At 62.3% G+C, this 57454-nt stretch carries 52 protein-coding genes (2 of these 52 cut by a window edge); 35 read left to right on the forward strand and 17 right to left on the reverse strand.

Annotated features, from left to right (window positions below; translation table 11 throughout):
- The 3 genes in view from parC to CSE6_RS18610 are tightly spaced (at most 53 nt apart) and all read right to left on the reverse strand, a layout consistent with a single transcriptional unit that may run on beyond the window.
- Positions 1-630: the 5' end (the start) of a DNA topoisomerase IV subunit A gene (gene parC / locus CSE6_RS18600; protein WP_034359990.1), read on the reverse strand. It extends 1761 nt beyond the left edge of the window; 630 of the gene's 2391 nt are visible here — the first part of the coding sequence; it begins with the start codon at positions 628-630; its stop codon lies beyond the left edge, outside the window.
- 40 nt (positions 631-670) lie between these two features.
- Positions 671-1537 (reverse strand): lytic transglycosylase domain-containing protein, encoded by an 867-nt coding sequence (locus tag CSE6_RS18605; RefSeq protein ID WP_059441240.1) that lies wholly within the window; start codon positions 1535-1537, stop codon positions 671-673.
- Between the two features lie 53 nt (positions 1538-1590).
- A complete protein-coding gene (locus tag CSE6_RS18610) occupies positions 1591-3561 on the reverse strand; it encodes a DNA topoisomerase IV subunit B (protein WP_003064589.1) in 1971 nt (656 codons plus the stop codon).
- Positions 3562-3979: 418 nt separating this feature from the next.
- Here CSE6_RS18610 and CSE6_RS18615 point away from each other — a divergent pair, with 418 nt between their 5' ends.
- The 7 genes from CSE6_RS18615 (at position 3980) to bamC (ending at position 11405) form a co-directional block, all read left to right on the forward strand.
- The gene (locus CSE6_RS18615) at positions 3980-5176 is read left to right on the forward strand and encodes an MFS transporter (RefSeq protein ID WP_034392076.1); all 1197 of its coding nucleotides are present in this window, start codon (positions 3980-3982) and stop codon (positions 5174-5176) included.
- 16 nt (positions 5177-5192) lie between these two features.
- Positions 5193-5324, forward strand: coding sequence for a hypothetical protein (locus CSE6_RS26740; RefSeq protein WP_003057673.1), 132 nt, complete (start codon positions 5193-5195; stop codon positions 5322-5324).
- 42 nt (positions 5325-5366) lie between these two features.
- Positions 5367-6179 carry an SDR family oxidoreductase gene (locus CSE6_RS18620; protein ID WP_059441210.1) on the forward strand — a complete coding sequence of 271 codons (813 nt, stop codon included), beginning with the start codon at positions 5367-5369 and terminating at the stop codon, positions 6177-6179.
- 33 nt (positions 6180-6212) lie between these two features.
- On the forward strand, positions 6213-6848 hold the full coding sequence (locus CSE6_RS18625; protein WP_045838286.1) for a bifunctional 2-polyprenyl-6-hydroxyphenol methylase/3-demethylubiquinol 3-O-methyltransferase UbiG: 636 nt from the start codon (positions 6213-6215) through the stop codon (positions 6846-6848).
- Between the two features lie 35 nt (positions 6849-6883).
- Positions 6884-9034, forward strand: a complete 2151-nt coding sequence (locus CSE6_RS18630; RefSeq protein WP_059441211.1) for a hypothetical protein — start codon at positions 6884-6886, stop codon at positions 9032-9034.
- Between the two features lie 298 nt (positions 9035-9332).
- Positions 9333-10229 (forward strand): 4-hydroxy-tetrahydrodipicolinate synthase, encoded by an 897-nt coding sequence (gene dapA / locus CSE6_RS18635; RefSeq protein WP_003064577.1) that lies wholly within the window; start codon positions 9333-9335, stop codon positions 10227-10229.
- Positions 10230-10292: 63 nt separating this feature from the next.
- Positions 10293-11405: an outer membrane protein assembly factor BamC gene (bamC, locus tag CSE6_RS18640; protein ID WP_034359980.1), complete on the forward strand. Its 1113-nt coding sequence runs from the start codon at positions 10293-10295 to the stop codon at positions 11403-11405.
- A gap of 271 nt (positions 11406-11676) precedes the next feature.
- On the opposite strand, the gene CSE6_RS18645 is transcribed toward bamC, so the two are convergent.
- The 3 genes from CSE6_RS18645 to CSE6_RS18655 all read right to left on the reverse strand — a co-directional run bounded on the left by CSE6_RS18645 (position 11677) and on the right by CSE6_RS18655 (position 14467).
- On the reverse strand, positions 11677-11943 hold the full coding sequence (locus CSE6_RS18645) for a hypothetical protein (protein ID WP_034359978.1): 267 nt from the start codon (positions 11941-11943) through the stop codon (positions 11677-11679).
- 377 nt (positions 11944-12320) lie between these two features.
- On the reverse strand, positions 12321-13445 hold the full coding sequence (locus CSE6_RS18650; RefSeq protein WP_034378842.1) for a JmjC domain-containing protein: 1125 nt from the start codon (positions 13443-13445) through the stop codon (positions 12321-12323).
- A gap of 71 nt (positions 13446-13516) precedes the next feature.
- Positions 13517-14467 carry a helix-turn-helix domain-containing protein gene (locus CSE6_RS18655; protein ID WP_034378841.1) on the reverse strand — a complete coding sequence of 317 codons (951 nt, stop codon included), beginning with the start codon at positions 14465-14467 and terminating at the stop codon, positions 13517-13519.
- A gap of 354 nt (positions 14468-14821) precedes the next feature.
- Between CSE6_RS18655 and CSE6_RS18660 the strand changes: the two genes are divergently transcribed.
- The 4 genes from CSE6_RS18660 to CSE6_RS18675 all read left to right on the forward strand — a co-directional run bounded on the left by CSE6_RS18660 (position 14822) and on the right by CSE6_RS18675 (position 18869).
- Positions 14822-16273, forward strand: coding sequence for an aldehyde dehydrogenase (locus tag CSE6_RS18660; RefSeq protein WP_059441212.1), 1452 nt, complete (start codon positions 14822-14824; stop codon positions 16271-16273).
- Between the two features lie 176 nt (positions 16274-16449).
- Complete coding sequence (locus CSE6_RS18665) at positions 16450-16770, forward strand: cytochrome c (protein ID WP_012837377.1); 321 nt, start codon at positions 16450-16452, stop codon at positions 16768-16770.
- Positions 16771-16783: 13 nt separating this feature from the next.
- Positions 16784-17299, forward strand: a complete 516-nt coding sequence (locus CSE6_RS18670; protein WP_054073616.1) for a hypothetical protein — start codon at positions 16784-16786, stop codon at positions 17297-17299.
- Positions 17300-17318: 19 nt separating this feature from the next.
- Positions 17319-18869 (forward strand): FAD-binding oxidoreductase, encoded by a 1551-nt coding sequence (locus CSE6_RS18675; protein ID WP_059441213.1) that lies wholly within the window; start codon positions 17319-17321, stop codon positions 18867-18869.
- Between the two features lie 301 nt (positions 18870-19170).
- On the opposite strand, the gene CSE6_RS18680 is transcribed toward CSE6_RS18675, so the two are convergent.
- Complete coding sequence (locus CSE6_RS18680; protein WP_083994767.1) at positions 19171-20151, reverse strand: AraC family transcriptional regulator; 981 nt, start codon at positions 20149-20151, stop codon at positions 19171-19173.
- Positions 20152-20365: 214 nt separating this feature from the next.
- Between CSE6_RS18680 and CSE6_RS18685 the strand changes: the two genes are divergently transcribed.
- The 10 genes from CSE6_RS18685 (at position 20366) to CSE6_RS18730 (ending at position 31296) form a co-directional block, all read left to right on the forward strand.
- Complete coding sequence (locus CSE6_RS18685; protein ID WP_059441214.1) at positions 20366-21589, forward strand: amino acid ABC transporter substrate-binding protein; 1224 nt, start codon at positions 20366-20368, stop codon at positions 21587-21589.
- A 249-nt stretch (positions 21590-21838) separates the two neighbouring features.
- Positions 21839-22714 (forward strand): branched-chain amino acid ABC transporter permease, encoded by an 876-nt coding sequence (locus CSE6_RS18690; protein ID WP_034392053.1) that lies wholly within the window; start codon positions 21839-21841, stop codon positions 22712-22714.
- Complete coding sequence (locus CSE6_RS18695) at positions 22711-23661, forward strand: branched-chain amino acid ABC transporter permease (protein ID WP_059441215.1); 951 nt, start codon at positions 22711-22713, stop codon at positions 23659-23661. Before CSE6_RS18690 ends, CSE6_RS18695 begins: the two co-directional genes overlap by 4 nt.
- Positions 23658-24428: an ABC transporter ATP-binding protein gene (locus tag CSE6_RS18700; protein WP_059441216.1), complete on the forward strand. Its 771-nt coding sequence runs from the start codon at positions 23658-23660 to the stop codon at positions 24426-24428. Before CSE6_RS18695 ends, CSE6_RS18700 begins: the two co-directional genes overlap by 4 nt.
- Complete coding sequence (locus CSE6_RS18705; protein ID WP_059441217.1) at positions 24421-25134, forward strand: ABC transporter ATP-binding protein; 714 nt, start codon at positions 24421-24423, stop codon at positions 25132-25134. The genes CSE6_RS18700 and CSE6_RS18705 overlap by 8 nt, the downstream gene beginning before the upstream one ends.
- A 207-nt stretch (positions 25135-25341) precedes the next feature.
- Positions 25342-26793, forward strand: coding sequence for an aldehyde dehydrogenase (locus CSE6_RS18710; RefSeq protein ID WP_034359957.1), 1452 nt, complete (start codon positions 25342-25344; stop codon positions 26791-26793).
- A gap of 53 nt (positions 26794-26846) precedes the next feature.
- Positions 26847-27824 carry a LysR family transcriptional regulator gene (locus CSE6_RS18715; protein WP_059441218.1) on the forward strand — a complete coding sequence of 326 codons (978 nt, stop codon included), beginning with the start codon at positions 26847-26849 and terminating at the stop codon, positions 27822-27824.
- A gap of 42 nt (positions 27825-27866) precedes the next feature.
- Entirely contained in the window at positions 27867-29021 is a 1155-nt protein-coding gene (locus CSE6_RS18720) for a mandelate racemase/muconate lactonizing enzyme family protein (protein WP_059441219.1), read from the forward strand.
- 94 nt (positions 29022-29115) lie between these two features.
- Positions 29116-30114, forward strand: coding sequence for a tripartite tricarboxylate transporter substrate binding protein (locus tag CSE6_RS18725; RefSeq protein ID WP_083994768.1), 999 nt, complete (start codon positions 29116-29118; stop codon positions 30112-30114).
- 9 nt (positions 30115-30123) lie between these two features.
- On the forward strand, positions 30124-31296 hold the full coding sequence (locus CSE6_RS18730) for an alpha-hydroxy acid oxidase (protein WP_059441221.1): 1173 nt from the start codon (positions 30124-30126) through the stop codon (positions 31294-31296).
- 89 nt (positions 31297-31385) lie between these two features.
- Here the strand turns inward: CSE6_RS18730 and CSE6_RS18735 are convergent, their stop codons facing one another.
- Entirely contained in the window at positions 31386-32150 is a 765-nt protein-coding gene (locus tag CSE6_RS18735) for a DUF2076 domain-containing protein (RefSeq protein WP_059441222.1), read from the reverse strand.
- A gap of 235 nt (positions 32151-32385) precedes the next feature.
- On the opposite strand from CSE6_RS18735, the gene CSE6_RS18740 reads away from it, so the two are divergent.
- The gene (locus CSE6_RS18740) at positions 32386-32907 is read left to right on the forward strand and encodes a peptidylprolyl isomerase (protein WP_003064531.1); all 522 of its coding nucleotides are present in this window, start codon (positions 32386-32388) and stop codon (positions 32905-32907) included.
- A gap of 186 nt (positions 32908-33093) precedes the next feature.
- On the opposite strand, the gene CSE6_RS18745 is transcribed toward CSE6_RS18740, so the two are convergent.
- Together CSE6_RS18745 and CSE6_RS18750 are read right to left on the reverse strand one after the other, a co-directional pair.
- Positions 33094-33699, reverse strand: a complete 606-nt coding sequence (locus CSE6_RS18745; RefSeq protein WP_034360058.1) for a glycine zipper 2TM domain-containing protein — start codon at positions 33697-33699, stop codon at positions 33094-33096.
- Positions 33700-33975: 276 nt separating this feature from the next.
- Positions 33976-34356 carry a PepSY domain-containing protein gene (locus tag CSE6_RS18750; RefSeq protein WP_059441223.1) on the reverse strand — a complete coding sequence of 127 codons (381 nt, stop codon included), beginning with the start codon at positions 34354-34356 and terminating at the stop codon, positions 33976-33978.
- A 278-nt stretch (positions 34357-34634) separates the two neighbouring features.
- Here CSE6_RS18750 and CSE6_RS18755 point away from each other — a divergent pair, with 278 nt between their 5' ends.
- From CSE6_RS18755 to CSE6_RS18765, 3 genes are read left to right on the forward strand one after another with little or no spacing between them, the layout of a single operon-like run.
- Complete coding sequence (locus CSE6_RS18755) at positions 34635-34943, forward strand: PepSY domain-containing protein (protein ID WP_080745993.1); 309 nt, start codon at positions 34635-34637, stop codon at positions 34941-34943.
- Positions 34944-34971: 28 nt separating this feature from the next.
- Positions 34972-35643: a response regulator transcription factor gene (locus CSE6_RS18760; RefSeq protein ID WP_059441224.1), complete on the forward strand. Its 672-nt coding sequence runs from the start codon at positions 34972-34974 to the stop codon at positions 35641-35643.
- Between the two features lie 5 nt (positions 35644-35648).
- A complete protein-coding gene (locus CSE6_RS18765; RefSeq protein ID WP_083994769.1) occupies positions 35649-37136 on the forward strand; it encodes a sensor histidine kinase in 1488 nt (495 codons plus the stop codon).
- Between the two features lie 6 nt (positions 37137-37142).
- Here the strand turns inward: CSE6_RS18765 and CSE6_RS18770 are convergent, their stop codons facing one another.
- From CSE6_RS18770 to coaBC, 4 genes are all read right to left on the reverse strand, one after another.
- A complete protein-coding gene (locus CSE6_RS18770) occupies positions 37143-37952 on the reverse strand; it encodes a hypothetical protein (protein ID WP_059441225.1) in 810 nt (269 codons plus the stop codon).
- Between the two features lie 30 nt (positions 37953-37982).
- The gene (dut, locus tag CSE6_RS18775) at positions 37983-38432 is read right to left on the reverse strand and encodes a dUTP diphosphatase (protein ID WP_003064513.1); all 450 of its coding nucleotides are present in this window, start codon (positions 38430-38432) and stop codon (positions 37983-37985) included.
- A gap of 148 nt (positions 38433-38580) precedes the next feature.
- Positions 38581-39099, reverse strand: coding sequence for a hypothetical protein (locus CSE6_RS18780; RefSeq protein ID WP_059441226.1), 519 nt, complete (start codon positions 39097-39099; stop codon positions 38581-38583).
- Between the two features lie 23 nt (positions 39100-39122).
- Positions 39123-40349, reverse strand: coding sequence for a bifunctional phosphopantothenoylcysteine decarboxylase/phosphopantothenate--cysteine ligase CoaBC (coaBC, locus tag CSE6_RS18785; RefSeq protein WP_034389560.1), 1227 nt, complete (start codon positions 40347-40349; stop codon positions 39123-39125).
- A 1084-nt stretch (positions 40350-41433) separates the two neighbouring features.
- Here coaBC and ltrA (CSE6_RS18790) point away from each other — a divergent pair.
- The 7 genes from ltrA (CSE6_RS18790) (at position 41434) to CSE6_RS18820 (ending at position 51422) form a co-directional block, all read left to right on the forward strand.
- On the forward strand, positions 41434-43128 hold the full coding sequence (ltrA, locus tag CSE6_RS18790; RefSeq protein ID WP_059441227.1) for a group II intron reverse transcriptase/maturase: 1695 nt from the start codon (positions 41434-41436) through the stop codon (positions 43126-43128).
- A gap of 1174 nt (positions 43129-44302) precedes the next feature.
- Positions 44303-45997 (forward strand): group II intron reverse transcriptase/maturase, encoded by a 1695-nt coding sequence (gene ltrA, locus CSE6_RS18795; protein WP_050872240.1) that lies wholly within the window; start codon positions 44303-44305, stop codon positions 45995-45997.
- A 167-nt stretch (positions 45998-46164) separates the two neighbouring features.
- Positions 46165-47826, forward strand: coding sequence for a CTP synthase (locus CSE6_RS18800; RefSeq protein WP_034359936.1), 1662 nt, complete (start codon positions 46165-46167; stop codon positions 47824-47826).
- Positions 47827-47975: 149 nt separating this feature from the next.
- Positions 47976-48833: a 3-deoxy-8-phosphooctulonate synthase gene (gene kdsA, locus CSE6_RS18805; RefSeq protein ID WP_034378812.1), complete on the forward strand. Its 858-nt coding sequence runs from the start codon at positions 47976-47978 to the stop codon at positions 48831-48833.
- 435 nt (positions 48834-49268) lie between these two features.
- Entirely contained in the window at positions 49269-50555 is a 1287-nt protein-coding gene (eno, locus tag CSE6_RS18810) for a phosphopyruvate hydratase (protein WP_003057720.1), read from the forward strand.
- A 77-nt stretch (positions 50556-50632) separates the two neighbouring features.
- The gene (locus CSE6_RS18815) at positions 50633-50911 is read left to right on the forward strand and encodes a septum formation initiator family protein (RefSeq protein WP_034389417.1); all 279 of its coding nucleotides are present in this window, start codon (positions 50633-50635) and stop codon (positions 50909-50911) included.
- Positions 50880-51422, forward strand: coding sequence for a hypothetical protein (locus tag CSE6_RS18820; protein WP_193751146.1), 543 nt, complete (start codon positions 50880-50882; stop codon positions 51420-51422). Before CSE6_RS18815 ends, CSE6_RS18820 begins: the two co-directional genes overlap by 32 nt.
- Before the next feature lie 123 nt (positions 51423-51545).
- Here CSE6_RS18820 and CSE6_RS18825 read toward each other — a convergent pair whose 3' ends face one another.
- Positions 51546-52553 carry an Hsp33 family molecular chaperone HslO gene (locus tag CSE6_RS18825; protein WP_059441229.1) on the reverse strand — a complete coding sequence of 336 codons (1008 nt, stop codon included), beginning with the start codon at positions 52551-52553 and terminating at the stop codon, positions 51546-51548.
- 30 nt (positions 52554-52583) lie between these two features.
- On the reverse strand, positions 52584-53108 hold the full coding sequence (locus CSE6_RS18830) for a gamma carbonic anhydrase family protein (protein WP_003064497.1): 525 nt from the start codon (positions 53106-53108) through the stop codon (positions 52584-52586).
- A 50-nt stretch (positions 53109-53158) separates the two neighbouring features.
- On the opposite strand from CSE6_RS18830, the gene CSE6_RS18835 reads away from it, so the two are divergent.
- The 3 genes from CSE6_RS18835 to CSE6_RS18845 all read left to right on the forward strand — a co-directional run bounded on the left by CSE6_RS18835 (position 53159) and on the right by CSE6_RS18845 (position 56708).
- The gene (locus CSE6_RS18835; RefSeq protein WP_059441230.1) at positions 53159-53965 is read left to right on the forward strand and encodes a ferritin-like domain-containing protein; all 807 of its coding nucleotides are present in this window, start codon (positions 53159-53161) and stop codon (positions 53963-53965) included.
- Positions 53966-54126: 161 nt separating this feature from the next.
- On the forward strand, positions 54127-55386 hold the full coding sequence (locus CSE6_RS18840) for an EAL and HDOD domain-containing protein (protein ID WP_003064492.1): 1260 nt from the start codon (positions 54127-54129) through the stop codon (positions 55384-55386).
- A gap of 35 nt (positions 55387-55421) precedes the next feature.
- On the forward strand, positions 55422-56708 hold the full coding sequence (locus CSE6_RS18845; protein ID WP_034359932.1) for an EAL and HDOD domain-containing protein: 1287 nt from the start codon (positions 55422-55424) through the stop codon (positions 56706-56708).
- Between the two features lie 102 nt (positions 56709-56810).
- Here CSE6_RS18845 and CSE6_RS18850 read toward each other — a convergent pair whose 3' ends face one another.
- Positions 56811-57454: the 3' portion of a tripartite tricarboxylate transporter substrate binding protein gene (locus CSE6_RS18850; RefSeq protein ID WP_059441231.1), read on the reverse strand. It continues 361 nt past the right edge of the window; only the last 644 of its 1005 coding nucleotides appear in the window; its start codon lies beyond the right edge, outside the window; the stop codon is at positions 56811-56813.

Genomic DNA, 57454 nt, shown 5'->3' on the forward strand with positions numbered 1-57454 from the left:
GGCCACGCAGGCCGCCGCCACCTCGGGCAGATTGTGGCTCGGGATTTCCGTTGCCAGACCCACGGCAATGCCGCTGGCGCCATTGAGCAGCGAGAACGGCAGGCGCGCCGGAAGCTGCTTGGGCTCCTGGGTGCTGCCGTCGTAGTTGGGCACAAAGTCCACCGTGCCCATATCGATTTCGTCGAGCAGCAGGCCGGTGATCTTGGACAGGCGCGCCTCGGTGTAACGCATGGCCGCTGCGCCGTCGCCGTCGCGGCTGCCGAAGTTGCCCTGGCCGTCGACCAGCGGGTAGCGCTGGTTGAAGTCCTGGGCCATGCGCACCAGTGCGTCGTAGGCCGACTGGTCGCCATGCGGGTGAAAGCGGCCCAGCACGTCGCCGACGACACGGGCGCTCTTGACCGGCTTGGCCGCCGTATTGCCATTCGGGCCGCTATAGCCCAGACCCATGCGGTCCATGGCATAGAGGATGCGGCGCTGCACGGGCTTGAGGCCATCGCTGACATCGGGCAGGGCACGGCCCTTGACCACCGACAAAGCGTATTCGAGATAGGCGCGCTGTGCGTATTGACCCAGGTCCAGTGCATCGCCAGCGGCTTGTTGAGACAAATCCAGTGTGGTTTGATCGCTCATGAATTCTTTGTGATTTTCCAAATTGCGCCGATCCGGCGACTCAAGGTATTTGCGCGTCCGCGGCCGCAGAGGCCGCGCCCGGCAGAGTCATGCGTATGCGGGAGCCGCCGCGGCCAGCCGAGCCTGCCGCACCCAGCCGGCCGCTCAGGGGCCGGGCTGCCTGCAGCTGCTCGTAGATGCCGGTGACGGCCTTGACGTAATTCATTGTTTCTTTGTAGGGCGGAATCGCCTTGCCGAATTTCTGCACCGCACCTTCGCCCGCGTTATAGGCGGCCAGCACCAGATCGAGCCGGCCCGGGAACAAGTCCATCAGATAGCTCAGATAGCGCGCGCCGGCAGGAACGTTCACGGCCGGGTCGGCCAGTTGCTGCTGCATGCTGCGCTTTTTGCTGGCCGCCACGCCAAAGCGCTCTGCCGTGGCCGGCATCAGCTGCATCAGGCCGACAGCGCCCTTGGGCGAGATGGCCTGGGCATCAAAGCCGGACTCTACGGCGATCACGGCCTTGATCAGGTCGTAGTCCACGCCGGTTCTCTCGGCCGCTTTCTGCAGATGCGGCCTCACGCTCTTGTAGCGCGGCGAGACCTCGAAAAAGCTCTGCATGCGCGTGCGGGCGTTGAGCCCCTCGGCCGCCGAATCCTGCTTGAGCTGCAGACCCGGCTGGCTGCTGTCGTAGAGCTCGCCCTTGAAGAACAGCTTGTAGCGTTCGTCCAGCGCCTCGGCCGCAAAGTGCGTGACGCCGAATTCGTCGACATAGGCCCAGAGATCGGCATGCGCCGCCGGCGCCAGGGCCAGCCAGCCCGAGCCCGCCAGCAGGGCAGCTGCCACCGCACGTCGCAAGCGCACAGACGCGAACCCGCCGCGCGCGGGCGGCTGGCTGGGTGAGGCATCGAACATGGGCTTGTGCATGGCTGGCTCCATCGACCGCTGGTGAGCACTAGTGCAGACGTTGGCAACGCCGCCTAGATATCGACCTCCACGGCATCGCCATGCAGCTCCATCAGCTCGCGGCGGGCGGCGGCTTCGCCCTTGCCCATGAGCTTGGTGACCACGGCCTCCGACTGTGCAAAGTCCAGATTCATGAACTGCACCGGCAGCAGACGACGCGTATCGGGGTTCAGCGTGGTTTCCCACAACTGTTCGGCATTCATCTCGCCCAGGCCCTTGAAGCGGCTGACCTGGCATTTCTCGCGCGGCACGCCGTCCTTGGCGCATTTCTCGATGATGGCATCGAGCTCGCCCGCATCGAGCGCATAGACCTTGATGGCCGGCTTCTTGCCGCGCGCCGGCACGTCCACCCGGAACAGCGGCGGCAGCGCCACATGGATGTGGCCGGCTTCGATGAGCTTGGGGAAATGCTTGAAGAACAGCGTCAGCAGCAGCACCTGGATGTGCGAGCCGTCCACGTCCGCATCCGAGAGAATGCAGATCTTGCCGTAGCGCAGGCCGGACAGATCGGGCTCGTCGTTGGGGCCATGCGGGTCCACGCCGATCGCCACCGAGATATCGTGGATTTCGTTGTTGGCGAACAGCCGGTCGCGGTCCACCTCCCAGGTGTTGAGCACCTTGCCGCGCAGCGGCAGGATGGCCTGGGTTTCCTTGTCGCGGCCCATCTTGGCGCTGCCGCCCGCAGAGTCGCCCTCGACCAGAAACACCTCGTTGACGGCTATGTCCTTGCTCTCGCAATCGGTCAGCTTGCCGGGCAACACGGCCACGCCGCTGCCCTTGCGCTTTTCCACCTTCTGGCCGGCCTTCTGGCGGGTCTGGGCAGCCTTGATGGCGATCTCGGCCAGCTTCTTGCCCCAGTCCACATGCTCGTTGAGCCACAGCTCCAGCGCCGGGCGCACAAAGCCCGAGACCAGACGCACGGCATCGCGCGAGTTCAGGCGCTCCTTGATCTGGCCCTGGAACTGCGGGTCCAGCACCTTGGCATTGAGCACATAGCTGGCGCGCGCAAACACGTCGTCGGGCATGAGCTTGACGCCCTTGGGCAGCAGCGAGTGCATGTCGATGAAGGCCTTGACGGCCTGGAACAGGCCGTCGCGCAGGCCGCTGTCATGCGTGCCACCCGCCGTGGTCGGAATCAGGTTGACATAGCTTTCGCGCAGCGGCGCGCCGTCTTCGGTGAAGGCCACGCACCAGGCCGCGCCCTCGCCTTCGGCAAAGCTGTCGTTGTTCTTGTCGGCAAAGCCCTCGCCTTCGAAAAGGGGGATGACGGGCTCGCCATGCAGGCTCTGCGCCAGATAGTCGCGCAGACCGCCCTTGAACTGCCAGCTCTGGGTGTCACGCGACTTTTCGTTGATCAGCGAAACGGCCACGCCGGGCATGAGCACGGCCTTGCTGCGCAGCAGATGCACCAGCTCGCCCATGGGCAGGGCCGAGGATTCGAAGTATTTGGCATCGGGCCAGGCACGCACCGTCGTGCCCTGCTTGCGCTCGCCGGCCTGCAGAGGGCGCACCTTGAGCGGCTCGATCACATCGCCGCCCGAGAACACCAGCGTGGCCACCTGGCCGTCGCGGTGCACCTGCACCTCCAGGCGCGTGGCCAGCGCATTCGTCACCGAGACGCCCACGCCGTGCAGACCGCCCGAGAAGCTGTAGGCGCCGCCATTGCCCTTGTCGAACTTGCCGCCCGCGTGCAAGCGCGTGAAGACCAGCTCCACCACGGGCGCCTTCTCCTCGGGGTGCAGGCCGAAGGGAATGCCGCGGCCGTCGTCCTCCACGCTGTAGGAGCCGTCGGCATGCATGGTGAACTTGATTTTCTTGCCGTAGCCGGCAAGCGCCTCGTCGGCCGCGTTGTCGATCACCTCCTGCAGGATGTGCAGGGGGTTGTCGGTGCGCGTATACATGCCGGGACGCTGTTTGACAGGCTCCAGACCCTTGAGAACGCGGATCGAGCCTTCGGAATATTCGTTGGACGGTTTGACTGCCATGGGGGCGGATTGTAGTGGCCTCTCCGGATGAGAGCTGGATAAATTCACAGTTGTTTACTCCCAATACTCTTGCACAAAGCCCGAACATCTGTCTTGGCAACGTGTTTTTACCGGGTCTTCATCGCTGCGGATACTCTTAAAACAATAGCATCTACCGCATGCCATTCATACGTTATGGATAGTTTTAAATCCATATCCATTACATGGATTGCGCAAGGCGCTCACTTTTTCTTTCTTCCGCCCTGCTCCGGCTCCCGCGCCGCAGCTTGCCGGTCACGCATTCTGGCAGGCCAGCCTGCCACGCATGTGACGGCCTGCGCAGGCGCAAAACAGCTTGTTTCGTTAAAGTGACAAGTTGACCGCACCCCAAGCCTTTTTTCGCACACACGGCATGACTACAAAGACAACTCAAGCCCCCATGTCCATGGCGCAGATTCTTCTGTGCGGTGGCGCCATCGTCACGCTCTCCATGGGCATTCGCCACGGCTTCGGCCTGTGGCTGCAACCCATCACCCAGGAGATGGGCTGGACGCGCGAGAACTTTTCCCTGGCCATTGCCGTGCAGAACCTGTCCTGGGGCATCCTGGGCATCTTCGTCGGCATGCTGGCCGATCGCATCGGCGCCTTCAAGGTGCTGATCGGCGGCTCCATCCTCTATGCCCTGGGCCTGGCCGGCATGGCGCTGTCTCCCGATGCCACCGTGTTTTTGCTGACCGCCGGCGTGCTGATCGGCGCGGCCCAGGCCGGCACCACCTATGCCGTGATCTACGGCGTGCTGGGCCGGCAGATTCCCGTGGCGCGGCGCAGTTGGGCCATGGGCGTGGCCGCGGCAGCAGGATCGTTCGGCCAGTTCTTCATGGTGCCCGTGGAAGGCAAGCTGATCGCGCAGTTCGGCTGGTCCAATGCCTTGCTGATACTGGCGCTGTTCGCGCTGCTGATCGCCGCCCTGGCCTTCGGCCTGCGCGAGCCGGGCTTTGGCGGCAGCACGCCCATCAAGCGCGAGCAGACCGTGGGCCAGGCGCTCAGGGAAGCCTGGACCTACCCCAGCTTTCTGCTGCTGATGGCGGGCTACTTTGTCTGCGGCTTCCAGGTCATGTTCATCGGCGTGCACATGCCCAGCTATCTGAAGGACTTCGGCATGGCGCCCCATGTGGCCAGCTATTCGCTGGCCCTGGTCGGCCTGTTCAATATCTTCGGCACCTATCTGGCCGGCAATCTGGGCCAGAAGCTGCCCAAGCGTTACCTGCTGTCGGGCATCTACGGTCTGCGCTCGGTGGCCACCGTGGCCTTTTTGCTGGCACCGCTGTCGCCCTGGTCGGTCTATGCCTTCTGCGCCGCCATGGGCTTTCTGTGGCTGTCCACCGTTCCGCTGACCAATGCCACCATCGCCCAGATCTTCGGCGTGCAGCATCTGTCAATGCTGGGCGGCTTTGTCTTTTTCAGCCACCAGATCGGCAGCTTCCTGGGCGTATGGCTGGGCGGCTATCTCTACGATATCAACGGCAACTACGATATGGTCTGGTACATCTCGATTGCCCTGGGCATTTTTGCCGCCATCGTCAACCTGCCCGTGCGCGAGGCAGCCATTGTGCGCCGCGCGCCCAGCGCCGCCTGATACCGGAGACACCACCATGCAGCTCAAACTCTGGCAACGCATCTCCATCTGGTGTGCCGTGCTCGTGCTGCTGCTGGCGGTGTTTGCCCTGTATCTGCAACCGGAATTCATGCTCACACTGGCAGACCAGGTCTGGGCCTGCTTCTGAGCTCTTGGGCAAGCTGCCCGGGCGGCATGGCCGGGAGAGAGCATGACCCGCATCATCATCACCGGAGCCTCGGACGGCATAGGCGCCGAAATGGCCCGACAGCTGGCACAAACCCATCAGAGCAGGCTGCAGCTGACGCTGGCCGCGCGCAATGCCGGCAATCTGCAAGCCGTGGCAGAGCAATGCCGGGCCCTGGGGGCGCAGGTGCTGACAGTTCCCACCGATGTGAGCGAAGAGGCCCAGTGCCGTGCGCTGATCGACGCAGCCGTGCAGCAGTTTGGCGGGCTGGACGCCCTGATCAACAATGCCGGGATCTCGGCCCATGCGCTCTTTGAACAGGTCAGCGCACAAGACCTGGGCTGGTATGAGAGATTGATGCGCATCAACCTCTGGGGCAGCGTCTGGTGCACCCATGCAGCGCTGCCGCACCTCAAGACCAGCCAGGGCTCCATCGTCGCCGTGTCTTCGCTGGCAGGACTGATAGGCGTGCCGGGCCGCACGGCCTACAGCGCCAGCAAATTCGCCATGGCCGGCTTCTTCGAAGCCCTGCGCATCGAGCTCAAACCCGCCGGCGTGAGCGTGACCACGGCCTACCCCGGCGTGGTGGATACGCGCATCCGCTACCACGGCTATAACGCCAGAGGCGAGGCCGCAGGCGTCAGCGGCCTCAAGGAAGACGGCGCGATGACGGTGGCCGAATGCGCGCACCTCATACTCGACGGCATGAGGCGCCGCCAGCGCGAGGTGGTAATGACGGGCAAGGGCAAGCTGGGTCGCTTCATCAAGCTGATCGCCCCGGGCATGGTGGAAGACATGGCCCTGGCCGCGCTCAAGGACGATGTGAAGCCACACTGAGCTGGCGGCCTACATCTGACGCTGCGGCAGGCCATGCAGGAACAGGGCTGCGGGCACTGCTATAGTTTTCGCAAGATGACCAGCAACACCCAGCCTCCCACCCCCGCCGCCATTCCTGCGATTGCCGCCAGCCACTGCGCGCCGGCGCCCTCCGCCTGGATTGCCCGCTTTGCCCATCTGGTACGCCCGCAGGGCTCTGTGCTGGATCTGGCCTGCGGCATGGGCCGCCACACCCGTTTCCTCTCGGCCTTGAATCACGTGTTGACCAGCGTGGACAAGGCGCCGGAAGCGACCCGGTCCGTGGCGGATATCGCCGAGACGATTACCGCCGACATCGAGAACAGTGCCTGGCCGCTGACGGGGCGCAGCTTTGATGGCGTGGTCGTCACCAACTATCTGTGGCGACCGCTGTGGCCGCTGATTCTGGCCAGCGTCAAGCCCGGAGGCGTGCTGCTCTACGAAACCTTCGCCCAGGGCAACGAGGCCTATGGCAAGCCCTCGCGCCCGGACTTTCTGCTGGCGCCAGCCGAGTTGCTGCAGGTCTGCGCAGGCTGGAACATCGTCGCCTACGAGCACGGCCTCCTGCACCAGCCCGAGCGCGTGGTTCAGCGCATTGCCGCCATCAGGCCCGGTGGCCCGGCCGCGCCTGCCGCATTGCTTCAAGCCTGACGCCCTTCTTCTGCATCCACATCTGCCCGACTGCCATGCCCGCCTACGCCCTGCTGCTTGCCCACGACGAACACCCCAGTCCCTCGACAGAGTGGCCCGCAGAACCCGGCGGCAGCTGCGACGGCTGGGCCGAATGGTTCAGCAGCACACCGCTGCTGTTCAGCGTGCTGCTGGGCGATGCGCGGCATCTGCCCGAACTGGTTCCCTGCAGCGCCTACCAGGACAAGCAAAGCCTCTCGGCCCTGGCCGCCCCCATGGAGCAGGTCCGGGCCCGCTGGCAATGGCTGAGGAGCGTGATTGAGCCATTGCCCGCAAAAAGCCCAGCGCATTGGCCCGACTCCGTCAAGAAGCAATGGCAGCACATCGATCACACCATCAGCACCAGCACGCGCCAGTGGCTGCTGCTGGACTGCGCCACGCTATGTCCGCATGACTTTGACGAAGCGCAGTTCACGACCTTTTTGCAGGCCCAGCGCGAGCTATGCCGGCAATGGAGCTGCAGCGGCGGCGAGCTGCCCGAATCCCTGCAGGCCTTGAAGCGGGCACCGCAATCCCATCTGGGATGGTGGAGCGATTCGGTCATTGCACGCACCGAGGTCATCGAGCAGGAAAGCGAAGAAGACTGGCCCGCCTGGCTGGCCGATCACTACGAGCCGCGCCACCATGGCGCCTGGGACGAAGCGACCGAAAGCTATTACGTCATGCCCAAGCTGCACCCGCGCACGGGCCTGAAGCCACAGAACGAAGCCGAGCGCGACCACTGGCCCGTGGGCATGGTCACGCCCTATGGCCGCTGGCTTCAGCGCCCCTTGGAAGGCGCGAGCATGACTTTTGTCTCAGGCAAGCATCTGAGCGTGCACTATCCCGAGACCATGCCGGGCGAAGGCGCGAGGTCCGGCATCAAGGATTTGAACGGCATCTGGCTGGTATCGCCCTCCGAGGGCTATCGCGACGCCTATGCCGTCACTCCCCAGGTGATGGCCTGCAGATCACCGAGGCAGGAAAACATGCAGGACCTGCGCAATCTGCCCGGCCTCGCGTTGCTGCACGAAGGGCTCAGCAGCATCGACTACAACGAGGAACAGGACGAATTCATCCGTGCCGAACAAGGCCCTTCTGGCGACTCGCGCCAGCTGCTGCTCAAGCCCGACGGCCACCCTGTGTTTGATGCGGGCCGCTATGAGCACATCAACGACTTCAGCGCCAAGACAGAGCTGGCCGTCGCCTGCGTCCGGGAACCCTTTGTCAACGAGCAGGGCGAACAGGAGCACCGCATCCTCGAAGGCGTGATTGACATCCGCGGCCAGGAAATCATCCCCTGTCAGTTCAAGACCATAGAGCGCGGCTTCAGCAGCTCGCCCCCCAAGGTATTTCCCGGCCGCAAGCTGCTGGCCATCACCGAAAAAGGCGAGCCCCGCATCTTCAACACCAAAGGCAAGCTGCTGGCCGCCCCTGATATCTGGTGCCCGCCGCTGAACTGCAGTCCCAAGAAAAATGAACTGCTCACCTTTGTGGGCGAAGGGCCGGAGGCCGAACTGGTCATGTTCTCCATCCAGGATTTCAGCATCACCCGCACCGGAGAAACCTGGGAGGACTACCGCAATGCGCTGCGCGGCATGTTCAAGGGCCTGGGTGGCGACACCCCCGAAACCACGGCCATGACCCGCGCGGAACTGATAAAGGCAGAGGATGAGGCCTGGATGCAGGATATATCGCGCATCCTCTGCCTGAATGACAAAAGCCGGGCCGCAGAACTGCTTCAGCAATGGCGCGACTGCGTGGCGGCACCTGATCCTGACGACATGGGCTGGGACGAAGATGACGAGATCGACCCCGATGTCATGCATCTGCCCGCTGGTGAAAACGCGCTAACCCTGTACTGGGTGCATCTGCTTGCCGTTGCCGGTCAGTTCGCCCGCTTTGACTGGAAGGACGCCGACGGCATTGCCGCCACGCACTGGTTGCCAGGCACCGATGACTGGCAATGGGACACGCCCGCTGACGGTGTTGAATCGGGCCTGGAGAACATGGCCGAACATCTGGCCGGCCGCCAGCTGGCCCTGATCAAGCTGGCCACCGATGACGACAGCCTGCGCGTGACCGTGGTGCGCTCGGCAGATGCCGAGGACTTCATGGAACGGCTGGCGCAGGCCCATATCAGCGCCTGGAACTACAGCGCGAGCTGAAGCGATGCCGGCGTGGCAGGAACCACGGTCGCCGGGCCTGCCTGCAGGCTTTGAGGAAAACGGCCGGACCGCATGGTGCAAGACTTGCAAAGCCGCCAGATTGCAGCCATGCCGTCCAAAACAAAGCCACGATCAACGAACAATATGACGCACAGAAATTAAATATTTCGTCATTTCGTCATTTATCAACAACACTTCGACAAAAACAGAGTTTTGCTAGACACTGTTGATCGCAAACCACTGCCTGCACCCTGTCCCTGTTTGTAGAATTCATTTTTACCGTTTTCTGATTGCGGATATGACATCACCCTCCGTTGCTCTCACTGGCAGCATTGTTGCCCTCATTACGCCCATGCTCGAAGACGGTAGCGTCGACTACCCGTCGCTGCGCAAACTCATCGACTGGCATGTGGCCGAAGGTACCAACTGCATCGGTGTAGTCGGCACCACCGGTGAATCGCCCACCGTGAATGTCGAAGAGCATTGCGAAATCATTCGTGTCGCCGTGGAACAGGCCGCCGGCCGCGTCTCCATCATGGCCGGCTGCGGTGCCAACAGCACGCACGAAGCCATCGAGCTGGCCAAGTACGCCAAGAAGGTGGGCGCCGACAGCCAGCTGCAGGTCGTTCCCTACTACAACAAGCCCACACAGGAAGGCCAGTACCAGCACTTTAAGGCCATCGCCGAAGCCACTGGCGACCTGCCCGTGGTCCTGTACAACGTGCCCGGCCGCTCGGTTGCGGACATGCAGCATGACACCGTGCTGCGCCTGGCCCAGATCCCCGGCATCATCGGCATCAAGGAAGCCACCGGCAACATCGAGCGTGCTCAATGGCTGATCCGTGACGTGCCTGCCGGCTTCGGCGTCTACTCCGGCGACGACCCCACCGCCGTGGCACTGATGCTGTGCGGCGGCCACGGCAACATCAGCGTGACGGCCAACGTCGCTCCCCGCCTGATGAGCGAGCTGTGCAAGGCCGCCATGGCCGGCGATACCAAGCGCGCCATGGAAATCCAGTTCAAGCTCATGCCCCTTCACAAGAGCCTGTTTGTCGAAGCCAATCCCATTCCCGTGAAATGGGCAGCAGCCCGCATGGGTTTGTGCGGCCCCGCCATGCGCCTGCCCATGACGCCGCTAAGCGAGCAATGCGAAGCAGTTGTTGAGGATGCTCTGCGTAAAGTTGGCGTACTCTGATCGAGTTGCGCTAAGCTAGCGGTTTTTCGCACATAGCTTGAACGCTACCCAAGGACAATCCGCGTGAAACAACAAACAGCACGTTTGAGCCTGCTCAGCATCGCGCTGGGCCTGTCTGCCTGCACGACCACGTTCCAAGAGACCAAGATCGACTACAAGAGCGCGGGCAAGAATCAAGCTCCCTCTCTTGAAGTCCCTCCGGATCTGACGCAGCTGTCGCAAGACTCGCGCTATACCGTCCCTGGTGGCGTGGTATCCGCTGCTGCCATGCAGGCCAATGCCAAGGCCGCCAAGCCTGCCGACAACAACACCGCAGCCAACAAGATTGGCGACGTCCGCATCGAGCGCGACGGTGCCGAGCACTGGCTCGTGGTTGATCGTGCAGCCGACAAGCTCTGGGAGCCCACTCGCGACTTCTGGCTGGAAAACGGCTTCATCTATGCGATGGAAGACCGCCAGCTGGGCATTCTCGAGACCGACTGGGCCGAAAACCGCGCCAAGCTGCCTCAGGACATCATCCGAAAAAGCCTGGGCAAGGTGTTCGATTCGCTCTACTCCACCAGCGAGCGCGACAAGTTCCGCACCCGCCTGGAGCGCGAGCCCGATGGCAAGACCCGCATCTATGTCACCCACCGTGGCATGCAGGAGGTCTACACCAGCGAGCGCAAGGACAACACCATCTGGCAACCGCGTCCTCGCGATCCCGAACTGGAAACCGAATTCCTGCGCCGCATCATGGTCAAGCTGGGTGTGAGCGAAGAGCAGGCCTCTGCCGTTGCCAAGGCGGACAAGTCTGCAGCCACCACCTCGACCAGCGCACGCATGGACACCATCAACGGTGTGCCCACGCTGCAGCTGGAAGAAGGCTTTGAGCGCGCATGGCGCCGCGTTGGCGTGGCACTGGACCGCACCGGCTTCACCGTGGAAGACCGCGACCGCAGCCGCGGCCTCTACTACGTGCGCTACGTGGACCCGAACGCCAAGCCTGAGTCCAAGGGCTTCTTCAGCAAGATCTTCAGCCAGGGCAAGGAAGCTGCCGCGCCTCAGAAGTATCAGATCCAGGTCAAGGGTGACGGCAACAAGTCCCAGGTCAGCGTGCTCAATGAGCAAGGCCAGCCGGACAACTCCGCCAACGGCCAGCGCATCGTGCGCATCATCACCGATGATCTGAAGTAAAGAGCGCTGCCCCCATGCAAAAGCCACCGGACTGCGCTCTGGTGGCTTTTTTCATGTCCGAACGAATCGAACTTCGGCTTGGGGGCTGCAATGCTCATGGCGCGCTTGCACGCGAGAATCCGCCCAAGTGCAGATATCGGTACAGACCTCATATGCCGACAAGCATCCGCGGCTCGAAAATCCGCTGTGAAATCCAGACGTAAAAAAACCGCACCTGAGTGCGGTTTTTTCATGCTTGAGGCCTGGGCCTCAAGCTGGCTGATGCAGCGAATTACTTGGCAGCAGGAGCTTCAGCGGCGGGAGCAGCAGGAGCGTCAGCGGCAGGAGCAGCAGGAGCGTCAGCGGCAGGGGCAGCAGGAGCGTCAGCAGCAGGAGCAGCAGCGTCAGCGGCGGGAGCAGCAGGAGCTTCAGCAGCAGGAGCGGGAGCAGCAGGAGCTTCCACAGCAGGAGCGGGAGCAGCAGGAGCTTCTTCCTTCTTGCCGCAAGCAGCCAGAGCAGCAGCAGCGATCACGGTAGCCAGAATCAGAGAGTTCTTCATGACAGTTTCCTAAATGGTAGGTTCAGCAGACGGTATGCAGATTGCCATTACGGTCAGCCTTTTGCAGCTATTGATCGCTCTGGCAGATCAGGTCAAACGATAAATTCGACTCAGCCCGCATTATAGGTAGTTTTGCCCATTGCTGACTAACACTGACAGCAACCAAACAATTCTGCACAAATCGGCGCGTTCTCATTTATCGGGCAAGCCCACGCTTGCCTTGAGCCACACTGTGGAGCATAAATTTATTCCTGTCAAATCCCTGACAAAGCTTTGATAAAGATTTACATAACCTACACAAAGCCTGCGAAATCAGCAGGAGCCACAGAGGACAAACCCGTAAGTTAGCACGATCGCTGTTACAAGTCCACCCTGTTTCAGTCGCCGGAGCGAACCCAGCCAGCATCAAACCACGACGACAGCAACTCCAGCGCGTCATCGCTGGCAGTTGCCAGATCCTTGCGCGACAGGGCTCGGCTGTCTGCCAGCTTGCGCATCAACGTGGCATCGCGGCCGCCAGCCAGATAGCTTTCGCCATTGATGAAGATGTGCTTGGCGTCATACATCATGCGCGTGCGACGATCCAGCACAACGCTCTCGAACATGCCGTTTTCATCGCCATGCTCGAACCAGACATTGGGCTTGGGGTCGGTCAGGTACTCGCCCAGCGCGCGCTCCAGCGCCAGCGGCTCGGCCATGGCCTTCTTCAGTGCCTCGCGGGCAAAGTCATACATGCCTTCAGGAATCAGCGCCGGGTTGCTCACGGCCTCCTGCTTGGGGTCGCGATAAATGACCGGAGTTTCGGGCTCGTCGGGCTCGTCCGACATGCGCAGCAGCAACTCGCGGCCCAGCTCGCTGCGATCGGGCGAGCGAAAGCCTATCGAATACGTCATGCATTCGCCTTCCGCCACACCGTCATGCGCCCATTTGGGCGGCAGATACAGCATGTCGCCGGGCTCCAGAACGAACTCTTCCTCGGGCTCGAAATTGGAGAGGATTTTCAGTGGCTTGCCCTGCTGCAGAGACAGGTCTTTTTGACGACCGATGCGCCAGCGGCGCTTGCCCTGGGCCTGCAGCAGAAACACGTCATAGCTGTCGAAATGCGGGCCTACGCCCCCCTGATCGGTGGCAAAGCTGATCATCAGATCATCGAGGCGCGCCTCGGGCACAAAGCGGAATTGCTGCAGCAACTCATGCGCCTTGGCGTCATGCATGTCCACGCCCTGCACCAGCACGGTCCAGCCCGGCTTGGTCAATGCAGGCAGGCTGCGACGGGACAGCGGGCCGTGGCTGAGCTTCCAGTTGTCGCCTTCGAGCTGCTGGATCAGGCGCGACTCCACACCATCCTCGCCCGCCATGGCCAGCAGTCGGGCGCGCGGAATCGGGGCCTTGAAGCCAGGGATGGCCTGACGCACCAGCAAGGGCTTTTTGTGCCAGTGGCGGCGCATGAATTGAGAGGCGGTGAGCCCACCCAGCAGGGTGAGCGGCGTATTGATGTCCATGAATACAGTCCTGCTTTCTAAGCAACGGACTGCATTGTCCTATAGGCCTCGAAAACGCTGGTCAGCACAGATCAATGACCGAGCGCTCTGAACTCGGACGGCGACATGCCGGCATAGGCCTTGAAGGCACGGCTGAAGTGCGCGCTGTTGCCAAAACCACAGCCCATGGCAATCTCTGTAATGGTGCGGTGCGCGAGCGCCGGGGAATGCAGCTCCCGCATGCAAAGCTCCAGCCGGCTTTGCTGGATGAAGCCGCCCAGCGACTGGTCTCGCCCCGCAAAGGCATTGTGCAGATGCCGACGGCTGCAATTGAGGGCTTCGGCCACCTGATCGACCGACAGCCCGGGGTCGCGCACATGGCAGGCCACATGCTCGCAGATGCGGTCGTACAGAGCCTGCTTTTGCGTCACCGCCGTGGCCTGCCCGCCAAGTGCCTGCAGGGACAGATGCACCATGTCCACCAGCAACTCCCCGGCGCGGCGCGCCAGCGGTGCCGTCATATTGTCCAGTTCCTGGTAAGTGCTGCGCATGGTCTGCAGAGCAATGCGCGCAATGCCGGCGCTGCCCCCCACCGATCGACCCATGAGGTTTTCCAGACGCAGGCCTCGCTCGGCAATGCTCTGTTTGGGCACCATCATGATCAGGTGCTCCGTGTGCCGGGGGTTGGCCACCACATAGGGCTGCGAGGTGTCATAGATGGCCCAGCTGCCATTGCTCACGCAGGCCTTGCTGCCGTATTGCTCCACCTCGGCATGGCCACTCCAGGGCGCCACGATCTTGAGGTAGGCCGCTTCGCTGTCGCGCAGACGGTGGCTGTCGCGTATGACGCGATGGCGCCCGGCATCCAGCTTGGTGAGCATCACATCGCCTGCGTATGCCACGCTCAGATGCCCGTCAAAACAGGTGTCGCCATACAGATCCGTATCCAGACCCGAGAACAGCTGCGCCATCCAGCCCTGCCAGGCTGGTGCAGTTTCCTTCTCGGGAAGACCATCGGTACTCAGTACCACGGGCGCGGTCATGGGCCTTGACTCCTCGTTGTATCTATCTCTGCCTGTACCGACAAAGTACAACAATTATCGGTAAGTGAGCACTTTCGCGCTCAGGCCATGAAGAATCTCCCACAGTGCATTCAAACTAGTGCAAACCCTAGGTCGCGTGCACGATTCGTCAAACGGTTTGTGCACATTGCGCACAGCATCTTGCCAGGGCTTTTCCTACGATCACTCACACGCCAGTGTCAGGCGAAACACCACAAAAGGTGGAGACAAGCCCGGTGACACAAGCCTTGTGCAACGACACCAGCCCCCACTTTTCAACTTGCATCAACAAGCAGTGACTGCGGTCACGCGCCTTTGGTAGTGAAGGAAGCGAAGATGATTGAACAAAGCATGCTCATCGGCGGTCAGACCGCACAGGCCAGCAATGGCGCCACTTTCGAGCGCAAAAACCCTCTGGACGGCTCGGTCGCCACGCGTGCCCCGGCCGCCACAACAGCCGATGCAGTGCGTGCCGTGGAAGCCGCTCAGGCGGCCTTCCCTGCCTGGGCGGCCCTGGGCCCCACAGAACGCAGGCTGATGCTGATGAAGGCCTCCCAGGCCCTGGAGGCCAAGGCCGAGGCCTTTGCCGCAGCCATGGCGGCCGAAACCGGCGCCTCCGGCATCTGGGCCGGCTTCAATGTGCATCTGGCCGCCAATATGTTTCTCGAAGCCGCATCGCTGACCACCCGGATCAACGGCCAGCTGATTCCTTCGGACATTCCCGGCAGCATGGCCATGGCCGTGCGCCAGCCCGCCGGCGTGGTGCTGGGCATCGCCCCCTGGAATGCCCCCATCATCTTGGCCGTACGCGCCATTGCCACGCCCCTGGCCTGCGGCAACACCGTGATCCTCAAGGGCTCGGAGCTGTGCCCTGCCACGCACGGCCTGATCATCGAAGCGCTGCAGGAAGGCGGCTTGCCGCCCGGCGTGGTGAACTTTGTGACCAATGCACCCGAAGACGCCGGCGCCGTGGTCGAGGCCATGGTGGCCCACCCCGCCGTGCGCCGCGTGAACTTCACGGGCTCCACGCGCGTGGGCCGCATCATCGGCCAGACCTGCGCCAAATACCTCAAGCCCGTCATCCTGGAGCTGGGCGGCAAGGCCCCATTCCTGGTCCTGGACGATGCCGACATCGACTCCGCGGTGGCCGGCTGCACCTTTGGCGCCTTCGCCAACTCGGGCCAGATCTGCATGTCCACCGAGCGCATCATCGTGGACGAGGCCGTGGCCGAGGAATTCATCGCCAAGCTGGTGGCCCGCGCCACAACCCTGCCTCTGGGCGACCCCCGCAAAGGCCCCGTGGTGCTGGGCTCAGTCGTGGATATGAACACCGTGAACCGCGTCAACGAGCTCATCGACGACGCCGTAACCAAGGGTGCCAGGATTCTTTGCGGCGGCAAGGCCAACGACACCTTGATGGCAGCCACGCTGATAGACGGCGTGACCCCCGAGATGCGAATCTTCCGTGAAGAGACCTTTGCCCCGGTAAAAGCCATCGTGCGCGTGCGTGGCGAAGAGCAGGCCATTGCCATGGCCAACGACAACGAGTTCGGCCTGTCTTCCGCCGTCTACACCAAGGACACAGCGCGCGGCTGGCGCGTGGCCGGCCGCATCGAAGCGGGCATCTGCCATGTCAACGGCCCCACCGTACACGACGAGGCACAGATGCCTTTCGGCGGCGTGAAGAACTCGGGCTACGGTCACTTTGGCGGCCAGGCCGGTATCGATGCCTTCACCGACACCCGCTGGATCACCATGCAGACCACCGCACGTCACTACCCCTTCTAAAGCGTCCAGGACAGCAGTCGTAGCCGGCAGGCATGACTCCTGTCCTCGCTTGAAACCTCCATCGCCAGCACTGGGCCATGAGGCAAAGACCTCAGGTGCAGCGCCCGCATGGGCAAGGCGCGAGCCCCAACCCGCGCCTTGTGTCTGCCGACCAACAGAACCACCGGAGACCCACGTTGAAACATGCCTCCCAACTGGCCCTGGCAGCCCTGCTGTCTGGCCTCAGCCTCGCCGCCTCGGCTGCGGACTCTCACAACATTGGCCCCGGCCAGCGCTTCTACGAAAAGACCTGCGCCAAATGCCATGAAGCCGGCATAGGCCCCGTCATCAAGGGGCGAGGCTTTCCGCCCGCGACCTACGTGATCATTGCGCGCAACGGCATGAACGCCATGCCATCCTTTCGCGTGACCGATATCGACGACGCCACGCTGGAAGACTTGGCAAACTACCTGTCCAAGACAGAGGCCCCCAAGGCAGCCGAGCCAGCCAGGAAATAAGGAGGACGATGCAATGCAAACCGATCGTCGCTCCCTTCTCAAAGGTCTGACCGCTGCTGGTCTGGCTGTCTCCGGCATAGGCTGGGCACAGGCCGCCACCTCCGCTGCAGGCCGTACCGCCAGCGCAGCCACACGCTCTGCCGAGGTGCTGGCCGTGACCTCCTCCATGCACGCCAGCGCGCTGGACAAGGCCTTTGCGGCCGGTGTTCAGAGCACCTCCCGCAACGTGGTGCACACCGGCCTTCAAGGTCTGGACAGCGCCGCATTCAACCAATTGGGCGAGCTGCTGACCGACAGCCAGGAAACCCTGTTGGTGGGTCTGCTTGATGACGCCTCGGCCACGCTGGTGCTGGACCTGGTTCGCTCCAGCGGTGGCCGCGTGCTGGCCGTGGAACACCATCGTGTGGACGGCGCCGCCGCCGACTGGGCCCAGGCGCTGGGTCGGTCGCTGGCGTCCGGTCAAGTCATGAACACCACCACGGCAGCAGCAGGCAAGGAAGCCCGCGTGTCCTTTAGCTGCGTAATCTAAGAAACAAGGAAAGCAGAGCATGACAAGCAAATACATGGCCCTGCCCAAGGGCATGAGCGAGAGCAGCTTCGATGCGGCCATCGCGCAATTCAAGAAGGCCCTGGGCGAAGACAATGTGATGATCAAGGACGAGCTGGTTCGTCCCTACACCAAGGTGATGATGGCTGTGCCCACCGAAGAGCACACACCTTCCGCCGTGGTGACTGCCACCACCGTGGAGCAGGTGCAAGAGGTCGTCAAGATCTGCAACGCGCACAAGGTGCCCGTGTGGACCATCTCCACCGGCCGCAACTTCGGCTACGGCTCGGCCGCGCCGGGCCAGCGCGGCCAGGTGGTGCTGGATCTGCGCAAGATGAACAAGATCATCCACGTGGACCCCGAACTGTGCACGGCCCTGGTCGAGCCTGGCGTGACCTACCAGATGCTCTACGACTACCTCGAAGAGAACAAGATTCCCTTGATGCTGTCGTTCTCGGCACCTTCGGCCATTGCCGGTCCTCTGGGCAACACCATGGACCGCGGCGTGGGCTACACCCCCTATGGCGAACACTTCATGATGCAGTGCGGCATGGAAGTGGTGATGGCCAACGGCGATGTGCTGCGCACCGGCATGGGAGGCGTCAAGGGCGACAAGGCCTGGCAGGTGTTCAAGTGGGGCTACGGCCCGACGCTGGACGGCATGTTCACCCAGTCCAACTACGGCATATGCACCAAGATGGGTTTCTGGCTGATGCCCAAGCCCCCGGTCTTCAAGCCGCTGGAAATCCAGTTCGACGAAGACAGCGATATCTCCGAGATCGTGGAATTCATCCGCCCCCTGCGCATCGCCCAGGTCATTCCCAATTCGGTGGTGATTGCCGGCGTGCTGTGGGAAGCATCCACTTGCAACACCCGCCGCTCGGACTACACCACCGAGCCAGGCCATACGCCCGACGCCATCCTCAAGCAGATCCAGAAAGACAAGCATCTGGGCGCCTGGAATGTCTACGCTGCGCTGTACGGCACCAGGGAGCAGGTCGACGTCAACTTCAAGATCGTGCAGGACGCGCTCCAGAAGCTGGGCAAGGGCCGCTTGATCACCGAGGAGATGGCTGGCGACACCCAGCCCTTCAAGTACCGTGCCCAGCTCATGTCGGGCGTGCCCAACCTGCAGGAGTTCGGCCTCTACAACTGGCGCGGGGGTGGCGGCTCGATGTGGTTTGCCCCTGTGTCGCAGGCGCGCGGCAGCGAGTGCGACAAGCAGAAGTCGCTGGCCAAGAAGATCCTCAACAAGCATGGCCTGGACTATGTGGGCGAGTTCATCGTCGGCTGGCGCGATATGCACCATGTCATCGATGTGCTCTACGACCGCAGCAACGAAGAGGAAACCAAGCGCGCCAACGCCTGCTTTGCCGAGTTGCTGGACGAGTTCGAGAAGGAAGGCTATGCCGTGTACCGCGTGAACACGGCCTTCCAGGAGCGCGTGGCGCAGAGCTACGGTCCGGTCAAGCGCGATATCGAGCGCAAGATCAAGCGTGCTCTGGACCCCAATGGGATTCTGGCTCCGGGCAAGTGCGGAATAAACATTTGATCTCCTCCTGAGGCGCTTTGCGCCTTCCCCCTCTCTCGCTTTGCTTCGCAATGCGGGAGGGGGACGACAGCTTTGCTGCGCGGCGGCGCTTGCTTGCTGTCCTTTGATGGGGCATGCCTGTTCAATTGCTGCGCCCTAGCCTCAAATTTTTAAAGCCACCTGATTTGAAAACGCCAGGTGGCTTTCTTTTTCTTGCTTGCTTCTTGTTTGCTTCTTGTTTGCTTCTTGTTTGCTTCTTGTTTGCTATTGTATCAATAGCTGTTTGCGATTTTCTGAATTGGGTTTAAGGCCAATTTAATGCCTAGTTCAGCAGACTCGAAGACTGCACGCCTGCCCTGAACTGCGCCGGCGTCTGCCCCGTGTGCTGCTTGAACAGGCGGCTCAGATGCGCGCCGCTGGCAAAGCCGCTGGCCAGCGCCAGCTCGGTCAGGGTGCAGTGGCGATTGGCAGGACTGAGCAGTTCGCGCTGGAACAGGGCCACGCGCTCAGCCCAGATATGCTGGCTGATGGACAAGCTCTCATCGGCAAAGGCGTTGTAGAGATGACGCTTGCTGCAGTTGAGCGCTGCGGCCACGGCATCGACGCTCAGGGCAGGATCGCGCAGATGCTGGCGCACATAGGCCTTGATGCGGCCCTGCAACAGCTCGCTGGCGCTCAGCGATGCCGCGCGGCCGCAGGCATCGAGCAGGGACAGCTGGATCAGCTGAAGCAGCGAATCCGTCACATGCTGGGCCAGTCCCTGGCCCATGGCCCGACATTCGGCAAAAGTGCCGCGCATCATGTCCAGCGCAATGCGGGATACGCCTTCGCTGCCGCCCACATAGCGCCCCATGAGGGCGTCGATGGCGCGGCCATGGTCTTCGAAGCGGCTTTTGGGCAAGGTGATGATCAGATGCTCGCACCACTCGGGGTTGAGCACCTCGTACTCCTGCGTGGTGTCATAGATCAGCCACTGGCCGCTGCGCGCCACGGCTTCGCGCCCGTTCTGGCAGACGCGGGCCTCGCCATGCCAGGGGGCCACGATCTTGAGAAAGTCGGTGCTGTGGCGTGCCATGCTGGCCGAAGTGCGCCGCACGCGATGGCGGCTGGCCTCGATCCGGGTCATGCCCACCGGCCCCAGCTCCAGGGTTCCCAGCCGCGCCGAGAAATGCTGATCGCCATAGACATCGCTCTCCAGTCCATAGAGCTTGGACATCCAGTGCTGCCAGGCGCCCACGGCTTGGGCACCTTGCATCTCGGTCATCTTCTCGGTCACTTGGTAGGCAGGAATGTCTGGCCGCATCTGGGCTCCTGAAGAAGTAACAGGATGCTTCATTATCCATAGCAATCCAGACCAAGGGCCGGGCAAAACCGGCGCCTCGCAGGGAAATCAGTGTTTACCCACAGACACTTGCATGCACAGACAAGACGCAGTGCACGCACAGACAAGCCCCTTGCGCCGCGATTTCCTACGATGGCCGAAAACCCGGACACCCGTCCATCAAAAGGAGACAAACATGACATTCGCCGACAAGCGTTTTGTTCTCAAAAGCCTGGTCGCAGCCACGGCCCTGGCGGGCCTGTGCGGCCAGGCCCTGGCCCAGGAAGCGCCCAAGTCCATCCGTATCGGCTGGGCAATTGCCAAGACCGGCGTCAACGCGGGCGGTACTTCCGTGACCACGGCGCCCAACTACAAGCTCTGGGTCAAGGAGATCAACGACGCCGGCGGCATCATGCTCAAGGCCTACAACAAGCGCGTGCCCATCGAGGTCATCGAATACGACGACCGCTCCAGCACCGAGGAGGCCGTGCGCGCCACCGAGCGCCTGATCACCCAGGACAAGGTGGACTTCGTGCTGCCGCCCTGGGGCACGGGCTCCAACCTGGCCGTGGGTCCGACCTACGAAAAACACAAATACCCGCTGCTGGCCGCCACCTCGGTGACCGACAAGGCCCCCGATCTGGCCAAGCGCTGGAAGCATGCCTTCTTCTTCCTGGGCACGGGCGGCGAATATGCCGAGGGCCTGGTCGCCATGCTGGAAAAAGCCAAGAAGGACGGCAAGATCAACAACAAGATCGCCATGATCAACATCGCCGACGGCTTTGGCGTGGAGCTGGCCAATGCCACGCGCAAGGCCGCCAAGCAGCATGGCTTCGAGCTGGTCTACGACAAGAGCTACCCGATCGGCACGCAGGACATGACGCCCGTCATCAACGAGGCCAAGGGCAAGGGTGCCGACACCTTCGTGGCCTACTCCTACCCGCCTGACACCATGCTGATCAACGAGCAGGCCAGGACGCTGGGTCTGACTCCCAAGGTGCTTTTCACCGGCGTGGGCACGCAGTTCCCCATGTTCAAGGGCAAGTTCGGCGCAGTGGCCGAAGGCGTGATGGCGCCGGGCGGCATCGATGCCGGCAACCCGCAGATGCAGGCCTATCTGAAGCGCTTCAAGGAAGTGACCGGCCAGGAATCGGACCGCTTTGCCAGCCCCATCGTCTATACCTCGCTGCAGATGCTGCAGCAGGCCATCGAGCGCGTGGGCAAGATCGACCGCGCCGCCGTGACCCAGGAGCTCAAGAGCGGCAGCTTCGAGACCGTGCTCGGCCCCGTCAAGCTTGAAGGCCAGATGCTGACCAAGCTCTGGCATGTGGGCCAGTGGCAGAACGGCGAGTTCAATGCGATTGCACCGACTAGCCGGGCGGGGGTCAAAGCTGCGGTGATCCCTAGAAGCACCCCCTGAAAAACTTGAAGTGCTCCCCCTGAGCGGCTGCGCCGCTTCCCCCTCTCTCGCTTTGCTTCGCAATGCGGGAGGGGGACGACAGCCTCACTGCGGGGCGGCCCTTGCTCGCTGCCTCTTTGCTGGGGAATGCCTATTCAAACACTGTGCTCAGCTCCTAGAACTATCAAAACAAGAGCTTCTTGCGCATGTCTAGCTTTAACTTTGCATTGATTTCATAACAAGAACAATGAATCACCAGCGGTATACGCTATGAATTTAATAGACATCCTTCTCGCTGGCGCCATGCTGGGCGGGCTCTACGGCCTGGTGGCCATGGGGCTGACGCTGCAGTATGGCGTGGCGCGCATCATGAATCTCTCGTATGGGGAGTTTCTGATTGCGCCGGCCTTTCTGGCCTTTTTTGCGGTGAGCAGCTGGGGTATTTCACCGCTGCTTCTGGTGCTGCTGGTGGTGCCGCTGGGCTTTGCCATCCAGTGGCTGATCTATCAGCTGCTGCTGACCCCGCTGGTGCGCCGCGCCAAGGGCGGGCCGGCGCTGGAGGTGGATTCAATTTTGGCCACCTTCGGCATGCTGTTCGTCGTGCAGGGCATCATGCTGGTGATGTTCGGCGGCGACTATCACAGCTACAGCTATCTGTCCGAACCCGTGGAGATCCTGGGCAGCAAGGTCGCGGCCAACCGCCTGCTAGTGCTGGGCTTTGCCATCGTGCTGGGGGGCAGCCTGTACCTGCTGCTGACGCGCACCCGCGCCGGCGCCGTGGTGCGCGCCGTGTCCGTGGCACCGCAGTTCGCACCTCTGGTCGGCATCAATGTGCGCAGCACGGCGGCCCTGGCCTACGGTCTGGGCGGCGCGCTGGTGGCGGTCTGCGGCGTGCTGGTCAGCATGTTTCTGCCCTTCTCGGCCAGCATGGGCACCATGTTTGCGATGAAGGCGCTGATCGTCGTCATCATGGGCGGCGTGGGCAATCTCATGGGTTGCCTGGTGGCCGGCATGCTGCTGGGCTTTGCCGAAACACTGGTGGCCTCCTTTGTCGACCCCGGCCTGACGCTGGCCGTCAACTACGCGGTGTTCCTGCTGGTGCTGTTGTTCAAGCCCACAGGATTGTTCGGGAGGGCCGCACGATGAATCCGAACCATCGCAAGGAAATCCTGATCTGGGCCGTCAGCGCCGCCGCCCTGCTGGGGCTGGCACTGCTGCCGCGCTGGCTGACGGACGAGTACTACCTCTCGCTCATGATCAGCATCCTGATGTACTGCGTGCTGGCCACGGCCTGGGCGCTGTTCTCGGGACCGACGCGCTATATCTCGCTGGCCACCGTCGCCTTCTTCGGCATGGGCGCCTATGTCACCGCCGTGTTCGGCGAGTCCCTGCCCTGGGCTGCCGTGCTGGGCATTGCGGCCAGCGTGGGCCTGATCATGGCCTTGATCGTGGGTTTGTCCACGCTGCGGCTGTCGGGCGTGTACTTCGTGATCTTCAGCTTCGGCCTGGCCGAGCTGGTCAAGCAGCTCGTCACCTGGTGGGAAGTCAACATCACCAAGGACCTGGGCCGCTATGTGTTCGTGGAGATCACCCAGCTCGATATCTACTGGCAGCTGCTGGCCATGCTGGCCCTGGTGCTGGCGCTGCGCGCCCTCATCAATCGCTCGCGCCTGGGTCTGGCCCTGCGCGTGATCGGCGAGGACGAGACCGTGGCCACCCATGTGGGCATCAACACCACCACGGCCAAGCTGCTGCTGTTCGCCGTCAGCGCCGTGTTCATCACCGTCACGGGCGCCATCATGGCTCCGCGCTGGACCTATATCGACCCCAGCATTGCCTTTGCTCCCGCCGTCTCGTTCCAGACCCTGATCATGGCCCTGCTCGGCGGTGCCGGCGCGCTGTTCGGCCCGATTCTGGGGGCCGTCCCGCTGGTGCTGCTGTTCGAGTACCTGGGTGCCAACTTCCCCAACCATTTCTCGATTCTGCTGGGCCTGGTGTTCATCGTGATCGTGTACTTCATTCCCCAGGGCCTGTCTGGCGTGCTGGCCAGGCTGCTGGGCAGGAATTCGGCCAGCAAGGGAGACCAGCCATGAAGACCGCCACCCTGCTTTCCGTGCACGGCGTCACCAGGCGCTTCGGCGGCCTGGTGGCCGTCAACGCACTGAGCTTTGACGTCTACCCGGGCGAGGTCGTGGGCCTGCTCGGCCCCAATGGCTCGGGCAAGACCACGGCCATGAACCTGATCTCGGGCGCCCTGCCCGTCAACGGCGGCGAGATCGTATTCAACGGCAAGCCCATCCACCCGCTCAAAAGCCACCAGATCGCCCGCCTGGGCGTGGCACGTACCTTCCAGCTGGTCAAGGTGCTGGGCTCCATGAGTTGCAGCGACAACGTCATTGCGGGCATGGCCTTCAAACCCCGACCACTGTTTGGCAAACCTGCTGCTGCGCGTGCCCTGCAGTTGCTGAATCAGGTGGGTCTGGCCGAATTTGAGAATACTCCTGCAGGTGAGCTCACCTATATCAACCAAAAGCGCCTGGAGCTGGCCCGCGCGCTGGCGCTGGAGCCGCAGATCCTGCTGCTCGACGAATGGCTGGCAGGCCTGAACCCCACGGAGCTGCAGCAGGGCATTGCACTGATCCGGCAGCTGCAGGCCACGGGGCTGACGATTCTCATGGTCGAACATGTGATGGACGCCGTACACGCGCTGTGCAGCCGCTGCGTGGTGATGAACGCGGGCACAAAAATAGCCGACGGCCCCACGGCCCAGGTGCTCAAAGAGCCCGAGGTGGTGCGTGCCTATCTGGGGGAAGATGTGAGTACAGATGAAGACCGGTCAGCGGAGGTTCGCCATGCTTGAAGTGCGCAATATCTCGGTGAGCTACGGCAAGCATGAGGCGCTGCACCAGGTCAGCCTCCAGGTGCGGCCCGGCGAGCTGGTCGTCATGCTGGGCGCCAACGGAGCAGGCAAGTCCAGCCTGCTTAAGGCGCTGGGCGGCATGGTCACGCCCCAGGCCGGCGCCAGCGCCCAGCTGGCGGGCCAGGAGCTGATGCAGCTGCCCCAGCATGCCATCGTGCAAGCCGGCCTGGCCCTGGTGCCCGAGGGGCGCGGCGTGTTCGGCGATCTCAGCGTCAAGGAAAACCTGCTGCTGGGAGCCCAGCCCCGGCGCGCACGCGCCAATGAAGCCAGTAATCTGGAGCAGGTCTTCGCCCTCTTTCCCAAGCTGCGTGATCGTCTGGCCCAGGCCGTGCGCACCATGAGCGGCGGCGAGCAGCAGATGGTGGCCGTGGGCCGCGCGTTGATGAGCCAGCCCGATATCCTGCTGCTGGACGAGCCTTCGCTGGGCCTGTCACCGCTGATGTGCAAAGAGCTGTTCGCAGCCCTGGCGCGCATCAAGACGCTGGGCATGGGCGTGCTGCTGGTGGAGCAGAACGCGCGCCAGAGTCTGGCGATTGCCGACCGTGGTTACTTGCTGGAAACCGGGCGCATCGTGGGCGAAGGCTCGGCCACAGAACTCAGCAACAGCCCCGCCGTGCGCCGCGCTTATTTAGGTGGCGAACATTGAGATGACTCCCCCTGAGCGGCTTCACCGCTTCCCCCGGAGGGGGACGGTGCCATCGCTGGGGCTGCCCATGCTGGGGCAGCCCGTGCTGCGGGGCGGCTGGGCCGCCTAGGCCCTTGCTCGACACCCCTTTACCAGGCCGCACTTCATTGAAGGCCCTGAACAATTACCAGTCTTATCGACTGGCTCGACACTTAAAAGGAGACACAAATGATCGAACAAAAAATGCTGATAGCCGGCCAGGAATGCGCAGCCGGCAATGGCGCGACTTTTGAACGCAGGAACCCGCTGGATGGCAGCGTGGCCACGCGCGCCCCGGCAGCCACGACCGAGGACGCGATTCGCGCCTGCGATGCAGCGGCAGCAGCCTTCCCCGCCTGGTCGCAACTGGGGCCGAACGCCCGCCGCGCCATGCTGATGAAGGCCTCCCAGGCGCTGGAAGCCAAGGGCGAAGCGATTGCCGCGGCCATGGCCGCAGAAACCGGCGCCTCGGGCATCTGGGCCGGCTTCAATGTGCATCTGGCCGCCAGCATGCTGCTGGAAGCGGCTTCGCTGACCACGCAGATCAATGGCGAGATCATTCCCTCCGACGTGCCCGGCAGCCTGGCCATGGCCGTGCGCCAGCCCGCCGGCGTGGTGCTGGGCATCGCGCCCTGGAATGCCCCCGTGATCCTGGCCGTGCGCAGCATCTCCACGGCCCTGGCCTGCGGCAATACCGTGATCCTCAAGGGATCGGAACTCTGCCCCGCCACCCACGGCCTGATCATCGAGGCACTGCAGGACGCGGGCCTGCCCGCCGGCGTGGTGAACTTTGTGACCAATGCGCCCGCCGATGCGGGCAGCGTGGTCGAAGCCATCGTGGCCCACCCGGCCGTGCGCCGCGTGAGCTTTACCGGCTCCACACGTGTGGGCCGCATCATCGGCCAGACCTGCGCCAGACATCTCAAGCCCGCGCTGCTGGAGCTCGGCGGCAAGGCTCCCTTCCTGGTGCTCGACGATGCCGATATCGATGCGGCAGTGAACGCCGCCACCTTTGGCGCGTTTGCCAACTCGGGCCAGATCTGCATGTCCACCGAGCGCTTTGTGGTGGACAACAAGGTGGCCGACGAGTTCATCGCCAAGTTTGCCGCCAGGGCCAGCAGCCTGCCGCTGGGCGACCCGCGCAAGGGCCCCGTGGTACTGGGCTCGGTGGTCGATCTGGCCACGGTGGAGCGCTGCAATGCCATGATCGACGATGCGCTGGCCAAGGGCGGAAAACTGGTCTGCGGCGGCAAGGCCGAGAGCACGCTGATGCCCGCCACACTGATCGACCATGTGACGCCGGCGATGCGCATCTTCCACGAGGAGACCTTCGGCCCGGTCAAGGGCATCGTGCGCGTGAACGGCGAGGAAGAAGCCATTGCCACGGCCAATGACAACGAGTTCGGCCTGTCCTCCGCAGTCTTCACCCGGGATACGGCCCGCGGCTGGCGTGTGGCTGCGCGCATCGAGGCCGGCATCTGCCATATCAACGGCCCCACGGTGCATGACGAAGCTCAGATGCCGTTTGGCGGCGTCAAGGCCTCGGGCTATGGCCATTTCGGCGGCCAGCAGGGCATCAATGCCTTTACCGAGACACGCTGGATTACCATGCAGACTGAAGCACGCCACTACCCGTTCTAACCCACCTGAGTCCCTGCGCCGCTGCCCGCCTTCCAGCGGCCGCGGCGTTTTCCATGAACAAAGCCCTGAATGTTCAGCGCCTGCGCTTCGACCTGACCACCTTGCGGCTGCTGCTGGCAACGGCCGAGCTCGGCAGCATCACCCGCGCGGCCGAAGCCATGGCCATCGCCACCACGGCAGCCTCGCGGCGTATCGCCGATATCGAGGAGCAGTTCGAGCTCCAAATCTTCGAGCGCCGTCCCCACGGAATGCTGCCTACCGAGGCCGGCCTGGCCCTGCTCGGCCATGCCCGCAGCATGCTGCGCATCGTGGAGCACATGCATGACGACGCCCAGTCCTTCAGCGGCGGTGGGCGCGGCCTGGTGCGCCTGGCCGTGTGTACCTCGGCCGCCATACAGTTTGTCCCGCGCGACCTGCAGCGCCATCGCCAGCTTTATCCGCAGATCGATATCGAGATCATGGAAGCCACCAGCCGTGACGTACTCAAGGAGCTGATGCTCGGCCACACGGAGCTGGCGATTGCCGAGGCCGAAGCCCTCACCCCGCAGGACACCGGTCTGGTCTGCCACCCCTACCGCAGCGACAGGCTGGCCCTGGTCACGCCGCGCAATCACCCTCTGGCCGCGACTGCGAGCATAGGCATCGCCCAGATCCTGGATCACGCGCTCATCAATCTAGTGGAGGGCTCGGCGATTGACCGGCTGCTGGCCGCGCAGGCCGCCCTGCACGGACGGCAACTGCGCTGCGCCGTGCGGGTGCGCAGCTTCGAGACCATGCTGGCCATGGTGCGCTCGGAGTTCGGCATAGGCGTGGTGCCGGAGTCCGTGGCGCAATGGCTGGCTGCCGACCCGGTCTTCCACCACATTCCCATCCACGAGGACTGGGCCCTGCGCCGCTTCATCATCTGCCACCAGCCCGCGCCAGATGTGTCGTCCACCACGCTCACCGTGGCCAGATTCCTGGCGGGCAAGGAGCTTGCGCGAATGGCGCAAGCAGGTTCTGAAAATCAGCAATGGCGCGCCGCCGAGTGAATCCCGATAGTCGAAGCCTGAAACCCCATCAGGACCTTCGACATGAAAATCACCAATGTTCGCGCCATCCCTCTGAACGTCCCGCTCACCTACGAGCGCGGAGCCATACGCCGGGAAACCAGCCTCTCCGCATGCTATGTGGAGATTGACACCGACCAGGGGCTGCTGGGCCATGGCCTGACAGCTATCACCGAGGAAGAGGTCATCGCCTACCTGATCAACGAGGTCGCCGGCCCGGCGCTGATCGGTAAGAATCCGCTGGCCATTGAGGCACTCTGGAGCCAGCTGTACTGGCTGCTGTGCCCACGTGGTCAGACCGGCTACGGCATGCATGCCATTGCTGCGCTGGACGTGGCGCTCTGGGACCTCAAGGGCAAGCAGCTCGGCCAGCCCGTATGGCAATTGCTGGGCGGCGCACGCTCCAGCGTTGAGCTGTACACCACCTTCGGCTTCGGCTTTCTCGAACGCGATGCGCTGATGGAGGCCGCCCGGCAGTGCGTGAGCGAAGGCTTCCGGCATCTGAAGATGGTGGTGGGCCACGGCGCCTTGCAGCGCCGCGACGAGCCCCGACCCCTTCTCGATGTGATCCGCGAGGATGCACACCGCATCCATGCCGTGCGTGAAGCCGTGGGCCTGGATGTGGGCCTCTACATCGACGCCAACTGCAGCCTGGATGCCTACCATGCGGCGCGGCTGCTGGAGATGACGCGCGACTGCGGCCTGGCCTTCTTCGAGGAGCCCATCACCCAGAACGATGTGCATGCGCTGCGGCATTTGCGCGAGACCGGCGGCGTAGCCCTGGCGGCCGGTCAGAACGAAGGCCTTTCATTCCGCTTTCGTGACCTGCTTGCCGCTGGGGCGGTGGACTTCGTGCAGCCCAATGTCGTGATCAGCGGCGGCTTCACCCAGTGCACCAAGATTGCCGGCATGGCCGAGGCCTTCAATACGCCCATCGCGAATGGCGGCGCCTTCCCCCTGCACAACATGCACCTGCATGCCGGCCTAGCCAATGGTGGAAAAGTGGAATGGCATCTGGTGGCGGTGGAGATGATGAATGCGCTCTACCGCAACACGCCCCGGCCGAGCAATGGCTGGCTGGACCTGCCCCAGGGGCCGGGCCTGGGCTTCGAGCCCGACCACGATGCCATACGCGAAATCGCCAAGCACCCGTGCTCGCGTGGCCGCGGAAAGGGCTGAAAAAGCACTGGCACCAATACGCCGCGATCGCCCTTGACCTACCAGATTCCACGGCTCAGAACGAGACCCCAACATCAGAACACGGAGACAAACCATGCCTACGAGACGCCGACTCCTGCAAGCCTTTCCCATGCTGAGCCTGCCGCTGCTGCCTTCCCTGAGCCAGGCCCAGGCTGATGCGGCCTCACCCGCCTGGCCAGGCGAGCGCCCTGTGCGCTTTCTGGTATCGGCGTCGGCGGGCGGATCACTGGACACGCTGATGCGGCCGCTGGCCCAGGTCATGAACACGCTCTCCGGCGGCAAATACGTGGTGGAGAACCAGGGTGGCGCCGCAGGCATGCTTGCGGCCGCAGCGGTCGTCAGGGCTGAGCCAAACGGCCATACGCTGCTGACGGGCGGCATACATCACATGATCCTACCGTTGGCCTATGCCAAGATGCCCTATAACACGGCGCGCGACCTGAACCCCATCGCACTGATTGCCACCGTACCCAACGTTGTACTGGTGCGCAATGACTCTCCCATACGCTCCATCCAAGATCTGATCGCATCGGCCAAAGCCTCGCCCCGCGGCCTGAACTACGGCACGGGTGGACAAGGGTCGCTGCAGCACCTGAGCACCGAGTATTTCTGCCGACTCACGGGCGCCCCTATGCAGGCCGTACATTACAAAGGCAGCGCCCCGGCCATTGCTGACCTGCTGGGTGGCCAGATCGACCTGATGTTCGAAACCATGCCCAATGCCCTGACGCATGTGCGCTCTGCAAGCCTGCGTGCCTTGGCCGTCACATCTTCGCAGCGCTCCAGCCAGTTACCCCATACCCCGACGCTGGCCGAGGCCGGCGTGCCGGAACTGGTTGTCACGACCTGGTACGGCATTTTTTCACCGGCCGGAATCCAGCCCCAAACGCAGGCCCAGATCAAGACTCAGTTGGACACTGCACTGGCCAGCCCCGCCTTGCAGAAAGTCTGGCTCGACTATGGAGCCAAGGTCGACGGTCCCGGAAGCAGGGACTTCAAGGCCTTTGTCCAAAGCGAGCTACAGAACTGGGCCCGCATCGCCAAGAAAATCGATTTCAAGCCTGCGCAATAGGGTCGGTGCATGAACCTGGACCGAATACACAGCATCCACGAGCTCAGGGCGCTCGCACAACGCTGCCTGCCCCGCCTGGCTTTCGACTACCTGGACGGCGGCGCCGAGGACGAGCGAACCATGGCGGCCAACCGCTTCGCATTCGAGCAATGGCAGCTCGTGCCGCGTCCTCTGCACAATGTCAGCGTGCGCGACTGCAGCGTGAAGTTATGGGAGCAGCGCTGGGCCTTGCCCCTAGGCATTGCACCCATAGGACTGGCCGGACTGTTCTGGCCCGGAGCCGATGTGGCGGCCGCCCGGGCGGCTGCCGAGGCGAGGATTCCCTATATTCTGTCCACGGCCTCCAGCTCCAGTCTGGAAGAGGTGATGGAAGCCAATCCCCTGGCCTGGTTCCAGCTCTATGTGCTCAATGAAGAGCTGTCGCTGAGCCTCATGCGCCGCGCCCTGAACGCAGGCTGCAGGGCCCTGGTCGTCACGGTCGATGTGGCCGTGGGTGGGCGCCGCGAGCGCGACCTGAACAACGGGCTCCAGCAACCGCTGTGCCTGTCGCCGCGCATGTTGGCGGGACTTCTCGCCCGGCCTCGCTGGGTGGCGCAAATGCTCAGGCACGGCCAGCCCGACATGGCCAATCTGCGTAGCGAGCAAGCCGGCGACACTGCCACACAGGCGGCCCTGCTCGCCCGCAAGATGGATGCAGGCTTCGACTGGGAGCGATTGGCCCGCCTGCGCGGCCAGTGGCCCCATCAATTGATAGTCAAAGGCTTGCTGCACGCCGAGGATGTGGCCCGGGCATTTAGCCTGGGCGCCGACGCCGTGGTGGTTTCCAACCATGGCGGGCGGCAGCTGGACGCCGCCATGGGCTGCCTGCACGCCCTGCCCGAGGCGGTGTCCGCCGCCCAGGGCAAGCCCGTCTTCTTTGACAGCGGCATACGGCGTGGCAGCGACATACTCAAGGCACTGGCTCTGGGCGCCTCGGCCGTATTCGTCGGCCGCGCGCCCATGTATGGCCTGGCCTGCCAGGGCCAGCCAGGAGTGGCCAAGGCCATAGGACTTCTGGCCCAGGAGCTGGATATTTCACTGGCCCTGCTGGGCTGCAGCAGCATTGCGCAGCTCAACCACGGCCACCTGCGCCAGTCGACATGCAACCATCACTTCCGTTCGCAGGTCGAAGCCTCGCCTTGAAAGGCCTCTTCTTCAGACTTGCAATCAAAAAGCCGCTCAGCAATGCAGGCGGCTTTTTGATTGGAGAGAAAAAAGAAAGCGCGAGCGGTTCAGGCAAAGTCATCGTCAAAGAAACCACCGCCATCATCCCAGCTGCCGCTGGCTGCGCTATCTATGCTGCCCAGCCCTGCATCGTTGGCCAGGCTTGAGGTGTCGCCGGCGCTGTCATGCTGATTCTGCGAAGCGCTTTGTGTGGCCTGGCTGTCGCCACCACTAAACAATCCGTTCGCTCCTGCATGGTGGCCGCCCATCAGATTCTCCAGCCCGTTGAACAGAAACATGCCGCCCGCCACACCGGCTGCGGCCGCTGCGGCATTGCCCAGGAAGCTGCTGCCGGCAGAGGTTGCGGGCTGGCCGTAGGCCTGCGGCGCTGCAGCACGCGGCGCCGAGCCGCCGCCAAAGAAACGGTCGCGCCAGCTGGAGGGCTGAGACGCCACTTGCGGCTGGTTCTGCGGCTGGTACTGGAGTTGATAGGGAGGCTGGGCATTGGCAGCGTAGCCACCATCCTCGGCATAACGCTCGGGAGCCCGGCCGAAGTGCGTGCCCAGGCCGCCCGAGAGAAAGCTGCCTGCGCCCTGGCTCTGGCTTTGCTGGGCCTGCTTCACCTGCTGCTGCAGCTCGCCGATCTGCTGCTGGGCCTGCTGAATGGCTTGCTCCAGCATCAAGGTGCGCTGGGCCAGCCAGTAGACCGCATCGGGCGCGTTGCTCAATCCACGGCGCAGCTCGGCATCGGCCTGTGCGTCCTTGGGCTGGCCCTGGGTCAGCGTCAGTCTGGCACACAGGTCTTGCAGCAGTTGTTGTTCTTGAGAGGTCATGGTGCTTTCCTTTAAGCCCGCAAATTACTTGCAGCAAAGATGAGGCCAGTATGCAGGCCTGCAAGAGCGCCAATGTGAAGCCCGTGCAAGTGCTTTTTGCAGGGTGTAACAAAAGGCCTGTGCTGCAGTGCCGGGCAGCGCATGGGACAATGCCTGCCATTGCGCCACGGTCGTGGCGGCGTTTCAATTTCGGCTGCGGGACTGGCCCGCGGCCCACCAACTGCATACACACACCATGGAAGTTACCCAACAATGCGTGGTCGCCCTGACCTGGACACTGAAAGACACCCTGGGCGAGGAGCTGGACGTGCTGGACGAGCCCGTGGAATTCCTTGTCGGAGGCGATGATCTGTTCAAGCGCATCGAAGAGGCTCTGCAAGGCCACGGCGTAGGCACCACACTGGACCTGCACCTGGAGCCCGAAGAAGCCTTCGGCGACTATGACGAGAGCCTGATCTTCCTGGAAAAGCGCGAGCTGTTCCCCGAGGAGATCGAGGAAGGCATGAGCTTCGAGAGCACGGCCATGCCCAAGGGCACCAACCCCGTGCCTCCCGATCTGCTCTACACGGTCACCGAAATCTATCCCGAGCACGTGGTGCTGGACGGCAACCACCCGCTGGCCGGAATCGCCATCCGCCTGCACCTCAAGATCGAAGCCGTGCGCGAGGCCACCGAGGAAGAAATCGGTCGTGGCACAGCCGGTACGGGATTTTTCCGTATCGAGCCCATGGCTCCGGGCAACGAAACACTTCACTGAGCCCCTGAGGCGCTTTGCGCCTTCCCCCTCAGGGGGACGACAGCTTCGCTGCGGGGCGGCGGGGCCGCCTAGGCTCTTGCTTGCTGTCACTGAGTTGCGCTGCGCCACCGGCTCAAGCATCGCTCATCGCTTCAGACAACAAAAAGGGACTCCGAGGAGTCCCTTTTGTTTTGTGCGCTCGGCTGCCTAGCGGCGGAAGATCTGGTTGCCTTCCACGCGCACGTATTCGCCGATGCTCAGCTGCGGAGGCTGCTGGTAGTCCAGAGCGCGCACGCTGCCGTCCTGCAGCTGCACGGTAACGCGGTAGATATCGCGCACGCTGCCGCCGCCCATGCTGTTTTGCACGGCATTGCCGGCGAAAGCGCCTGCAGCCACACCGGCGATGGTCGCCAGTGTACGGCCCGAGCCCTTGCCCACCTGGTTGCCCAGCACGCCGCCGATCACGCCACCGGCAATCGCGCCGCCTGCGCCAACACCGCTGCCGTCCTGCACGCGCACGGTCTCGATATTCATCACACGGCCCTGCTGGGCGTATTGCTGAGGCTGCTGCGAATAGCAGTTGGGGTTGTTGTAGCCACAGTTATTGGCGGGATAGGTCTGGACCTGGTTGTTGCCCACGGGGTAGGCCTGTGTGCTGCCAGGGTAGCCAGAACCCGAATAAGCACCTTGGGAGTAGCCCCCCTGATAGCCGCCGCTCTGGTAGCCCCCCTGGGGATAGGCCGCGCAGGCCGACAGAGCCGCAACGATTGCGCTCACCATGGCCAACCGGCCCCAGCGTTGATTGATTTGCATGGAAATCTCCTGATTGGCGCATGCACATTCCATGCGCCGCAGTCCCTGTTATGAGTTGCTCTGCAAACCTTGCACGGTCTGCCTTTCCATTGCAACGCGGCACAGGCTCGCCAGGACGACAGCTTTCACATTTGCTCACAATACTTTGAGTAAAGCGCAGCCGTTTACCACTCTTCAAACCATAGCGCCTTGCCCTGAGCAGCGCTCATTTCCGATTCAAATATCATTTGAAACCTCCATCACAAAGCGCCTAAAGCTATTAAAAATATAGCGAACTCAGCCTTTGCTGCGTACGCGCAGCACTTCACCGCTGCGCCCATCCACATAGAGCTTCACAAAGTGTCCATCGCTGGCCGTGGCCTTGACCTTGTAGAGGCCGTCGTCCCACTCCACCTCCTGGAATTCGCGATAGCCGGCCTTCTCCAGCCGGTCGCAGACATCGCGGATGGACAGGGCCGGTCCGAGTGCCATGCCGCGCACGGCCGCCACCGAAGCCGAGGCACGGTCAACCAGGGAGTTTTCTGCGGCCAGGCAGGTGCCTGCGGACAGCAGCGCGGCGCCTCCCAGCAGGGCGATGCCGCCGCTGCGCTGCATGGTCCGGTATAGCGACAGGACACGAGCGGGCATAGCAAAGACGGAGGCTTGAAGATGAGACATGGAAACTCCTGCAGTCGGTTGGTGAACGATGGGGACAAAAAGACGGCCCGCCGGGCGAGAGGTGCCCCGTTGGGATTGCGACCGATTGTTCGCATTCACCCTGAACCGTTTCTGAAGCCGCCATTCAGCTTCCGTTCATCGATGCAGGCCTATAACCTTGGCTGCAGAGCGCTACCAGGCCGCATCACCTCAACTCCAGCTCCTTCGCCATGACTTCTTCCAACGCCTCGAATGAACCGCAATCCCCGCCACGCCCACGCCGGCGCGCCCTTCATGCCGTGCTGGCCATGCTGCTGGCAACGGCAGGCTTTGCCGCACTGAGCCTGTGGCCCGCCACCTCGGATGCCGGCGACAACGATCACGAACTCGCCCGTCAGGCCTTGCGCCAGGGCCAGGTGCTGCCGCTGCGCACGGTTCTGGATCAGGTCGAGCAGCAATACCAGGGCCAGGTCATCAAGGTGGAGTTCGACCGCGAGGACGGCCGCTTTGTCTACGAGATCCGGCTGCTGCAAAACGATGGCAAGGTGGTCAAGCTGGAGATCGATGCCAGCAACGGCAGCCTCATCAGCATGAAGCGCAAGAAGTGAGCCCCGGCATTCAGGAAGGCTGCAGAGCATGCGAATTTTGCTGATTGAAGACGAACCCACGCTCCGCGAGCAGTTGCAGCAGGCCCTGCTGCAGGCCGGCCACACCGTGGAGACGGCCGCCGATGGCGAGACGGCGCAATACCTGGGCGAGGTCGAGAGCTTTGACGCTGCGGTGCTGGATCTGGGCTTGCCCGTGCGCGACGGGCTGAGCGTGCTGCGCGCCTGGCGCGCTCAGGGCCGCTCCATGCCGGTGCTGATCCTCACCGCCAGATCCGCCTGGCATGAAAAAGTCGCAGGCATGGATGCCGGAGCCGACGACTATCTGGCCAAACCCTTCCACATGGAAGAGCTGCTGGCCCGCCTGCGCGCCCTGCTGCGGCGCCTGAGCCCGCATGCCAGCGCACTGTGGCAATGCGGTGCCATCACGCTGGACTCGCGCCAGGCGCGCGTCACCGTCGAAGGTCAGGCGCTGACGCTGACCAGCCATGAATTCAAGGTGCTGGCCCTGCTGATGCAGCGCATGGGCGCCGTGGTCTCGCGCACCGAGCTGTCCGAGCATATCTACCCGCAGGACAGCGACCGCGACTCCAACACCATCGAGGTCTTTGTCGGGCGGCTGCGGAAAAAACTGCCTGCAGGCTCGATCGAAACCGTGCGCGGCCTGGGCTATCGCCTGGTCGCGCCCTCCAACCACACATAACCCTTATGTCCGAGCACACTCTGACCTCCCCCACGACCCAACAGCCGCCCCCGCTGATTGCGGGCTCCTGGAAGAACTCGCTGCGCCTGCGACTGCTGGCGGGCGCCCTGATCTGGGTGCTGGCGGCCCTGCTGCTCACGGGCTGGGGCCTGCGCACGCTGTTTGCCGAGCACCTGACCCAGCAGTTGCGCAGCCAGCTGGTGGCCAAGCTCGACCGGCTCAGCGGCGCCGTCAACTACCAGCCGGATCAGGCCGTCCCGGTCACGGTCTCGCCCTTCTCCGGCGATCCCTTGCTGCAGCAACCGCTGTCGGGCATGTACTGGCAGGTGGACCAGCTCGATGCCAGCGGCCAGCAAACGGTTCAGGCCGGCATCCAGCGTTCGCGCTCGCTCTGGGACCAGACCCTGGACTGGCCTTTCTTCCAGGCCGACAAGGTCTGGGAGCCAACCCTGCCCCTGCACGCTCCCGCCAGCTACGGCCATATGTCGGACGGCAATGGCAACACCCTGGTGATCGTGACGCGTACCGTGCAGTTGCCCGAGGCCGATGCCCCGCCGCTGCGCCTGATGATTGCCGCCGACGCGGCCATGCTGGCCACGCCGCTGCAGCGCTTTACGAAGATGCTGGTGGCCGCGCTGTGCATGCTGGCGGCGGGACTGATCGCCGCCGTGGTTGTGCAGCTGCAGCTGGCACTGGCTCCGCTGGCCGCCCTGCGCCGTCAGCTGGCCGCCGTGAGCCAGGGCGAAGCTTCTGAAATCAGGGGCGAGCACCCGGCCGAAATCATGCCCCTGGTTCAGGAGTTCAACCATGTGTTGCGCATGAATGCCGAGATGGTGGAGCGAGCCCGCACCCAGGCCGGCAATCTGGCTCACGCAGTCAACACCCCGCTGAGCATCATGGGCAACGCGGCCGCGCAGCAGGACAGCCCGCTCGCGATCCTGGTGCGCGAGCAGGTCGCCAGTGCCAGCCGCCAGGTCGAATATCACCTGGCCCGCGCCCGCGCTGCCGCCGCAGCGGCGCAGCAAGGCCATGGCCTGCGCACCGCGCTGGCCGGACCGCTGCACTCCCTGGTGCACACCATGGACAAGCTGCATGCGGCGCGCTGCATACGCTTCGAGCTACAGGAAGACGCCTCGCAATGGGACTTCAAGGGCGACTCCCAGGACCTGATGGAGATGCTGGGCAATCTGCTGGACAACGCCGGCAAATGGGCCAGGTCGAAGGTCGTGCTGAAGGTGCAGCCTATAGCCGATGACAGCCAGCAACTGACGCTGTGCATAGACGACGACGGCCCGGGCATTGCCCCCGAGTTGCGCGAGCGCATCTTTGCGCGCGGCGAGCGGCTGGACGAACGGCGTCCCGGCGCCGGGCTGGGCCTGGACATCGTGCGCGATCTGGTTCAGACCTATGGTGGCAGCATCCAGGCTCTGCCGTCGCCGCTGGGCGGGCTGCGCATGCAGCTGCAACTGCCCGGCGCCAGACACCAGGACTGAGGGCGATCAAAGACTGCGCAGCACCTGTGCGAGGGTATCGGCCTGGGGAAACAGCCAGTCGGCGAGCAGCCCCAGCGCCACGGCCGCGACCAGGGCGCCCAGCACGGGCTTCCAGCTGATGCGCAGCGCCGCCAGCAGCCAGCCTTCGCGCTCCAGCACATACAGGGTTCGGGTCATCAGCAGCGCAAACGCCACCTCTACCGCCACGGTCAGGAACAGATCGGCACCGAACACCAGCCACACCAGCGAGCCCATGCCCGTGACCGCGATCAGCAGGGCCGCAAAAACCAGCAGCACCGGCACGAGCACCACGGCGCCTTCATCGAGTCCGTCCAGCCCCGACACATCGACATCGGGCAGCTCCAGGCCCGATGACGCAGGCGCGATATCAGGCACGGCTTCGCCATCGTCCCAGTGGCCGCCGGCACCGCCGCCGCCGTAGGAGCCTCCCTGCCCGCTTTCGAAGCCCGCAGCGTCGGCACTGCCCGGCTTGCCGCCCAAGCCGGGACCATCGGAGGGCAGCTCGCCCCCGTCCCAGTCGCGGCGCAGCATGCAGCCCGCCCACAGACGCACCAGCAGCAGATAAAGCAGATAGCCGCAGGCCAGCGCCAGCCCATAGCGCAGCCCCATGCTGTGCACACCGGCATGCAGCAGGCACAGGCTGATCAGGGACATGGCAGCCAGACTCAGGCCGCCGGTCAGAGCGGCATGCAGACGCAGCCAGTGGCGTTTTTGCAGGCGTCGCCGCATGTGCTGGTCGCGCCCCAGCTGCACCTTGGTCCAGGAGGCAGAGCGGCTGCGGGTCTGGCGGCTCATGTTGCGCGAGGTGCGGGCGAGTCCAGAGACTCAGTGCTTGCCGGTGGAGCCGTAACCGCCTTCGCCGCGCTCGCTGGCGTCGGCAAAGTCATCCACCAGATTGAACTGTGCCTGCACCACGGGCACGATGACCAGCTGGGCCAGACGGTCCATGGGCTGCAGCGTGAAGGCGGTCTGCGAACGGTTCCAGGCGCTGACCATAAGCTGGCCCTGATAGTCGGAGTCGATCAGGCCGACCAAGTTGCCCAGCACGATGCCGTGCTTGTGGCCCATGCCCGAGCGCGGCAGGATGAGCGCCGCGTAATGGGGGTCCTTGAGGTGCATGGCCATGCCGGTGGGAATCAGCTGCCACTGGCCGGGCTCCAGGGTCACGGGCGCATCGATGCAGGCGCGCAGGTCCAGTCCGGCGCTGCCGGGGGTGGCGTAGGCGGGCAGGTTGTCGCGCAGGCGCGCATCGAGAATCTTTACATCAACATTCATAAGGATCTGGCTAGTCTTGTCTGTCTTGAAACAAGGCCCGTGAACCGGGCCTTGCATTCATTGCGGCAGCTGCATGGCAGCGGCCAGCGGTTTTCCTGAAGGGCGCCATTGTGCCCGCTGCCGGGCAAGAGCTGGCGCTTGACGCCTGTCAGCGGCCTTGCAGGCGCTTGAGCACGCCGCCCACCAGCGACATCAGGCCCATGAGTGCGAGCAGCACGCCAAAGCCCTGAATGAACTGGGAGAGGATCACCCCGCCCACGATCAGCGCCAGCGAGCCCGGAGACACCCAGGGCTTGCGACCGTTCTGAGCCTTCTGCCCCTCGATCTCGCGCTCCATGGCCCTGAAGCGCTGCTGCGCCTCCTGCTTGGTCACGGCCGTATTGGGGCGCCGTGCAGCAGCCGTGCGCTGGGTCGGTTGAGCAGCCGCCGTGGTTCGCGCTCCCGGCACCTGCTGTGCCTGCTCGGCCATGTCGCGCGCCTTCTGCAGGGTGTTGCGCAGCTGGGACATGGGCGAGCCGGCCTGGGAGCCTGGCGTGACGACCGCAGTCTGAATCGCTCCGGCAATGCTGCGTTGCGTGCGGCGGTACTCGGGACTGGCTCGCATCAGCTGATCCACATAAGCCACATAGTCGCCATTGCGCGGGCCTTCATAGCTGGAGGGATTCATGTTCGGGCTCCTGGGATCACGGGTCAGGGACGCTTGGCGCTCAGGCGCTGCGCAATTTCATCGACCAGCTGGCGCGCCAGCACGTCCTTGCTGGCATGAGGCAGCTCCTTGGAGCCCTGATCGTCGATCAGCAGCAGTGCATTGTCGTCCTTGCCAAAGGTCGCGGGGCCGATATTGCCCACCAGCAGCGGCACGCTCTTGCGCAGCCGCTTGGCGCTGGCGTGCTTGAGCAGATCATGGCTTTCGGCCGCAAAGCCCACGCAATACAGCTTGCCGGACCGAGCCTGGTCGGACTGGGCCACGCCGGCAAGAATGTCGGGGTTCTCGACAAAGTCCATGGTCGGCACATCGCCCGAGCCATCCTTCTTGATCTTCTGATCGGAAAACTCGGCCGGCCGCCAGTCGGCAACGGCGGCCGTGGCAATGAAGATCGAGGCCCCCGCCACCAGGGACTGCACGGCAGTCTGCATCTGGCGCGCCGACTGCACGTCGACGCGGGTCACTCCGCGCGGCGTTGGAAGATGCACGGGGCCTGCCACCAGCGTGACCTGGGCGCCGGCCTCGTGCGCCGCACGGGCAATCGCGAAGCCCATCTTGCCGCTCGAAAGATTGGTGATGCCGCGTACCGGATCGATCGCCTCGAAAGTCGGGCCGGCCGTCACCAGCAGATGCTGGCCCTGCAGGCTCTTGGCCGTGAAGTGCGCCGCCAGCTCCTCCATGATTTCCTCGGGCTCCAGCATGCGGCCGTCGCCGGTCTCGCCGCAGGCCTGGCTGCCATTGCCCACGCCCAGCACCTGGGCACCGTCGGCCTGCACCTGGGCCAGATTGCGCTGGGTCGCGGGGTGGGCCCACATCTCGCGGTTCATGGCCGGGGCCAGCAGCAGGGGAACGCTCTCCATGGGGCGGGCCAGGCACATCAGGCTGAGCAGCTCGTCCGAGCGGCCCTGCACCAGGCGCGCGATGAAGTCCGCGCTGCAGGGTGCGATGAGGATGGCATCGGCTTCACGGCTCAGATTGATGTGGGGCATGTTGTTGGGTTCGCGCACATCCCACTGGGAGGTGTAGACTGCGCGCCCAGAAAGCGCCTGCATGGTGACGGCCGTCATGAACTGCTCGGCCGCCTCCGTCATGACCACTTGCACCGTGGCACCGGCCTGGACCAGCAAGCGGCACAGCATGGCCGATTTGTAACAAGCCACGCCTCCGGAGAGACCCAGCACCAGATGTTTGCCTGCGAACACGTCATTCATGCTGCGCAATTTATCAGACCTGAGCGGCTTTGCTGCCGCACAAGCATCCCTGTACGCCACGCCGAAATTCGTGGCGAACCTATAATCCTGTTTTACGTGCGACACGTGTCGTGCTCTGTGGCCTTGTGCCATCCTTCAAATGAGCGATAAGCCTTCGAGGTCTAAGCTCCATTGCTACTAAATAAGTAGCAATCACAATCTGCAGCCGAATGGCTCAATTCGGCTGCAAGCCCCTCCCCACAAGGGAAGGGCAAGCATTTGCACATCCTTTCGAGGATTTGCGCGCCGTTTTGGCCCGTTTTCGCCATAGAAATGTGGCGAGGATGAGACACGTCTGGAATTCCTCGGAAAAGAAAGACGATGTGGCTGAGATTGGAAGAGCGCAAAGCTCTGATCTGCCTTGTCATGACTCTCAGCAATGAAAGGACATGACCTTGTGTGCGACCACAAGTAGCCTACGGTGACATGCAAACCCAGTAATGGGTCTGTGTGAAGCTCACCTGACAAAGTACCCCCGCGTTAGCGGCAGACATCATTCGTGAGGATGAATCTGGAGACTGCCAGCAGAAAGGCGGTTGAGGGGCCAGGCTAGTTCCGCAAGGGCAACATACGTGAATCATCGATTGAACCTGGGTAAGGATTGAATGGCCTAATCTGCTGATAGGCCATAACCAAAAGGTACGCTGTCGGAAATCCCTGTGTAAATTAGGGTTTCGTCGTCATCAGTACAGCTCCAGGAGAGATGAGTCCTAAACGGATAGACAGGAAACGGCGCAAGCCGCCAATGTCGGCAGGTCAGGGAACGTGGTAAGCCCCACTGTCCGCCAGCACGCGCAAGCGTGAGGGCAGGGAAGCCGTAAGGCAACCTGTTGGATGAGGGGGTATGGGATAGTGGAAAAAGCGAATGGCTGCCTGTAATGGGTGGCATAAGGCATTTGCCCTAACGCGAAAGCGTGCCCACTTCCACTTGGTGCAACCGTCGCTCGCGACTGTTGGTGTTCATTTCATAGCCCCAAAGGGACGCATAGCCTCCCTTTGGGGAAGTCACGCGTCCTCCAAAGGGTCAAACCTGAAAGAGGAAAGCATGAGAGAAACAACTGTCTCCAGTAGTTCTGCGTCCTCACGCGAACCGCAAGACTGGCACGCCATTGATTGGCACCGGGTCGAGCAGTTCGTGAGAACGACGCAGCAACGCATAGCGAAGGCTACGCTGGAGAAAGATTGGCGCAGGGTGAAAGCCTTGCAACGGTCTTTAATCCACTCGTTTTCCGCCAGAGCTCTGGCGGTAAGACGAGTTACCGAAAACCAAGGCAAGCGAACGGCAGGGGTCGATCGCCAGCTTTGGGATTCACCTGCCCTGAAACGGGCGGCGATTGGTCGGTTAAGGCAGCAACGGGGATATAGGCCTAAGCCTCTGAGGCGGGTCTACATCCCTAAAGCCAACGGGAAGGAGCGCCCTTTGGGCATTCCAACCATGTTGGATCGAGCCATGCAGGCTTTACACCTGCTTGGACTGGAACCCGTGGCTGAAACCACGAGCGATCCGAACAGCTACGGCTTTAGGAGAGATCGCTCGACGGCAGATGCCATGGCCCAGATATATGTAACCACCTCCCAGAAGTCTGCGGCTTCTTGGGTGCTGGAAGCAGATATCCGAGGCTGCTTTGACCATATCAACCATGAATGGCTGGTGCGTCACGTTCCTACGAACAAGACAATCTTGCGCAAATGGTTGAAAGCCGGGGTGGTCCACAAAGGCCGCCTCTCGCCAACCGACGAAGGGACGCCGCAAGGCGGCATCGTCTCGCCAACCTTGGCGAACATGTGTTTGAACGGGCTGGAAACCGACCTGAAAGCGCACTTGGTTGCGAAATACAGGAAGACAAAAGCCAAGGGACTCAAAGTCCATGTGATCCGGTACGCCGACGATTTCGTAATCACGGGCAACTCGCGAGAGTTGTTGGAAACCGAAATCAGGCCGTGGGTAGAAGCATTCCTCGCACAACGAGGGTTGCAACTGTCACCGGAGAAGACCAAGGTCGTTCACATAGACGAGGGTTTCAATTTCCTGGGGTGGAACTTCCGCAAGTACAAAGGGAAGTTGCTCATCAAGCCGAGCAAGAAGAACGTGCAAGCGTTCTATCGCAAGGTCAGTGAAATCGTGAAAACACACTTATCGACGAAGCAGGAGGATCTCATAGCCAAACTGAACCCAATCCTTCGGGGATGGGCGAGGTACCACCAGCCGGTGGTGGCGAAGGAAACCTTCAGTCGGATCGACAACCTGATCTACTGGCGCCTAGTGCGCTGGACGAGACGGCGTCATCCGAATAAATCCCGGCCCTGGTGCGAACGCCGTTACTGGCAACGCATCAAGGATCGGGAGGAGTTCGCTGCAACTGTGAAAACGGAAAACGGCCCGATCACGACAAGACTGTTGAAGCTCGCAGATACAGCTATCGTGAGACACGAAAAGATCCAGGGGGAATACAACCCCTTTGATCCGAAGTTCGAGGTGTACGGAGAAGAGCTGAGGATGAAACGCATGTCCAAAAACATGTCGTATCAATACGAAACTTCGATGCTGTACATCAGCCAAAACGGGCGTTGCGCACTGTGTGCGGAACCGTTGGAAGAAGGGGAACGCTGGCACGACCACCACATTGTTTACAAGGTGATGGGCGGGTCGGACAACCTCTCCAACCGGGTGCTCCTACACCCGGTCTGTCACAGACGACTGCATGCTCTTGGTTTGCAGGTAGCGAAACCGGCCTCTTAAAGGCTTCGCGTCCACATAGGGAAAGGCCGAGGAATTAGAATCCTCGATTCACAACTACATGGACGGTGTTGTGCTTGAGCCGGATGCGATGAAAGTCGCAAGTCCGGTTCTTAGGGGGGGATGGTTCAGCAATGAACTGTCCCTACCCTCCCGTGCGACACGTTTGTCGCTCTGTAGTCGGTTGAGCCTCTGAAAACCGTACAACCAGACCTCCCAAGGGTCCGGTGCGAGGCATATTCTTCCAATCAGGCTGCGCCCCTCCGGGGTCAGTCAAGCCTAGGGTGTCGGACTCCGACAACCCCATCGCCGCTCGGGATACCGTCGTGTATCCAAGTGGAGTCATGGTTACGTGAGATTCACGTTCCCGCTCGTATCACACTGACCGCCACAAGCGGACATTTCTAAGAAACAGAAATCCTTCATTGGAGGACTTCTTACGTGCATACGCTTTGATTGATGGAAGAAGCACAGAGTGCAACTCTGACCTGCCTTGTCATGCTCTCTAGTAATGGAGTGCCATGACCTTGTGTGCGACCACAAGTAGCCTACGGTGACATGCAAATCCAGTAATGGACTTGTGTGAAGCTCGCCCGACAACGTACTCCCGCTAACGCGGTACCCCTCATCCGCAAGGATAGGGGTAGATGCTGCCAGCAGAAATGGCGGTTGAGAGGCAAGGCTAGTCCCGCATGGGCAACGTAAAGTGAATCATCGTCTGAACCTGGGTAAGGATTGAATGGCCAAATCTGCTGATAGGCCATAACCAAAAGGTACGCTGTAGGCACTCCCCGTGGTAAATGGGTGTGCGTCGCCAACACGACAGCTCCAGGATAGATGAGTCCTAACCGGATAGACATGCAGCGATGCGAATCGCCCGTGTCGGCAAGTCAGGGAACGTGGTAAGCCCCACTATCCGCCAGCACGCACAAGCGTGTCGGCAGGGAAGCCGTAAGGCAACCTGTTGGATGAGGGGGTATGGGATGGTGGAAAAAGCGAATGGCTACCTGTAATGGGTGGCATAGGGGTTCATACCCTGACGCGAAAGCGTGCCCACTTCCACTTGGTGCAACCGTCGCTCGCGACTGCATTTGTTTAAACCTAGCCCGAAGGGATTGTGCGTATCCCTTCGGGGAGGCGTGCGTCCTCTGAGGGTTCAACTCGGTAGGAGGAAAGCATGAGAAAACTCACCGGCGACGGCGAATCTGCGTCCTCACGCGAACCGCAAGACTGGCATGCCATCGATTGGCATCGTGTCGAGCAGTTTGTGAGAACGACGCAGCAACGCATAGCGAAGGCAACGCTGGACAAGGACTGGCGCAGGGTGAAAGCTCTGCAACGGTCTTTAAACCACTCGTTTTCCGCCAGGGCTCTGGCGGTAAGACGTGTAACTGAAAACCAAGGCAAGCGAACGGCGGGAGTCGATCGTCAGCTTTGGGATTCTCCTGCCTTGAAACGGGCGGCGATTGGAAGGTTGAAACAGCAGAGGGGATACAGACCCAAGCCATTGCGGCGGGTCTACATCCCCAAAGCCAACGGGAAGGAGCGTCCTCTGGGCATCCCAACCATGTTGGATCGGGCCATGCAGGCGTTACACCTGCTTGGTCTGGAACCCGTGGCAGAAACCACGAGCGATCCGAATAGCTACGGCTTCAGGAGAAATCGTTCGACGGCAGATGCCATGGGCCAGATATTCGTCACCACCTCTCAGCGGTCTGCGGCTGCTTGGGTGTTGGAGGCAGATATTCGAGGCTGTTTCGACCATATCAGCCACGAGTGGCTGGTGCGTCAAGTTCCCATGAACAAGACGATCCTGCGCAAATGGCTGAAAGCCGGGGTAGTCCATAGAGGACACCTATCGCCAACTGAAGAAGGGACGCCGCAAGGCGGCATCATCTCGCCAACCCTGGCGAACATGTGTTTGAACGGGCTGGAAACCGACCTGAAAGCGCACTTGGTTGCGAAATACGGAAAGACGAAAGCCAAAGGACTCAAAGTCCATGTGATCCGGTACGCCGACGATTTTGTGGTGACCGGCATCTCGCGAGAGCTGCTGGAAACAGAAATCAAGCCGTGGATAGAAGCCTTCCTCGCACAACGAGGTCTGCAACTGTCGCCGGAGAAGACCAAGGTCGTTCACATAGACGAGGGTTTCGATTTCCTGGGATGGAACTTCCGCAAATACAAAGGGAAGCTCTTGATCAAACCGAGCAAGAAGAACGCGCAAGCGTTCTATCGCAAAGTCAGTGAAATCGTGAAAACACACCTATCGACGAAGCAGGAGGATCTCATTGCCAAACTGAACCCAATCCTTCGAGGCTGGGCGCGGTACCACCAACCGGTGGTGGCGAAGGAAACCTTCAGTCGGATGGACAGCCTTATCTACTGGCGCTTGGTGCGCTGGACGAGAAGGCGACATCCGAATAAGTCCCACCCCTGGTGCAAAAGCCGTTACTGGCGGCGCATCAAGGACAGGGATGAGTTTGCTGCAACTGTGAAAAAGGCAGATGGCCCACTCATGATCAAACTGTTGAAGCTTGCAGATACAGAGATCGTGAGGCACGAAAAGATCAAGGGGGAATACAACCCCTTTGACCCAGTATGGGAGGTGTACGGAGAGGAGTTGAGAACGAAACGCATGTTGAAAAATATGACGTACCAGTACGAAACTTCGATGCTGTATATCAGCCAAAATGGGCGTTGCGCACTTTGTGCGGAGCCGTTGGAGGATGGTGAACGCTGGCACGACCACCACATTGTTTACAAGGTGATGGGCGGGTCAGACAACCTCTCCAATCGGGTGCTACTGCATCCGGTCTGTCATAGACGACTGCATGCCTTGGGTTTGCAGGTAGCGAAACCGGCCTCATAAAGGCTTCGCGTCCACATAGGGAAAGACCGAGGAATTAGAATCCTCGATTCACAACTACATGGACGGTGTTGTGCTTGAGCCGGATGCGATGAAAGTCGCAAGTCCGGTTCTTAGGGGGGGATGGTTCAGCAATGAACTGTCCCTACCCTCCACCACCAAAAAAAGACATGACCAAGTTCGTCTTCGTCACCGGCGGTGTGGTGTCTTCCCTAGGTAAGGGAATCGCCTCAGCCTCCCTTGCTGCGATTTTGGAATCGCGCGGTCTCAAAGTCACCCTCATCAAGCTCGATCCCTATATCAACGTGGACCCGGGCACCATGTCGCCCTTCCAGCACGGCGAAGTGTTCGTGACCGATGACGGAGCCGAGACCGATCTGGACCTGGGCCACTATGAGCGTTTCATCGAAACGCGCATGCGTCAGAGCAACAACTTCACCACGGGCCGCATCTATCAGTCCGTGCTGGAAAAGGAACGCCGTGGCGACTATCTGGGCAAGACCGTGCAGGTCATCCCCCATGTCACCAACGAGATCCAGGAATACATCAAGCGCGGCGCGGGCCTTGGCACCGACCACGAAGTGGATGTGGCCATCTGCGAAGTCGGCGGCACCGTGGGCGATATCGAGTCCCTGCCCTTCCTGGAAGCTGCGCGTCAGCTGGCGCTCAAGCTCGGCCCCAACAACTCCGCCTTTGTGCACCTGACCTACCTGCCGTTCATCGAGACGGCCGGCGAGCTCAAGACCAAGCCCACCCAGCACACCGTGCAGAAGCTGCGCGAAATCGGCATCCAGCCCGATGCGCTGCTGTGCCGCGCCAAGCACCAAGTGCCCGAAGAGGAAAAGAGCAAGATCTCCCTCTTCACCAATGTGCCCGAGTGGGGTGTGATCTCCATGTGGGACGTGGACACCATCTACAAGGTGCCGCGCATGCTGCACGAGCAGGGTCTGGACGGCCTGATCTGCGACAAGCTGCGCCTGAACACGCCTCCCACCAATCTCAAGCGCTGGGACGACCTGGTCTATGAGACCGAGCATCCCCAGGGCGAAGTCAAGATTGCCATGGTGGGCAAGTACGTGGAGCTGTCCGACGCCTACAAGTCGGTCAACGAAGCACTCAAGCACGCCGGCATGCGCAACCATGTGCGCGTGAAGATCACGCATGTGGACTCGGAAACCATCCACGACGCGGATGCCACCAAGCTGCTCAAGGATTACGACGGCATTCTGGTGCCCGGCGGCTTCGGCTCGCGCGGCGTGGAAGGCAAGATCTCTACGGCCAAGTTTGCCCGCGAGAACAAGGTGCCCTACCTGGGCATCTGCCTGGGCATGCAGGTTGCCACCATCGAGTACGCCCGTCATGTGGCCGGTCTCGCAGGCGCCAACTCCACCGAGTTCGACCCCGCCACCCCCAATCCCGTGATCGCCCTGATCACCGAGTGGAAGGACGCGGACGGCACGATCAAGACCCGTGACGAGAACTCCGACCTGGGCGGCACCATGCGTCTGGGCGCACAGTCTTCCGACGTGCAAAAGGGCACGCTGGCGCACAGCATCTACGGCGACGTGGTGACCGAGCGTCACCGCCACCGCTATGAAGCCAACACCCAGTATCTGGACCAGTTGCGCGAAGCCGGCCTGGTGATCTCGGCCCTGACCCAGCGCGAACAGCTGACCGAAATCGTCGAGCTGCCCGCCAAGGTTCACCCCTGGTACATCGGTGTGCAATTCCACCCCGAGTTCAAGTCCACCCCCTGGGATGGTCACCCGCTGTTCAACGCCTTTATCAAGGCGGCCATGGACAACAAGGCCCAGCCGGGCAAGAAGGCCTGATTCCCTTCCTCCGGAATCAATCCTTAAATAGGAGCTGCCAGCGCTTGAAATGCAATGATCTCAGCATCAAATGATGTTGAAGTCTTTCAAAATAGAGCGCCAGCAGCTTCAGTTTTTGAAGCATGCACGGCGTGCAAAAAGGAACCCCCATGAAACTCTGCGGCTTTGATATTGGTCTGGACAAGCGCTTCTTTCTGATCGCCGGCCCTTGCGTGGTCGAATCCGAACAACTGCAGATGGACGTGGCCGGGCAACTCAAGGAAATCACTTCCTCGCTGGGCATCCACTTCATCTTCAAGAGCAGCTTCGACAAGGCCAACCGTTCCTCGGGCACCAGCTTTCGCGGCCCCGGCATGGAAAAAGGTCTGGAGATCCTTGCCAAGGTGAAGAAGGAGCTGAACGTGCCCATCCTCACCGATGTGCACACCGAAGCCGAAGTGCCTTACGTGGCGTCTGTCGTCGACATGCTGCAGACCCCCGCCTTCCTGTGCCGCCAGACGGACTTCATCCGCGCCGTGGCCCAGTCGGGCAAGCCCGTGAACATCAAGAAGGGCCAGTTCCTGGCCCCGCATGACATGAAGAATGTCATCGACAAGGCCCGTGCTGCGGCTGTGGAAGCGGGCCTGCCCGCGGACAGCTTCACGGCCTGCGAACGCGGCGCCAGCTTTGGCTACAACAACCTGGTCAGCGACATGCGCTCGCTGGCCATCATGCGCGAGACCGGCGCCCCTGTCGTGTTCGACGCCACCCACAGCGTGCAGCTGCCCGGCGGCAACGGCACATCCAGCGGCGGCATGCGCGAGATGGTGCCCGTGCTCTCGCGTGCGGCCGTGGCCGTGGGCGTGGCTGGCCTGTTCATGGAAACCCACCCCGATCCCTGCAACGCCCTGTCGGACGGCCCCAATGCCGTGCCGCTCAAGCACATGAAGGCACTGCTGGAGACACTGGTGGCGCTGGACGATGTGACCAAGCGCAACGGCTTCCTGGAAGACCGCTTCCAGGCCTGAGCATGCATACACAGCGCATCAGCAGCGACATGACGGCCTTGCTGCAGGCCTGCATATCCATACGCCCCGGCCGCCCCAAGGCGGGCAGCGGCGTCTGAGCAGATGATGCACCCCGGCATGACCGACACGATGAAGCGTGGCGTCATGCCTTTTTTGTATCCGCTTTTGTGTCCGAATGCTTGCACAGAAACGTCTTGCGCAAGAAATTCGACTGCTGCAACACGTCAAGGCAAAAGCGGCCCACCAAATTTGTGCACAATAGCCGCCGCAGCCTCTTCCATACTCGTCGCGTGCATGGCGCGCGCGCAGCATGTGGAGAAGAGTCGGCTTCACAATTTTGATAGCAGCTTGCGCTTTATGCACAAGCGCTTGGGCGTGATTTCATGAAAGAAGTCAGCCTGCACGTACCGATTTCAGAAACCCAAAGGAAATGCAATGAGTGCCATTGTTGACATCGTAGGCCGCGAAGTGCTGGACAGCCGCGGCAATCCCACCGTTGAGTGCGACGTGCTGCTGGAATCCGGCGTGATGGGCCGTGCCGCCGTGCCCTCGGGCGCGTCCACCGGCTCGCGCGAAGCCATTGAACTGCGTGACGGCGACAAGAGCCGTTACCTGGGCAAGGGCGTGCTCAAGGCTGTGGAGCACATCAACACCGAAATCTCCGAAGCCGTGCTGGGCCTGGACGCTTCCGAGCAGGCTTTCCTGGACAAGACCCTGATCGACCTGGACGGTACCGACAACAAGAGCCGCCTGGGCGCCAACGCCATGCTGGCCGTGTCCATGGCCGTGGCCCGCGCCGCAGCCGAAGAAGCCGGCCTGCCCCTGTACCGCTACTTCGGCGGCATGGGTGGCGTGCAGCTGCCCGTGCCCATGATGAACGTGATCAACGGCGGCGCCCACGCGAACAACTCGCTGGACCTGCAAGAGTTCATGATCATCCCCGTGGGTGCCCCCACCTTCCGTGAAGCCGTGCGCTGGGGTGCCGAAGTCTTCCACGCTCTGAAGGCCATCATCCACCACAATGGCATGTCCACCGCCGTGGGCGACGAAGGCGGTTTCGCACCTTCCGTGGAAAACCACGAAGCCGCGATCCAGCTAATCATCGAAGCCATCGAAAAGGCCGGCTACAAGCCCGGCGAGCAGATCGCCCTGGGCCTGGACTGCGCAGCATCCGAGTTCTACAAGGACGGCATGTACGTGCTGGCCGGCGAAGGCAATATGACACTGACTTCGACGCAGTGGACCGACATGCTGGCCGGCTGGTGCGACAAGTACCCCATCATCTCCATCGAAGACGGCATGCACGAAGGCGACTGGGATGGCTGGAAGATCCTGACCGAGCGCCTGGGCGCCAAGGTTCAGCTGGTGGGTGACGACCTGTTCGTGACCAACACCAAGATCCTCAAGGAAGGCATCGAAAAGCGCATCGCCAACTCGATCCTGATCAAGATCAACCAGATCGGCACCCTGACCGAGACCTTCGCCGCCATCGAAATGGCCAAGCGCGCCGGCTACACCGCCGTGATCTCGCACCGCTCTGGCGAAACCGAAGACAGCACCATTGCCGACATCGCCGTGGGCCTGAATGCTGGTCAAATCAAGACTGGCTCCATGAGCCGCTCCGACCGTATCGCCAAGTACAACCAGCTGCTGCGCATCGAGGAAGACCTGGGCGATGTCGCCGAGTACCCCGGCCGCGCTGCCTTCTACAACCTGCGCTAAAGTGCGCAGCTGAAGTAAGTGCCCGGCAACCGCTTTGCGGCCAGGGCGCTTACCCTTGATTCCACCAGGTTTTTTGTATGGTCAACCGCGTCGTCTGCGTCACATTGCTGGTCTTGCTGACCGCCATTCATGCCCAGCTCTGGCTGGGCAATGGCAGCATGGCCTATGTGCACGAGCTGCAGCAGCAAATCAAGGATCAATACGCGGCCAACGCCCTAGAAAAATCGGAAAACGACAGGCTGCAGTCCGAGGTCAACGACCTCAAGGACGGCCTGTCCACCGTGGAAGAAAAGGCCCGTTACGAGCTGGGCATGGTCAAACCCAATGAAATCTATATTCAGGTTTCCAGGCGCTGATCCGGCGCCCGCTCCGTCCCGAAGCCAGCCCCGCGCTGGCTTTGCTGTTCCTGCGCCCACGGTGGTGCTGCTGGGCGCTCCCCATGCCCTGGCGCGCGGCATGGCGCATGGCTTGCTGCAGGCCCGTCTGGATGCGGGCCTGGCCGGCCCCTGGCAATGCATGGCCCCCGCGAGCGGCGATGAATGGCCGGCCGATGCCCTGGTCTATGTGCTGGGCCAGGACTGGCGCGATGCCGACCCGGACCCCGCCATCGCTCAGCAGATCAGCCAATGGCGCGCACTGCTGGAAGCACGCTCTCAGAGCTATGTGATGCTGTACGGCAGACCGTCTGCCCAATGGCAGCAACTGACTGCCTCTCTGAAATTCATGGAACCGGCCGCAGACTGGGATTGGATTTCAAGCAAAAATCCCTGGAGTTCCAGTCAGAAAATACGCCGCAAAGCCTGCGAGCAATGCGGCGATCCCGAGTGCGAGCTGGCACTGTTCGAGGCCTTGAAAAGCGCCCCCTGAGGCGCCTCGTGCCTTCTCCCCTATCTTTTCCGAGCTGGAAGACACCCGCGCTGCCCCGACCTGGGCTCTTGCAGGGTGTCTCCACCGCCATCAGAGCTCCATAGCCGCGAGCAGACTGTTCAGTTACTGCACCGAGCTGGAGCTGGGCGGCTGCTTTTGCACTTCGGTGAACAGACGCGCCGCATCGATGGCGTCGAACTGGTATTGCTGGCCGCAGAAGTCGCAGCCCACCTCGATCTTGCCACGCTCGGCCACGATGGAATCCACCTCTTCCTCGCCCAGCGAGGTCAGCATGGCGGCCACCCGGTCACGGCTGCAGGTACAGGCGAAACGCGGGGCCTTCTCGTCGGCCTGAGGAGCGAAGCGCAGCAGCTTCTCCTCCCAGAACAGGCGCCGCAAAATGGTCTCCACATCCAGCGTCAACAGCTCTTGCTGCGTCAGGCTGGAGGCCAGCGTGGCAACGCGGTTGTACTCCTCGTTCAGGCCCTGGGCGTCATGCTCGGCCTCCCCGCTTTCGGTGGCCGCGGCCAGATTCGCCTCGCCCTTCACAGGCATGCGCTGCAGCATCAGACCGGCAGCGATCTGGTCATTGGCGGCCAGCACCATCACGGTGTCGAGCTGCTCGGACTGCATCATGTAGAACTGCAGCGCATCCGACAGGCGCTCGAAGCGGCCGCCAGCACCATCGTTGAGCGGCACCACGCCCTGATAGGGGTTCTGGCCGGGCTGGCGGTCCTTGGGGTCCAGCGTGACGGCGCAGCGGCCCGCGCCATGGGCATTGACCAGTTCTGCCAGCGGGGCCAACTGGCCGCGCAGGGGCAGATTGGCCTCTCCCACCAGTGTTGCCGTGGCACGCAGGCTCAGATCCGACTGCACTTCGGCCACGGCCAGTTTGACCGGGCCGTCACCCATGACCTGGAATACCAGCGCGCCATTGAACTTGATATTGGACTGCATGAGCACGCCAGCCGCCGTCATCTCGCCGAGCAAGGTGCTGACGGCCTCTGGGTAGGCGCCGGTATCCTTGTTGCCGGCACGGCGCTGCAGGATTTCCTGCCAGGAGTCAGTCAGGCGAACAATGGCACCACGCACGGGCAGGCCGTCAAAAATGAATTTATGCAGTTCAGACACGCTAATCGATTCCGGTAAAAAGCAGGGCCCTCAGCCCAGCTTGCGCAAGCCGCGCTTGAAGCGGCGAGCATTTTCAACATAGTTCCTGGCGCTCTGGCGCAGACCTTCGATCTGCTCGGGCGATAGCTCGCGCACGACCTTGGCGGGGCTGCCGAGGATCATGGAGCCGTCGGGAAATTCCTTGCCCTCGGTCACCAGCGAGCCTGCGCCCACCAGGCAGTTCCTGCCTATCCTGGCGCCATTGAGCACCACTGCACCGATGCCGATGAGCGAGCCATCGCCAATCGTGCAGCCATGCAGCATTACTTGGTGGCCAACCGTCACATTGCAACCCACCGTAAGCGGTTTGCCGAAATCGGCATGCAGCACGCTGGCATCCTGGATGTTGGAGCCCGCGCCGATGCTGATGTTTTCGGTATCCCCGCGGATGACCGTTCCAAACCAGACGCTGGCGTCCTTGTCCAGCTTGACGCGGCCCATGACCTCGGCGCTGTCGGCCACCCAGGCGCTTTCGTCGATCTGCGGCGCAACGCCGTCGAGTTCGTAAATTGCCATCTGCTTGTCTCCCTGTGGGTTGCTTCTTTATAGAACCTAGAATTGTAGGGATGGAGTTACGTCATCGCGCGCTAGAGGTCTTGTGTCTTGCAGACCCTGAGAAAAAAGCTGCTGCAGCCATTGATCTGCATGCACAAAAAGCTCTCTATTCGATAGCAGAAACAGCACCGACACTGCGCATCCCCGAATCCGAGCTTCCCGGTCGCCCGGCCCGGCCCGAGCTCAAGCACCACACGGCCGTGGCGCGCCGCTCGCCTGCCACCCTCGAAGGCCGGGCCGTGCTCATCCATGCCATTGCACATATAGAGTTCAATGCCATCAACCTCGCACTGGACGCCATCTGGCGCTTCGACGGCATGCCCGGGCAGTACTACCACGACTGGCTGCAGGTGGCTGCAGAGGAAGCCAAGCATTTCCGCCTGCTGCGCGATCATCTGCGCCAGCATCATGGTCAGGACTATGGCGACCATCCGGCCCACCAGGGCCTGTGGACCATGTGCGAGAAAACGGCGGGCGACATCGTGGCCCGCATGGCCCTGGTACCCAGAACGCTGGAGGCGCGCGGCCTGGACGCCACGCCGCAGATCCAGAACAAGCTGCGCAACACCCACGCGACCGATGCGCTGGCGGCCTGTGACATTCTGGACATCATCCTGCGCGAGGAAGTGGGCCATGTGGCCATAGGCAACCACTGGTATCGCTGGCTGTGCGAGAAAAACGGTCTGGACCCCGAGTCGTTGTACCTGGAGCTGACAAAGCGCCATGAAGCGCCGCGCCTGCGCCCACCCTTCAATGAGAAGGCACGCCGCGCCGCAGGCTTCACCGCAACCGAGATCGCCTGGCTGCAACAGATCTAGGTATTTTTTCTTGACTCGAATCAAGAACCACCGACAAGCGAGGCCCGCGAGCCGAAGTTGTTGGCACAAACGGACTGAACGCACGAAGCTGACACTATGATCGGCTCGTTCTTACAATAACCGGCACAGCCAACCATTTCCCACACAGACGTCATGCAGCAATGAGTGAACAAACCATAGAGGACCAGGCATTCGCCTCGCCGCGCAACCTGTCCAAAGGCATGATTGCACGCCAGCCCATCGTCAACGGGCTGCAGCAAATCATTGGTTACGAGCTGTTCAACCGCTCGCGCTCGCCTTATGGTCACACCATGGCCTCAGACGCGACGCTGATCTTTGCGGCCCTCACGCATGCTGGAGAGGAAGATCTGGTCGGCACCAAGCTCATGTTCGTGAATTGCACTCACGAAGGTCTGACCGGCGAGCACCTGGAGCTGCTGCCTGCCGACAAGGTGGTGCTGGAGATCCCCCCTCTGGGCCATGCTGCCGTGCATGAGGTGGCAGCCCGCCTGCCCACCTTGCTGGCACTCAAGGACCAGGGCTTTCATCTGGCCTTCAACCACACGGTACTGGAGTCTGTGTATTCGGCCTGGCTGCCGCTGGCCGACTACATCAAGCTAGACCTCTCCACGCTGGCACCGGACCAGCTTACGGTGCTGGTCAAGTTCGCCAACCGCCACACCCGCGCCGAGCTGATCGCCGAAAAAGTCGAAAGTGCCCATCAGCATGAGCTGGGGCAGCGCCTGGGCATAGAGCTTTTCCAGGGTTTCTGGTTTGCCCGTCCCACGGTGATGCAGACCCGCCTTCTGACCCCGACGCAGCAAAGCATCATCCAGTTGCTGACGCTGGTACGCGAGCAGGCCAGCACCGATGCGATCGAGGAAGTTCTCAAAAAGGACGCCGCCCTGGCCTTCAACCTGCTGCGCCTCATCAACTCGGCCAGCTTTGGCGCCCATCGCAAGATCACCTCTTTCAAGCAGGCCGTGATGCTGCTCGGCCTGAACAAGCTGTTTCGCTGGGCTGCCATGCTGCTGACGGCCGCCCGTGAAGGCGGCCCCCCGCCGGCCGTAGGCCAGACCGCCGTGATTCGCGGCCGTCTGATGGAGCTGCTGGCCAAGCACTCGCTAACGGACACCGACGCCGATCTGGCCTTTATCTGCGGCATGTTCTCCATGCTGGACCGCATGCTGGGCATGCCTTTGCCTGCAGCGCTGGCGCTGATTCCGGTGTCCGAGTCGGTCTCCGCCGCGCTGCTGCATCATGAAGGCATTCTGGGCGAGCTGCTGATGCTCACCAAGGCCTGCGAGAGTCATGACCAGGAACAATTCGACCGCAGTGCCTGCAGCCTGGAGCTGGAGCACGGGGACATCAATCACGCTCATCTGCAGGCTTTGAGATGGACGGAGTGTCTGTCCGACTGACAGCGCTTTTGCCCCACACCCAAGCGATAACCGACATGGATACCTCTGACACAAACGCCTCTTCACCAACCGCCAGCCCCGTTGCAGACAGGGACGAGGCCAATATGGCCAGCATTGCGCGTCAGGCAATCGTCGATGAAAAGCGGGATGTGTATGGCTACGAGCTGTTTGACCGCTCGGTTGCACATAACGCACACACAGCAGCATCCGATGCGGCGCTGCTGTTCAATGCACTGTCCTACGCCGGTGCCGAAGCCCTGGTGGGCAAAAAGACGGTTTTCATCAACTGCACCCACGACAGCCTGAGCGGCGGCCACCTGGAGCTGATTCACCCCGACCGTGTGGTACTGGAAGTGCCGGCCCTGCCCGCCGATGCCACGCAGGAAAACATCGAAGCCTGCCTGCCCACATTTGCGGCCCTGCGCCAGCGTGGCTTTCGCCTGGCTTTCGACCAGAACCTGCTGCGCCGCAACTATGCGTCATGGCTGCCCATGGCCTCCTTCGTCAAGCTGGACATGCAGAGCTTCGCGATCGAGCATGCCGAGAAGCTGGTGAAGTTTGCCCAGACCTACACACGCGCCCAGATCGTGGCCGAGAAGGTCGAAACAGCCGAGCAGTTCGAGCATATGCTGGGCCTGGGTGTGAAGCTGTTCCAGGGCTACTGGTTCGCCCAGCCCCAGCTCGTGCAGGCGCGCACCATCCGCCCCACGCAGACCACCATCATCCAGCTCATCAACCTGGTGCGCCAGCAGGCCAGCACGGAGGAGATCGAAGAGCTGCTCAAGAAGGACCCCACGCTGTCCTTCAACCTGCTGCGCTTCATCAACAGCTCGGGTTTCGGTCTGTCCTGCGAGATCACCTCCTTCCGCCATGCAGTGATGATTCTGGGCCTCAAGAAGCTGTTCCGCTGGGCGGCCCTGCTGCTGACCACCTCACGCGCCGGCGGCACACCGCCGGCTGTGGGCCAGACAGCCGTGGTGCGCGGCCGCCTGATGGAGCTGCTGACCGCCGAGCTGCTGCCACCCGAGGAATGCGACCACGCTTTCGTCGTGGGCGTTTTCTCGCTGCTCGATGTGATGCTGAGCCAGCCCATGGCCAAGGCCCTGGAATCCGTAGCCCTGCCCCAGTCCGTGGTTGACGCACTGGTACACAACCAGGGCGTTTTTGCACCCTTCCTGGATCTGACGCGCGCCTGCGAGTCTGGCGACGAAGCGGCTTTTGCCCGCGCCGCCAATGCGCTGCAGCTGTCCAACCACCAGGTCAACTGGGCCCATCTGCAGGCACTGAGCTGGGCCGACAACCTGGCCAGCGAAGTGATCTGAGCCAATCCGCTTCGCGACCAGTCAGTGCGCTTGCTGCGCACAACGAAAAAGGGCTTGCAGCCGATGTGACCGCAAGCCCTTTTTCATTCAAGAAAGTCCCGATCAGTTGGTCTGGATACCTGCAGCCTTGATGATCTGGGCGTTGGACCTGGACTCGGCTTCGATCTGCTTGGCAAAGTCCACAGCCTTGCCGCCGGTAGGCACATTGTCAGTGGCCTCCAGGCGCTGACGGATCTCGGGCAGCGCCAGCGCCTTGTTCACCTCGGCATTCAGGCGAGCCAGCACGGGGGCGGGCACACCTGCGGGAGCGAAGATGCCGAAGACCGATGTGGTGTTGGCGTTCTTGTAACCCAGCTCGGCCAGCGTGGGCACTTGAGGCAGCGAGTCCAGACGCGCCGGAGCTCCCACGGCCAGGGCCTTGAACTTGCCGGCCTTGATGTGCTGCATCACGGCTGGGCCGGCATTCGTGGACAACACTTCGAACTGTGCACTCAGGCCGTCATTGAGCTGCTGGCCACCGCCCTTGTAAGGCACATGGGTGATCTGAACCTTGCCCTGATCGGCAATCTGCTCGAGCATGATGTGGCCCAGCGAGGCCAGACCGGCCGTGGCCCAGCGCACATCGCCGGGGTGGGCCTTGGCCTGGGTCATCAGCTCGGGAAAGCTCTTGGCTGCCAGACGGGTCGTTCCCAGCAGCAGCACGGGCGAGTACATCACGCTGACCACGGGAACAATATCCTTGTGCG

It is taken from the genome of Comamonas sp. E6, assembly GCF_001010305.1.
Classification (GTDB): Bacteria; Pseudomonadota; Gammaproteobacteria; order Burkholderiales; family Burkholderiaceae_C; genus Comamonas; species Comamonas thiooxydans.

Excerpts from the sequence above, each read along its gene's own strand:
- CSE6_RS18605 (WP_059441240.1), bottom strand. The coding sequence starts at position 1,537 with ATGCACAAGCCCATGTTCGATGCCTCACCCAGCCAGCCGCCCGCGCGC.
- CSE6_RS18610 (WP_003064589.1), bottom strand. The coding sequence starts at position 3,561 with ATGGCAGTCAAACCGTCCAACGAATATTCCGAAGGCTCGATCCGCGTT.
- CSE6_RS18615 (WP_034392076.1), top strand. The coding sequence starts at position 3,980 with ATGTCCATGGCGCAGATTCTTCTGTGCGGTGGCGCCATCGTCACGCTC.
- CSE6_RS26740 (WP_003057673.1), top strand. The coding sequence starts at position 5,193 with ATGCAGCTCAAACTCTGGCAACGCATCTCCATCTGGTGTGCCGTGCTC.
- CSE6_RS18620 (WP_059441210.1), top strand. The coding sequence starts at position 5,367 with ATGACCCGCATCATCATCACCGGAGCCTCGGACGGCATAGGCGCCGAA.
- CSE6_RS18625 (WP_045838286.1), top strand. The coding sequence starts at position 6,213 with ATGCAGGAACAGGGCTGCGGGCACTGCTATAGTTTTCGCAAGATGACC.
- CSE6_RS18630 (WP_059441211.1), top strand. The coding sequence starts at position 6,884 with ATGCCCGCCTACGCCCTGCTGCTTGCCCACGACGAACACCCCAGTCCC.
- dapA (WP_003064577.1), top strand. The coding sequence starts at position 9,333 with ATGACATCACCCTCCGTTGCTCTCACTGGCAGCATTGTTGCCCTCATT.
- CSE6_RS18645 (WP_034359978.1), bottom strand. The coding sequence starts at position 11,943 with ATGAAGAACTCTCTGATTCTGGCTACCGTGATCGCTGCTGCTGCTCTG.
- CSE6_RS18650 (WP_034378842.1), bottom strand. The coding sequence starts at position 13,445 with ATGGACATCAATACGCCGCTCACCCTGCTGGGTGGGCTCACCGCCTCT.
- CSE6_RS18655 (WP_034378841.1), bottom strand. The coding sequence starts at position 14,467 with ATGACCGCGCCCGTGGTACTGAGTACCGATGGTCTTCCCGAGAAGGAA.
- CSE6_RS18660 (WP_059441212.1), top strand. The coding sequence starts at position 14,822 with ATGATTGAACAAAGCATGCTCATCGGCGGTCAGACCGCACAGGCCAGC.
- CSE6_RS18670 (WP_054073616.1), top strand. The coding sequence starts at position 16,784 with ATGCAAACCGATCGTCGCTCCCTTCTCAAAGGTCTGACCGCTGCTGGT.
- CSE6_RS18675 (WP_059441213.1), top strand. The coding sequence starts at position 17,319 with ATGACAAGCAAATACATGGCCCTGCCCAAGGGCATGAGCGAGAGCAGC.
- CSE6_RS18680 (WP_083994767.1), bottom strand. The coding sequence starts at position 20,151 with ATGCGGCCAGACATTCCTGCCTACCAAGTGACCGAGAAGATGACCGAG.
- CSE6_RS18685 (WP_059441214.1), top strand. The coding sequence starts at position 20,366 with ATGACATTCGCCGACAAGCGTTTTGTTCTCAAAAGCCTGGTCGCAGCC.
- CSE6_RS18690 (WP_034392053.1), top strand. The coding sequence starts at position 21,839 with ATGAATTTAATAGACATCCTTCTCGCTGGCGCCATGCTGGGCGGGCTC.
- CSE6_RS18695 (WP_059441215.1), top strand. The coding sequence starts at position 22,711 with ATGAATCCGAACCATCGCAAGGAAATCCTGATCTGGGCCGTCAGCGCC.
- CSE6_RS18700 (WP_059441216.1), top strand. The coding sequence starts at position 23,658 with ATGAAGACCGCCACCCTGCTTTCCGTGCACGGCGTCACCAGGCGCTTC.
- CSE6_RS18705 (WP_059441217.1), top strand. The coding sequence starts at position 24,421 with ATGCTTGAAGTGCGCAATATCTCGGTGAGCTACGGCAAGCATGAGGCG.
- CSE6_RS18710 (WP_034359957.1), top strand. The coding sequence starts at position 25,342 with ATGATCGAACAAAAAATGCTGATAGCCGGCCAGGAATGCGCAGCCGGC.
- CSE6_RS18715 (WP_059441218.1), top strand. The coding sequence starts at position 26,847 with ATGAACAAAGCCCTGAATGTTCAGCGCCTGCGCTTCGACCTGACCACC.
- CSE6_RS18720 (WP_059441219.1), top strand. The coding sequence starts at position 27,867 with ATGAAAATCACCAATGTTCGCGCCATCCCTCTGAACGTCCCGCTCACC.
- CSE6_RS18725 (WP_083994768.1), top strand. The coding sequence starts at position 29,116 with ATGCCTACGAGACGCCGACTCCTGCAAGCCTTTCCCATGCTGAGCCTG.
- CSE6_RS18730 (WP_059441221.1), top strand. The coding sequence starts at position 30,124 with ATGAACCTGGACCGAATACACAGCATCCACGAGCTCAGGGCGCTCGCA.
- CSE6_RS18735 (WP_059441222.1), bottom strand. The coding sequence starts at position 32,150 with ATGACCTCTCAAGAACAACAACTGCTGCAAGACCTGTGTGCCAGACTG.
- CSE6_RS18740 (WP_003064531.1), top strand. The coding sequence starts at position 32,386 with ATGGAAGTTACCCAACAATGCGTGGTCGCCCTGACCTGGACACTGAAA.
- CSE6_RS18745 (WP_034360058.1), bottom strand. The coding sequence starts at position 33,699 with ATGCAAATCAATCAACGCTGGGGCCGGTTGGCCATGGTGAGCGCAATC.
- CSE6_RS18750 (WP_059441223.1), bottom strand. The coding sequence starts at position 34,356 with ATGTCTCATCTTCAAGCCTCCGTCTTTGCTATGCCCGCTCGTGTCCTG.
- CSE6_RS18760 (WP_059441224.1), top strand. The coding sequence starts at position 34,972 with ATGCGAATTTTGCTGATTGAAGACGAACCCACGCTCCGCGAGCAGTTG.
- CSE6_RS18765 (WP_083994769.1), top strand. The coding sequence starts at position 35,649 with ATGTCCGAGCACACTCTGACCTCCCCCACGACCCAACAGCCGCCCCCG.
- CSE6_RS18770 (WP_059441225.1), bottom strand. The coding sequence starts at position 37,952 with ATGAGCCGCCAGACCCGCAGCCGCTCTGCCTCCTGGACCAAGGTGCAG.
- dut (WP_003064513.1), bottom strand. The coding sequence starts at position 38,432 with ATGAATGTTGATGTAAAGATTCTCGATGCGCGCCTGCGCGACAACCTG.
- CSE6_RS18780 (WP_059441226.1), bottom strand. The coding sequence starts at position 39,099 with ATGAATCCCTCCAGCTATGAAGGCCCGCGCAATGGCGACTATGTGGCT.
- coaBC (WP_034389560.1), bottom strand. The coding sequence starts at position 40,349 with ATGAATGACGTGTTCGCAGGCAAACATCTGGTGCTGGGTCTCTCCGGA.
- ltrA (WP_059441227.1), top strand. The coding sequence starts at position 41,434 with ATGAGAGAAACAACTGTCTCCAGTAGTTCTGCGTCCTCACGCGAACCG.
- ltrA (WP_050872240.1), top strand. The coding sequence starts at position 44,303 with ATGAGAAAACTCACCGGCGACGGCGAATCTGCGTCCTCACGCGAACCG.
- CSE6_RS18800 (WP_034359936.1), top strand. The coding sequence starts at position 46,165 with ATGACCAAGTTCGTCTTCGTCACCGGCGGTGTGGTGTCTTCCCTAGGT.
- kdsA (WP_034378812.1), top strand. The coding sequence starts at position 47,976 with ATGAAACTCTGCGGCTTTGATATTGGTCTGGACAAGCGCTTCTTTCTG.
- eno (WP_003057720.1), top strand. The coding sequence starts at position 49,269 with ATGAGTGCCATTGTTGACATCGTAGGCCGCGAAGTGCTGGACAGCCGC.
- CSE6_RS18815 (WP_034389417.1), top strand. The coding sequence starts at position 50,633 with ATGGTCAACCGCGTCGTCTGCGTCACATTGCTGGTCTTGCTGACCGCC.
- CSE6_RS18820 (WP_193751146.1), top strand. The coding sequence starts at position 50,880 with ATGAAATCTATATTCAGGTTTCCAGGCGCTGATCCGGCGCCCGCTCCG.
- CSE6_RS18830 (WP_003064497.1), bottom strand. The coding sequence starts at position 53,108 with ATGGCAATTTACGAACTCGACGGCGTTGCGCCGCAGATCGACGAAAGC.
- CSE6_RS18835 (WP_059441230.1), top strand. The coding sequence starts at position 53,159 with ATGGAGTTACGTCATCGCGCGCTAGAGGTCTTGTGTCTTGCAGACCCT.
- CSE6_RS18840 (WP_003064492.1), top strand. The coding sequence starts at position 54,127 with ATGAGTGAACAAACCATAGAGGACCAGGCATTCGCCTCGCCGCGCAAC.
- CSE6_RS18845 (WP_034359932.1), top strand. The coding sequence starts at position 55,422 with ATGGATACCTCTGACACAAACGCCTCTTCACCAACCGCCAGCCCCGTT.